At 54.4% G+C, this 57,671-nt stretch carries 52 protein-coding genes, 2 tRNA genes and 1 other RNA gene (2 of these 55 cut by a window edge); 24 read left to right on the top strand and 31 right to left on the bottom strand.

From position 1 onward, the window contains the following. Positions 1-702 carry the 3' portion of an IS110 family RNA-guided transposase gene (locus FB556_RS05565; protein WP_141865644.1) on the top strand. It extends 369 nt beyond the left edge of the window, so the window shows 702 of its 1,071 coding nt (coding positions 370-1,071); its start codon lies beyond the left edge, outside the window; it ends in the stop codon at positions 700-702. 262 nt (positions 703-964) lie between these two features. On the opposite strand, the gene FB556_RS05560 is transcribed toward FB556_RS05565, so the two are convergent. The 4 genes from FB556_RS05560 to mptB (FB556_RS05545) form a co-directional block, all read right to left on the bottom strand. After that, complete coding sequence (locus tag FB556_RS05560; RefSeq protein WP_141865642.1) at positions 965-1,615, bottom strand: GntR family transcriptional regulator; 651 nt, start codon at positions 1,613-1,615, stop codon at positions 965-967. A gap of 90 nt (positions 1,616-1,705) precedes the next feature. Then, a complete protein-coding gene (locus tag FB556_RS05555) occupies positions 1,706-3,022 on the bottom strand; it encodes an MFS transporter (RefSeq protein WP_141865640.1) in 1,317 nt (438 codons plus the stop codon). A gap of 162 nt (positions 3,023-3,184) precedes the next feature. Further along, the gene (gene mptB, locus FB556_RS05550; protein ID WP_141865638.1) at positions 3,185-4,867 is read right to left on the bottom strand and encodes a polyprenol phosphomannose-dependent alpha 1,6 mannosyltransferase MptB; all 1,683 of its coding nucleotides are present in this window, start codon (positions 4,865-4,867) and stop codon (positions 3,185-3,187) included. Continuing rightward, positions 4,786-6,372 carry a polyprenol phosphomannose-dependent alpha 1,6 mannosyltransferase MptB gene (gene mptB, locus FB556_RS05545; RefSeq protein ID WP_141865636.1) on the bottom strand — a complete coding sequence of 529 codons (1,587 nt, stop codon included), beginning with the start codon at positions 6,370-6,372 and terminating at the stop codon, positions 4,786-4,788. The genes mptB (FB556_RS05550) and mptB (FB556_RS05545) overlap by 82 nt, the downstream gene beginning before the upstream one ends. A 101-nt stretch (positions 6,373-6,473) precedes the next feature. On the opposite strand from mptB (FB556_RS05545), the gene orn reads away from it, so the two are divergent. Together orn and FB556_RS05535 are read left to right on the top strand one after the other, a co-directional pair. Further along, positions 6,474-7,157: an oligoribonuclease gene (gene orn, locus FB556_RS05540; RefSeq protein ID WP_379985311.1), complete on the top strand. Its 684-nt coding sequence runs from the start codon at positions 6,474-6,476 to the stop codon at positions 7,155-7,157. 75 nt (positions 7,158-7,232) lie between these two features. Beyond that, positions 7,233-7,305, top strand: a tRNA-His gene (locus FB556_RS05535). A 101-nt stretch (positions 7,306-7,406) separates the two neighbouring features. On the opposite strand, the gene FB556_RS05530 is transcribed toward FB556_RS05535, so the two are convergent. Both FB556_RS05530 and FB556_RS05525 read right to left on the bottom strand, forming a co-directional pair. After that, a complete protein-coding gene (locus FB556_RS05530) occupies positions 7,407-7,742 on the bottom strand; it encodes a cupin domain-containing protein (RefSeq protein ID WP_141865635.1) in 336 nt (111 codons plus the stop codon). Between the two features lie 363 nt (positions 7,743-8,105). After that, positions 8,106-8,366: a GlsB/YeaQ/YmgE family stress response membrane protein gene (locus FB556_RS05525; RefSeq protein ID WP_141865633.1), complete on the bottom strand. Its 261-nt coding sequence runs from the start codon at positions 8,364-8,366 to the stop codon at positions 8,106-8,108. Between the two features lie 349 nt (positions 8,367-8,715). Here FB556_RS05525 and FB556_RS05520 point away from each other — a divergent pair, with 349 nt between their 5' ends. Beyond that, entirely contained in the window at positions 8,716-9,480 is a 765-nt protein-coding gene (locus FB556_RS05520; protein WP_170200385.1) for an enoyl-CoA hydratase/isomerase family protein, read from the top strand. A gap of 24 nt (positions 9,481-9,504) precedes the next feature. On the opposite strand, the gene FB556_RS05515 is transcribed toward FB556_RS05520, so the two are convergent. Next, positions 9,505-10,704: a Bcr/CflA family efflux MFS transporter gene (locus tag FB556_RS05515; protein ID WP_141865629.1), complete on the bottom strand. Its 1,200-nt coding sequence runs from the start codon at positions 10,702-10,704 to the stop codon at positions 9,505-9,507. Positions 10,705-10,781: 77 nt separating this feature from the next. Here FB556_RS05515 and FB556_RS05510 point away from each other — a divergent pair, with 77 nt between their 5' ends. Then, the gene (locus FB556_RS05510) at positions 10,782-11,087 is read left to right on the top strand and encodes an antibiotic biosynthesis monooxygenase family protein (protein ID WP_141865627.1); all 306 of its coding nucleotides are present in this window, start codon (positions 10,782-10,784) and stop codon (positions 11,085-11,087) included. Then, complete coding sequence (def, locus tag FB556_RS05505; RefSeq protein ID WP_141865625.1) at positions 11,088-11,708, top strand: peptide deformylase; 621 nt, start codon at positions 11,088-11,090, stop codon at positions 11,706-11,708. A gap of 66 nt (positions 11,709-11,774) precedes the next feature. Here the strand turns inward: def and FB556_RS05500 are convergent, their stop codons facing one another. The 4 genes from FB556_RS05500 to rnpB form a co-directional block, all read right to left on the bottom strand. Continuing rightward, a complete protein-coding gene (locus tag FB556_RS05500; protein ID WP_170200384.1) occupies positions 11,775-13,862 on the bottom strand; it encodes an acyltransferase family protein in 2,088 nt (695 codons plus the stop codon). Positions 13,863-14,006: 144 nt separating this feature from the next. Next, positions 14,007-15,494 carry a glyceraldehyde-3-phosphate dehydrogenase gene (locus tag FB556_RS05495; protein WP_246057236.1) on the bottom strand — a complete coding sequence of 496 codons (1,488 nt, stop codon included), beginning with the start codon at positions 15,492-15,494 and terminating at the stop codon, positions 14,007-14,009. Between the two features lie 123 nt (positions 15,495-15,617). Continuing rightward, on the bottom strand, positions 15,618-16,346 hold the full coding sequence (locus FB556_RS05490; protein WP_141865619.1) for an HNH endonuclease family protein: 729 nt from the start codon (positions 16,344-16,346) through the stop codon (positions 15,618-15,620). 30 nt (positions 16,347-16,376) lie between these two features. After that, positions 16,377-16,734, bottom strand: an RNA gene (gene rnpB / locus FB556_RS05485) — RNase P RNA component class A. Positions 16,735-16,798: 64 nt separating this feature from the next. Here rnpB and FB556_RS05480 point away from each other — a divergent pair. After that, the gene (locus FB556_RS05480; RefSeq protein WP_141865618.1) at positions 16,799-17,548 is read left to right on the top strand and encodes a YaaA family protein; all 750 of its coding nucleotides are present in this window, start codon (positions 16,799-16,801) and stop codon (positions 17,546-17,548) included. On the opposite strand, the gene FB556_RS05475 is transcribed toward FB556_RS05480, so the two are convergent. Both FB556_RS05475 and FB556_RS05470 read right to left on the bottom strand, forming a co-directional pair. Next, on the bottom strand, positions 17,525-18,280 hold the full coding sequence (locus tag FB556_RS05475) for a zinc ribbon domain-containing protein (RefSeq protein ID WP_141865616.1): 756 nt from the start codon (positions 18,278-18,280) through the stop codon (positions 17,525-17,527). The genes FB556_RS05480 and FB556_RS05475 overlap by 24 nt on opposite strands. 3 nt (positions 18,281-18,283) lie before the next feature. Then, positions 18,284-19,189, bottom strand: a complete 906-nt coding sequence (locus FB556_RS05470; RefSeq protein WP_246057235.1) for a Nif3-like dinuclear metal center hexameric protein — start codon at positions 19,187-19,189, stop codon at positions 18,284-18,286. A gap of 328 nt (positions 19,190-19,517) precedes the next feature. Here FB556_RS05470 and FB556_RS05465 point away from each other — a divergent pair, with 328 nt between their 5' ends. The 5 genes from FB556_RS05465 (at position 19,518) to epsC (ending at position 24,087) form a co-directional block, all read left to right on the top strand. Further along, complete coding sequence (locus FB556_RS05465) at positions 19,518-20,375, top strand: LysM peptidoglycan-binding domain-containing C40 family peptidase (RefSeq protein ID WP_141865612.1); 858 nt, start codon at positions 19,518-19,520, stop codon at positions 20,373-20,375. A 180-nt stretch (positions 20,376-20,555) separates the two neighbouring features. After that, a complete protein-coding gene (locus FB556_RS05460; RefSeq protein ID WP_246057234.1) occupies positions 20,556-21,545 on the top strand; it encodes an NAD(P)-dependent alcohol dehydrogenase in 990 nt (329 codons plus the stop codon). A 212-nt stretch (positions 21,546-21,757) separates the two neighbouring features. Then, positions 21,758-22,315 (top strand): peptide-methionine (S)-S-oxide reductase MsrA, encoded by a 558-nt coding sequence (msrA, locus tag FB556_RS05455; RefSeq protein ID WP_246057233.1) that lies wholly within the window; start codon positions 21,758-21,760, stop codon positions 22,313-22,315. A gap of 80 nt (positions 22,316-22,395) precedes the next feature. Next, positions 22,396-23,331 carry a cysteine synthase A gene (gene cysK, locus FB556_RS05450; protein WP_141865608.1) on the top strand — a complete coding sequence of 312 codons (936 nt, stop codon included), beginning with the start codon at positions 22,396-22,398 and terminating at the stop codon, positions 23,329-23,331. A gap of 87 nt (positions 23,332-23,418) precedes the next feature. Continuing rightward, positions 23,419-24,087 carry a serine O-acetyltransferase EpsC gene (gene epsC, locus FB556_RS05445; RefSeq protein WP_281280479.1) on the top strand — a complete coding sequence of 223 codons (669 nt, stop codon included), beginning with the start codon at positions 23,419-23,421 and terminating at the stop codon, positions 24,085-24,087. Between the two features lie 100 nt (positions 24,088-24,187). Here epsC and ppk2 read toward each other — a convergent pair whose 3' ends face one another. Then, on the bottom strand, positions 24,188-25,105 hold the full coding sequence (ppk2, locus tag FB556_RS05440; protein ID WP_246057231.1) for a polyphosphate kinase 2: 918 nt from the start codon (positions 25,103-25,105) through the stop codon (positions 24,188-24,190). Between the two features lie 178 nt (positions 25,106-25,283). Next, positions 25,284-25,766: a pyridoxamine 5'-phosphate oxidase family protein gene (locus FB556_RS05435; protein ID WP_141865604.1), complete on the bottom strand. Its 483-nt coding sequence runs from the start codon at positions 25,764-25,766 to the stop codon at positions 25,284-25,286. Positions 25,767-25,930: 164 nt separating this feature from the next. On the opposite strand from FB556_RS05435, the gene FB556_RS05430 reads away from it, so the two are divergent. The 3 genes from FB556_RS05430 to FB556_RS05420 all read left to right on the top strand — a co-directional run bounded on the left by FB556_RS05430 (position 25,931) and on the right by FB556_RS05420 (position 31,119). Further along, positions 25,931-27,466, top strand: coding sequence for an SDR family oxidoreductase (locus tag FB556_RS05430; protein ID WP_246057230.1), 1,536 nt, complete (start codon positions 25,931-25,933; stop codon positions 27,464-27,466). A 108-nt stretch (positions 27,467-27,574) separates the two neighbouring features. Further along, positions 27,575-28,612 (top strand): phosphotransferase, encoded by a 1,038-nt coding sequence (locus FB556_RS05425; protein ID WP_141865600.1) that lies wholly within the window; start codon positions 27,575-27,577, stop codon positions 28,610-28,612. Positions 28,613-28,968: 356 nt separating this feature from the next. Further along, entirely contained in the window at positions 28,969-31,119 is a 2,151-nt protein-coding gene (locus tag FB556_RS05420) for an SH3 domain-containing protein (protein ID WP_170200382.1), read from the top strand. Positions 31,120-32,496: 1,377 nt separating this feature from the next. On the opposite strand, the gene FB556_RS05415 is transcribed toward FB556_RS05420, so the two are convergent. The 3 genes from FB556_RS05415 to FB556_RS05405 form a co-directional block, all read right to left on the bottom strand. Then, positions 32,497-32,569 (bottom strand) — tRNA-Val (locus FB556_RS05415). Between the two features lie 47 nt (positions 32,570-32,616). Continuing rightward, positions 32,617-33,105, bottom strand: coding sequence for a redoxin domain-containing protein (locus FB556_RS05410; RefSeq protein WP_141865596.1), 489 nt, complete (start codon positions 33,103-33,105; stop codon positions 32,617-32,619). Next, positions 33,066-33,503, bottom strand: coding sequence for a DUF3052 domain-containing protein (locus tag FB556_RS05405; protein WP_141865594.1), 438 nt, complete (start codon positions 33,501-33,503; stop codon positions 33,066-33,068). The genes FB556_RS05410 and FB556_RS05405 overlap by 40 nt, the downstream gene beginning before the upstream one ends. A 266-nt stretch (positions 33,504-33,769) precedes the next feature. Here FB556_RS05405 and aceE point away from each other — a divergent pair, with 266 nt between their 5' ends. From aceE to fabF, 6 genes are all read left to right on the top strand, one after another. Beyond that, positions 33,770-36,520 (top strand): pyruvate dehydrogenase (acetyl-transferring), homodimeric type, encoded by a 2,751-nt coding sequence (aceE, locus tag FB556_RS05400; protein WP_141865592.1) that lies wholly within the window; start codon positions 33,770-33,772, stop codon positions 36,518-36,520. 155 nt (positions 36,521-36,675) lie between these two features. Continuing rightward, positions 36,676-37,887 carry a PucR family transcriptional regulator gene (locus FB556_RS05395; protein ID WP_141865590.1) on the top strand — a complete coding sequence of 404 codons (1,212 nt, stop codon included), beginning with the start codon at positions 36,676-36,678 and terminating at the stop codon, positions 37,885-37,887. Between the two features lie 123 nt (positions 37,888-38,010). Beyond that, positions 38,011-38,946 carry an ACP S-malonyltransferase gene (locus tag FB556_RS05390; protein WP_141866499.1) on the top strand — a complete coding sequence of 312 codons (936 nt, stop codon included), beginning with the start codon at positions 38,011-38,013 and terminating at the stop codon, positions 38,944-38,946. A gap of 8 nt (positions 38,947-38,954) precedes the next feature. Then, complete coding sequence (locus tag FB556_RS05385; protein WP_141865588.1) at positions 38,955-40,013, top strand: beta-ketoacyl-ACP synthase III; 1,059 nt, start codon at positions 38,955-38,957, stop codon at positions 40,011-40,013. 79 nt (positions 40,014-40,092) lie between these two features. Continuing rightward, positions 40,093-40,335, top strand: coding sequence for an acyl carrier protein (locus tag FB556_RS05380; RefSeq protein WP_141865586.1), 243 nt, complete (start codon positions 40,093-40,095; stop codon positions 40,333-40,335). Positions 40,336-40,472: 137 nt separating this feature from the next. After that, a complete protein-coding gene (fabF, locus tag FB556_RS05375; RefSeq protein ID WP_141865584.1) occupies positions 40,473-41,717 on the top strand; it encodes a beta-ketoacyl-ACP synthase II in 1,245 nt (414 codons plus the stop codon). Between the two features lie 80 nt (positions 41,718-41,797). Here fabF and FB556_RS05370 read toward each other — a convergent pair whose 3' ends face one another. The 12 genes from FB556_RS05370 to rimM form a co-directional block, all read right to left on the bottom strand. Continuing rightward, on the bottom strand, positions 41,798-42,301 hold the full coding sequence (locus FB556_RS05370) for a DUF3145 domain-containing protein (RefSeq protein WP_141865582.1): 504 nt from the start codon (positions 42,299-42,301) through the stop codon (positions 41,798-41,800). Between the two features lie 203 nt (positions 42,302-42,504). Then, positions 42,505-43,452, bottom strand: a complete 948-nt coding sequence (locus FB556_RS05365; protein WP_141865580.1) for a tyrosine recombinase XerC — start codon at positions 43,450-43,452, stop codon at positions 42,505-42,507. 38 nt (positions 43,453-43,490) lie between these two features. Beyond that, positions 43,491-44,687, bottom strand: a complete 1,197-nt coding sequence (gene dprA, locus FB556_RS05360; RefSeq protein WP_141865578.1) for a DNA-processing protein DprA — start codon at positions 44,685-44,687, stop codon at positions 43,491-43,493. Further along, on the bottom strand, positions 44,680-46,266 hold the full coding sequence (locus FB556_RS05355) for a YifB family Mg chelatase-like AAA ATPase (protein WP_141865576.1): 1,587 nt from the start codon (positions 46,264-46,266) through the stop codon (positions 44,680-44,682). Before FB556_RS05355 ends, dprA begins: the two co-directional genes overlap by 8 nt. Further along, entirely contained in the window at positions 46,267-46,647 is a 381-nt protein-coding gene (locus tag FB556_RS05350; protein ID WP_141865574.1) for a YraN family protein, read from the bottom strand. A gap of 108 nt (positions 46,648-46,755) precedes the next feature. Then, entirely contained in the window at positions 46,756-47,103 is a 348-nt protein-coding gene (locus FB556_RS05345; protein WP_141865572.1) for a DUF2469 family protein, read from the bottom strand. Positions 47,104-47,146: 43 nt separating this feature from the next. Beyond that, entirely contained in the window at positions 47,147-47,827 is a 681-nt protein-coding gene (locus FB556_RS05340) for a ribonuclease HII (protein ID WP_141865570.1), read from the bottom strand. After that, complete coding sequence (gene lepB, locus FB556_RS05335) at positions 47,824-48,519, bottom strand: signal peptidase I (protein ID WP_141865568.1); 696 nt, start codon at positions 48,517-48,519, stop codon at positions 47,824-47,826. The genes FB556_RS05340 and lepB (FB556_RS05335) overlap by 4 nt, the downstream gene beginning before the upstream one ends. Continuing rightward, on the bottom strand, positions 48,516-49,169 hold the full coding sequence (gene lepB, locus FB556_RS05330) for a signal peptidase I (protein ID WP_246057229.1): 654 nt from the start codon (positions 49,167-49,169) through the stop codon (positions 48,516-48,518). The genes lepB (FB556_RS05335) and lepB (FB556_RS05330) overlap by 4 nt, the downstream gene beginning before the upstream one ends. A 15-nt stretch (positions 49,170-49,184) precedes the next feature. After that, positions 49,185-49,529 (bottom strand): 50S ribosomal protein L19, encoded by a 345-nt coding sequence (rplS, locus tag FB556_RS05325; protein ID WP_141865566.1) that lies wholly within the window; start codon positions 49,527-49,529, stop codon positions 49,185-49,187. A gap of 167 nt (positions 49,530-49,696) precedes the next feature. Continuing rightward, on the bottom strand, positions 49,697-50,407 hold the full coding sequence (gene trmD / locus FB556_RS05320) for a tRNA (guanosine(37)-N1)-methyltransferase TrmD (RefSeq protein WP_141865564.1): 711 nt from the start codon (positions 50,405-50,407) through the stop codon (positions 49,697-49,699). After that, positions 50,407-50,934, bottom strand: a complete 528-nt coding sequence (gene rimM, locus FB556_RS05315; protein ID WP_281280478.1) for a ribosome maturation factor RimM — start codon at positions 50,932-50,934, stop codon at positions 50,407-50,409. Before rimM ends, trmD begins: the two co-directional genes overlap by 1 nt. 621 nt (positions 50,935-51,555) lie before the next feature. Here rimM and FB556_RS05310 point away from each other — a divergent pair. The 3 genes from FB556_RS05310 to FB556_RS05300 all read left to right on the top strand — a co-directional run bounded on the left by FB556_RS05310 (position 51,556) and on the right by FB556_RS05300 (position 56,366). Then, positions 51,556-53,943 carry a glycosyltransferase gene (locus FB556_RS05310; RefSeq protein WP_141865560.1) on the top strand — a complete coding sequence of 796 codons (2,388 nt, stop codon included), beginning with the start codon at positions 51,556-51,558 and terminating at the stop codon, positions 53,941-53,943. Positions 53,944-54,144: 201 nt separating this feature from the next. Further along, positions 54,145-55,926 carry a glycosyltransferase gene (locus FB556_RS05305; protein ID WP_141865558.1) on the top strand — a complete coding sequence of 594 codons (1,782 nt, stop codon included), beginning with the start codon at positions 54,145-54,147 and terminating at the stop codon, positions 55,924-55,926. After that, on the top strand, positions 55,923-56,366 hold the full coding sequence (locus FB556_RS05300) for a hypothetical protein (RefSeq protein WP_141865556.1): 444 nt from the start codon (positions 55,923-55,925) through the stop codon (positions 56,364-56,366). The genes FB556_RS05305 and FB556_RS05300 overlap by 4 nt, the downstream gene beginning before the upstream one ends. Positions 56,367-56,472: 106 nt before the next feature. Here FB556_RS05300 and FB556_RS05295 read toward each other — a convergent pair whose 3' ends face one another. Then, positions 56,473-57,671 carry the 3' portion of a glycosyltransferase family 2 protein gene (locus FB556_RS05295; RefSeq protein WP_170200380.1) on the bottom strand. It continues 1,318 nt past the right edge of the window, so 1,199 of the gene's 2,517 nt are visible here — the last part of the coding sequence; its start codon lies beyond the right edge, outside the window; its stop codon occupies positions 56,473-56,475.

Below are 57,671 nucleotides of genomic sequence, written 5' to 3'. Positions count from 1 at the left end.
CGGCTACGCAAACCACGAGGTCACGACGACATTCAGAGTGCACTGCAGATTTTGTTGACCGCCAGAGACGAATTAGCACGCGAACGCACCAGAGCCATCAACGCCCTAACTGCGTTACTGCGGACCATTGATTTAGGCATCGATGCACGGCGTGCACTCGGGATGAAAATCATCAGCCAGATCGCATCCTGGCGTAGCAGAAAAGAACCCATCAGCTTAGCTATCGCACGCAGCGAGGCTATTCGTTTAGCGCAACGCGTCCGACAAGCCCACACTGAGATTCTCCAGAATGACAAACAGCTGTCGAACCTGATTGCACAAAGTCCCGCTGCTGACCTCACCAACGAAACTGGTATCGGACCAGTCACAGCAGCCACGATGCTCGTGGCGTGGGCTTATCCCGGAAGGCTCCGCAACGAGGCAGCATTTGCCGCTCTAGCTGGTGCAAGCCCACTGCCAGCTTCCTCAGGTAACACGGTGCGATACCGGCTCAACCGAGGCGGTGACCGCCAACTCAACCGAGCCCTCAACGTGATCGCGATGCACCGAACAATCCATGATCCCGAAACCCAAGCTTATGTCGAAAAACGACGCATCGAAGGCAAAACTGACCGAGAGATACGTAGATGCTTGAAACGCTATCTGGCCCGTCGAGTTTACCGGCACCTCAATCAAGCCGCTCACTCAGCAAAAAGGTATTGACATCTATAGAAGCTTCATAGAAGCACCCTCCGATGATCACGACGTCACGATTGCAGTGTGGATTCTGAATATTTTGCATAGTTTTAGGATGCAGGTTGAAGCTCATTGTGACAATGCTTCTTCCATGCTGAAAGCAATGCATGACACAATTGTGGCCAGACGCTTTGAAGGCTGAACGGTAACTGCCTTCGCCGTGCTGGACCCGCACCCTGCCACCCTGCAGTGGTCCAGGCCTGACTCGTAGAGATTTAGTGGGTTGACATTAAAGCGCTTCTAAGACCGCTTTTTCAAAGTTCGTGACGTGACTGATGGCCAACTGTTCGGCTTCCCCTGGTTTCTGTTGAATGACGGCCTGAAGCATTTCAAGATGTTCATCAACGTGCGGTCTCATGACCTGTAAGCGCGGCAGCACATAGTTCCACATGCGTTGAGACAGGGTGAAGTACTGCTTGAGAGTGGATTCGATATACCGGTTATCCATGGCACGGTAGATCGCTTCGTGCATCCGTGCATCGATATCCAACAGCCGTTCGGCATCTGCGTCTTCGATAGTTTGGAGTTCTTCGTAGGCCTCGACGAGATCCTTCCGGAAGATGTCCGACGTAGATTGGGCAGCGCGAGCGGCCGCATAGCCTTCCAGTACACGGCGGGCTTCGGAGATTTGCCGGAGATCGCGCACCGTTACTTCGGGAACGAATGTGCCGCGGTGCGGGTAAATGTCCAGGAGTCCTTCGGCGCGTAACCGCCGCATGGCTTCGCGCAGTGGAGTGCGTCCGATACCCAGGCGCTCAATCATGCGTTCTTCGTCAATGAGTTGCCCGGGGGCGAGTTCGGCCGAGATAATCAGGTCGCGCAATTGATCGTAAGCTCGTTCTGCGAGGGTCCGATGGACCGGCGGGCGCGCTTCCCCCATATTGCGTGACTCCTGATCTGTTTTTGGACAAAGCAAAATGTGCTGAGCCTTAGTCTAAACGGCCCAGCACATCTTGAAAGCTTGAGTAGTTTATGTCAGCGAGGTTTCTTTCGTTTCAGGAGCCCAGGCTATCGACGCCACTAATCCAATGATTGGGAAGATCGCCATGATCAACATGGTGACTGAGCCTCCGAATTGAGCCATCAGCCAGGGCAGCATGTACGTCACAGCAGCAGCCGAGACTCTCGAGAAGGCCGCCGAGAATCCGATGCCTGTCCCGCGTACCCGTGTGTCAAAGATTTCACTGGGATACACGTATTGGATGTTGTTAGCCGCCGGAGCCATAAAGAGGTAGAGCCCGAACAGGAAGATGACCCATTGGCTGGTGCCAGGCAGTACGCCCAGCGCAATCAACGTCAAAGCAATAATCGCAAACGTCAGGATGACGAAGCCTCGACGACTCAGCCAGTGCAACAGCAACAGCCCAAAGCCTGCGCCAGCTAATTGGATCAAGTTGAGCACGACTTCGGTTCCTGTGGTCTGCTCAATGCCGAGACTGTCGAACACCGGTGTGAGGAACGTGAAAATCGCAAAGAACGGCCCAACCTGGCAGAACCAGAACAAGCCGGAGTACACACTACTGCGCCAGGTATCGCGGGTAAAGATTTCTCTCAGCGAAGGTTGACGCTCGTCGAGAACGACTTCTGGAATGTAGTAGCCCTCGCCATAGTGTTTGCGCACTACGGCTTCAGATTCTTCGACACGGCCCTTGGCCTTGAGCCACATGGGCGTCTCGGGCAGACGCGTCCGTAGGACGAAGACGATGAACGCCGGGACAGCACTTGTTGCAAGCAGCAGGCGCCAGCTGTCGCCCGTCCAGACAACGCCCACGAGGAATGCGCACACAAAGCCAATCATCCAGAAGACTGCGAAGTTGCCTAGGATAACGCCGCGGCCTTTGCGCTGGGAAAACTCTGCCAAGACCGCAGTACCGACCGCGTATTCAACACCGATTGCCAGGCCAAGGGCCAGGCGGATCAATACGAGATCCCATACACCAACTGTTACAAGCTGCAGCAGTGACAGGGCAACGAAGGCCAGAAGGTTCCAAAAGAAGACCGGTCGTCGACCAAATCGGTCGGCCAGGGACCCAAAGATGAGCCCGCCGATGAATACCCCGATTAAGGCACTGGAAGCAATCAGGCCCTGTGCGAGTGGACCAAGCTGGAGTTCGGGCTGACCCAGCACGAGACCTGGACCAATAATGCCGAGGATATAACCGTCGACAAATGCTCCACCCAGTACACAGACGGTGGCGAGCAGATGAATAGGTTTGAAACTAGCTTCGTCGAGCGGAGTGAGTTTGCTGACCTGTGGCGAAGTCGTACTAGCAGTTGCGTTGTTCATTACTACCTGCGTTTCAGTGACGGGAGAATCCAGCTGATATTTCAGAGATATATACCTCATGTACACGTGAGATAAAATAGTAATGGAGCTCACATTCAGATGCAAGCGATTGGTGGCGTTTTCTACCCCGACAACTCAGCGGCGAGTTAAAGCCACGCTAATCTAGGCGACGTATTGGCTCGTTTTTCGGGTTTGGGGAAATGCGCGGCGCGTCAGCGGATCTAAGAATATAAGAACAGCCAATCCAATGAGCCCGATGGTTCCGGTGAGAATGCGTATGGACAGCAGCGGGATCCATTGGGAGACGGCCAGTTGATCGACCACCCCAGCGACAATCAGGACGGCAACGAGTAGATACAGCAGCGAGGAGCTCCAACCGCGCCATCGACCCGCCACGGCAAAGAGCGGCAGCACCCACAACACATACCAGGGCTGGAAGACAGGGGCGGCCAGGACCGCCGTCGTCAGTGCTATGGCAGCCGAGAGAATCGGGTGTTTGGGTTTTGGTAGCAGGGCCAGCCAGGCGGTGACGGCAGCGATCGTCAGAGTGCCAAGACTGTAGACGACTTGCGCGGCGGGTTCGATGCCCGTGTTCCAGATAAGATCCACCAACCAGCCGATGCCCAGGCCCAGCAGGCCGAAGGGTGCATAAGGGAAGGCTGCAGAACCGGAGGTCATCATGGCCGGGATCCAGCCGAACCACAGGCCGGTGATGGCGCCAAATCCTATTAGCAACAAGCCCACGGCGAGTACGGATTTGAACCAGACGGCAATGCGCGCGCGGTAGGAGATGTTGCTATCGGGTCGCCAGAGTAACAGCATGCCGGCGAAGGGTAAGACCAGCACGGTGAGAGGTTTGATCGCGATCGAACAGCCCAGCAGGATGAATCCGAACAGAATGCGGCGTCGGCGGTTTTCTGTTGGCGTCCAGTGCGGGTTGACGAAATACAAGCCGGTGAGCAGCAGACCGAGCATCAAGGTGTCGTTGTGGGCGCCAGCGATCATGTAGAGGCCGAACAGTGGGTTGGCGATGAAGATCCACTGGGCCCAGTCGCCGCGGGCGCCGAAGCGTCGGGCCAGGCGCGGGATGGCCCACATGCACATGGCCATGCCGCCAAGAAAGAGGGCGCGAAAACACAAAATGGCCCATTCGGGGCCGCCGTCGGTCACAAACCACACGAGTTGTGAAATGAGCAAAAACGCGGGCCCGTAGGGTGATGGGGATTGCGCCCATAAGGAGTCGGCACCGATCATGAACCAGCCGGGCAGTGAGGACACGCCTTCGCCATAGGGGTCGAGCCCGGCGTGTAGGAGGCGTCCCTGGGCCAGGTAGGAATACACGTCGCGGGACATGATCGGGAAGGCGAAAATCAGGGGGACGGTCCAGTAGATGATGGCCCGGTTGATGACGGCAAGTTTGTGGTCGTTGATGCGAACGGTGCGTGCAGCTTCTTTGACGCTGCCGACGGTGTTTTCGCCGGCACCGGTGGTGTAGGGCAGTTGCAGCGCTTGGCCTAGGCGCAGCCAGGAACGCACCAACAGCAGTCCCCCGGTGACCAGTGCGACGGCGCAGACGGTGACACCCGGGGTCCAGAAGCGTAGGGGGTTGAGAATGGTGGTGCCGGCGAACCAGGAGTTTTGGGTTTGGGGTAACCAGCCGACGCCCCAGGAGGCGATCATGATGATGATTGCCGCGGCGAGGCCGACCCGGATGTGGTGGCCCGGGTCGGTGTCGATTCTGGAAGGGACAAACCGTTTAAACATCACTGGCCCGCTTGGCTGCGTGAACGTTTCCAGCGCTGATAGGCCAGCACCATGCGCCACCAGGTTTGGCGCAGATGCCATTGGTTTTTGAACATCGGCGAGGTCCACGGGTCATAGTAGAGGACCCAGATTGCCAACAGGATCGATAACCCCCAGGACAGGGCTTGCATGGCATTACCCAGTTCTAAGAATTGCCAAACGTAGAGTTGGTCGCCGGCCCCGTAGGCGGTGAAAAACGCGACGGTGAAAATCACCCAGCGCAGCTGCCAGTTCGATTTGATGCCCAGCATGACAAACAGCGGTAACAACCACAGTAGATACCAGGGGTGGATAACCGGTGACAGCACCACGATCGCAGCAAACGACCAGGTGGCCCGTGCAAGAATTTGGTCATAAGTGCCCGCGAACATCAGCACTAATACGATGACCACGGACAGTAGGCGGCCGGCCAGTCGGACGGTGGGCATGACCCACTCGCCGTCGCCAAGGCCTAATTCGACCACGGCAACGCGTAGCAGTTCTCCCCCGGCTCCGATCGGTGACCACCAGCTCCAGATGGAGCCGGTGCCCGCAATGACTTTGACCCAGTCCAGCCCGTAACCGTTGATCCACCCGACCGTCAGCATGATCGCCACGGTGAGCCCTAGGGTGATGCACCAGTACCAGAAGACCTTGAGTTTCGAAGCGTTGCGCCCGGCCCACCACAGGCCGATGAACGGCAGCAGCACAATTGAGATGACCTTCATACCGATCGACAGGCTCATCATCAATACGGCCAGCACCCCGTGGCCGCGCCAGACCGCGAAGATCGCGGCCACCATGAAACCAACCATCAGCGAGTCGTTGTGACCCGAGGCCACAAATGAAATGATAAACAGCGGGTTGGCCGCCGAAATCCACTGGGCTCGAGCCGGATCCCACCCCTGCATTTCGGCCAGTTTGGGCACGTAGTACATGATCATCGCCACGCCGAGCAGCGAGACGAGCCGGAACATGAAGATCGCAATATCGGGCTGTCCAACCCCGGTGATCCCCACGATGGCCCCTTCGATCCACAAAAACATCGGACCATACGGGGTGGCATCTTCGGCCCACATCGTATCGGTGCCTAATTGGAACCAGTTGGGCAGATTCGAAATGCCCAGTTCATAGGGGTTCTGGCCCGCTAACACCTGGCGGCCCTGGTTCAGGTAGGCCAGCATGTCACGCGAGAAAATCGTGAGCGCAAATAATTGCGGCAGTGACCAAATCCCCACCGCCCAGTTGATAGTGCGCATACTATCGGGCGGGAATTCGTATTTGCCCTTAAAATTCCGTGCCGGACGGCGCAGTACCCGCCCCAGTCGCAACCAACCCCAGATCATGCCCCAAGCCCCGACCGTAAGCATGATGGTCCCGGTGGTCACCCCGAGTTCGGTCGTGCGGAATGGTGCCAGCCAGGTGGCAGAGTTAATGCCCGAGTTTGGGGCGACCCACCCGACAGACCAGGATCCAATCGAAAGAATCAACGACCCCAAAAACCCGACGACAATTGCGGGCCAGGCATGCATTGTTGTGCCCCGTTGGGCATTTTCCAAGGTGGTCATCAACAGCTTTCAATGGATCAGTTTGATATCAATGACGTTGGGGATAAATGTATCACCGGACATCGGTAGGCTAAACATCGACACCTGGAGCAAGGAGAAATATCTTGGACACCACAACACCCCAACCCTTCGAGCCGGCTTCTGCGGCCTCTAAAGACCCGGACCGTAACCTCGTGTGGTTAGACGCTGAGATGACCGGCCTCTATCCCGGCGTGGATGCGCTGGTAGAAGTCGCGATCATCATCACCGATGCGGATTTGAACATTCTGGACAAGGGCATCGACATCATTATCAAGCCTCCGGCAGCAGCCGTGGAGCAGATGGATCCGGTGGTCGTGGCGATGCACGCCGAAAACGGCCTGGCTGAACAGTGGGAACACGGGGTGAGCGCTGAAGAAGCCGAACAGCAATTGTTAGGATACGTCAAAAAATTCTGCCCGGAACCACGCACTGCCCTCTTGGCGGGAAACACCGTGGGACAAGACCAACGGTTCCTCTTGGAGGAAATGCCCCAGCTGGCAGCTCACTTGCACTATCGGATCGTTGATGTTTCCTCAATCAAAGAACTCGCAAAGCGTTGGTACCCACACGCCTATGAAAAATCTCCGGAGAAGTTAGGTAACCACCGAGCGTTGGGCGATATCACCGACTCAATTAACGAATTGCGTTACTACCGCGAAGCGATCATGGTCCCTCCCCCGGGCCCCAACGTCGATGAGGCGCGGAAAGTACGCGACGAGCTCGTCCTATACGTTGAGTCTGAACTTGTGCAGGACACCGATTAGGCAAATCAAAAAATCTGGGCTATAGTAAAACGCGTTGCCTGATGGCAATCACCTTTGCGAGGGCAACTCGTTATGGTGGGTGTAGCTCAGTCGGCAGAGCGTCTGGTTGTGGTCCAGAAGGTCGCGGGTTCAATCCCCGTCACTCACCCGGTATAGATCCCTGTGAACAATTCACGTTCACAGGGATCTTTTGTTTCGGCTTATGCGCCAAGAAGAGTGCTTTCACACCGGCTGGTTTTTATATTGCGGCTATATGAACTCTTCAATGATCGTGGGCGATGGGTGAATGCAGATCATACGTAGATTAGTCTGGCCCCGGTTACGGAAACGATGTACCGTTTCAGCCGAAACCGTCACGATATCACCCGGGTTCGCGGCGAGTTGTTCGTCTTGGGTTTCAATGAGCACCTCCCCCTGCAGCACCACCCAGGTTTCGGCATAAGGATGCCAATGAAACTCGGGTCCCTTTCCCGGGGCCGCATTGACCCAGAAGAACGATACGTCCGCCTGATGGTCGGCTCCGGTAAAGAGTCCCGTTGAAGAATCGGGCAATAAGACTTCGTCGTGATTGGTGACAGTGAGCATGTCGGCTGCCTACTTCCTATAGTCTCGACTAACGGTGCGCTCCCGGTCGTGAGTCCCGCCATCCAGAGGTATTCGCAGCGTATGTTTGCCTCGCTTGTCCAGTCAAGAGCACAGTATTTCCCCAACCGATTCACTGTCAGACCAGCTTTATGACACGTTGTACGGGAATGGACTGCAGTGAACATGAGGTAGCTCAGGGAACCGAGCGCGGCCGTGAAAATGTGCATGTCGAGCGTCCACCATAATGGCGTGTGATTGTTCAACTCTTCGAGTCAGATCCGGTTTTCCAGGTGAAGACAACAAAAAGATCGGTATGAACTTTGGGTGTTCATACCGATCTTTTTGGTTATGTGATGGGCGGGGTTAGGCCCGTTTTCGTGTAATGAGACCCCAGATAAATAGGACAATGAGCGCCCCACCGATTGCAAGGAGCCAGGTGGATATTGACCAGAACTCATCAACTCCAACATCGAAGATAAGCGATCCCAGCCAGCCGCCGACTACGGCGCCAACGACGCCAAGCAGCAGTGTGGCTAGCCAACCGCCACCTTGATCACCCGGCATGATGGCCTTGGCAATCGCGCCTGCAATGAGGCCTAGAACTATCCATCCAATAAAACCCATCGTTCCTCCTTGATAGGGGAAGTTCGACCCACCAACATGGTTATGTTGATGGTGATTATTCTACTTATGTCAGTTACTTGAGATAAGAGCTTCACCAAAGCAAAGCTGCTTCATCGTTATCTCACGGTACATACAGGCAGTTTGAATTTGCCATAATTCGTTGACGTCTAAATAAAGTGACATCCTTCACTGTGGAAGCACTCCAGGACGAAGCCGATCCATGCTGATCTGGCGACTCACTGCCGACTGCAGGCTTGTCGATCGTCCTCACTGCGCAAAACGGCATGTATTGTGGCTCACAGCCAGTGTCGTCAGGCGCTTGCTATCGCGACCAAACAGAGGAAGGCATATGTCGATTCAACTCTCCGTACACAACGGTGTCGGAACCGCTACGCTGAACCGTCCGGAATCTTTCAATTCCATCACGGCAAAAGTGTTAACCGAATGGGAAGCTGGCATCCAAGAGCTGGCCGATAATCCCGAGGTCAAAGTCATTGTGCTCACCGGTGCAGGCCAGGCTTTCAGTGCCGGATTGGATTTGAAGACGCCGTTTGATGCCGGGGACGACATGCCCTGGAGCCAGGAGACGAATCCGGCAAATCGACTCTCCAAAGCACTGAGCTACGCGACTGAGTTCATCCGCACCCTGGCGCGGGTGAGTCAACCTACGATTGCCGCAGTCAACGGGTATGCCATTGGTGCCGGACTGTCCTTCGCTGCCGCGTGCGATATTCGGCTGGCCGCACCGCACGCCGTATTCTCCGCGCCGTTCGTCAAGCTGGGGATCTCCGGTGGCGACCTAGGACTATCCTGGTTCCTGCCGCGAATCATTGGGCTCCCCAAAGCCACCGATATGATTCTGAACTGTCGTGAATACAACGCCGAACAAGCTCTGAATCTTGGGCTGGTCACCGCTATTGAAGACGACGTCGTCTCAGCGGCCCAGGCCATGGGCGAGCACATCGGAACGTTTGAGCCTTACGCTATTACGGCCTCGAAACGCCTGCTTGCGGCATCGCTGAACTCTTCCCTGGATGCCCAGCTGAACTCCGAGGCCACCGCACAGATCCTGGGGTTCTTCACCGATACCGCCCAGGCCCTTGGCCAACAGTAGTAGCGAAATTTCCCAGGTTACAGGTTAGCGGGCACCCAGCAGCAAGCGGACGGCAACCGCTGCCGCAACCGATATACCTACCAACACTGCAATCACGGTGACCATCGGGACCGCCGAGGTCTCCCCTGCCACACCGACCAGCGGTGTCGTAACGGTGGCCAGCAGAAACTGGCCGGCACCCATCACTGCAGCGCCGGCACCGCGCGTCGACGGTGTGGCTTCAGCTAACCCAATGGCGTTGGCATTAGACATCGTCAGGCCAGCTCCCGCGGTCAGCAGGAAGGCAGTGGACACAAAGCCGGGAATGGTCAAAGCATCCGAGGCCACCTGAACGACAAACGCGGCTGCAGCCATGATTAACAGCATCGACCCGACACCAAACATTGTCTCCGGTCCGCGGACCACAGCCAACCGGGCATTGATCAGATTCGCAAAAATCAAGGCCGAGGCGGCCAGCGCGAAGCTCAACGAATAGGGCACTTGACCCATCCCCAAAATAGACTGCCCAACAAAAGGTGAAGCTGCGATATATGACATCATCGCACCGAAACCGCACGCAAAACTGATAGTCGAAAACAGGAACACAGGTTTCTTCAGGATCGTCAGAATCGAAGCGTAAGCCTCGAGAATCGGTCCGGTTGTGCGCTGACTTCGCGGTAACGATTCCGGAACGAACGCCACGGCCAACACCCACAACATCACGCCGAACCCGGCCAGTACCGCCAGCACGCCTCGCCATCCTAGCCAAGTGGCAATAACTCCTCCGATCGGTGGCGCTAGTAACGGACCAAGCCCAATGACCGTAGCAATCAGACTCAGAGCGCGAACCGCGGTGGCCCCGTCTGACAGGTCCACGGCAATCGCCCGGCCCAGGACTCCCCCGGCGGCCCCACCAAGGCCCTGGAGAAAGCGGACCCCCACAAAGAACTCAATATTCGGGGTGAAGATCAGTGCCACCGATGTCAGCGCAAAAATACTCAGGGCGATGAGCATGACGCGCCGTCGGCCGTATTTATCTGACGCCGGGCCGAGCACCAGTTGCCCGATGCCCAGGCCAGCCAGGAAGGCTGTCAGGGTGAGTTGCACCTGGGTTGGTGTGACTCCAAGGGATTCGGTAATGTCAGTAAACGATGCCAGGTACATGTCGGTCGCGAAAGCACCGATCGTGGCGATCGTTCCCAGCAGGGTTAATAACCCCGCTGACAACCGTGGTTTCTGCGTCATTTCATCTCTTTCATATCCTGGTTGAGGATATCCTGGATATGGTGACGTGAACCCGATTTTTGATGAAGGAGACACCCGTGTCGATTGTGGTTATTAACGCGCTGAGCGTTCCGGAAGGTCAAGGCGAAGAGCTCGAGACACGCTTTGCGGCTCGCAAGCATGCAGTCGATTCGGCTCCAGGCTTTGAGGGCTTCAACCTGTTGCGCCCCACCGGCGACAACACCCAGTACTTTGTGTACACCCAGTGGGCCTCGCGCAAGGATTATGAAACCTGGCGGGATTCTCGTGGCAATGCGGCAGCCCACGCATCAGAGGATGGCAAACCGCGCCAGCCGGTGGCCTCGGATTCTGAGCTGCTCGAATTTGAGATCGTGGAGTTGTAATTGGCGTTTGAAGGAAAAGTCCTGCCGATCGTCATCCACGGCGATCCGGTATTGCACAACCGTGCCGCAGAGGTCGAAGAAATTAACGACGACGTTCGCCAACTCGTAGCGGATATGCACGTCACCCAGGAGGCCGCCCGCGGCGTTGGACTGGCAGCACCGCAGGTAGGCGCGGGCTTACGCATTTTCACATGGGGTTTTGAGCACACCGGTGATGCGCCACAGCAGGGCGAAGTGCTCAACCCGGTGCTCACGCTACTGGGCAAAGTCTCACAGGAAGATCCCGATCCGGAAACTGAGACCGAAGGATGCCTGTCCGTGCCGGGGCTGGGGTATCCGCTGAAGCGCGCAGATCACGTGCGCCTGCAAGGTTTTGATGTCGAGGGCAACGAGATCGATTTTGAGGCGCACGGCTGGTTTGCCCGGATTCTGCAGCATGAGTTCGATCACCTCAACGCCACCCTATACGTCAACCGGTTGAATCCGCGTTGGGCCAAGCGCTGGAAGAAAGAACTCCGCAAACAAGGCTGGACGACCGCAGGTAACACCTGGATTCCCGGAGAAGACACCGACCCCTTCGGCCACGACGAAGACGACGAGTCTAAAACGGCAGAATACTAAAGAATACCACGAGAAAAACCTTGGACCCCGATGTCGGCGGTCCAAGGTTTTTTCGTTGTGCTCGCCTTAGTCGAAATACTTCGGGAAGACTGTTCGCATTGCATGTTCGAAAGCTGGCGCGAGAGTCGTCACGTACTCCCGAGACAAATGCGAATCGTCACGCCAAACATAGACGTTGCCTGTCAGCGCCGGGCACCAGGCATCGGGGCCTTCCTCAATATTGGGGCAGATTGCAGGGTTGAGGTCGATGGTTTCGGTACGAGCTGGAAGGTCCATACTGAGCAGGGTGCTTGGTTCTCCAACATGCCCCGCCGAAGTGCCACATTCTTCAACCGGTCTTTCCGATTGCACACATTTCGCACCGCCGCCGCGTGGTCGAGGGGTCCCGCGGATGAGCAAGAGATCAACATCGTGCTGAGTGATCTCTTCCCAGCGTGTTTGGGCACCTTCAGGAATAGTCTCACCATGGGAAAAGATTCGTGTGCCCGGTGTGATCACCAGATCGACTTCGTGTTCGCCAAGCCAGTCGATAAAGTTCTCGTTCCAAGCTTGGCACATTGGACTTTCAGGCTCGGCCTCGTCTCGCAGTACGCAGCCTGACTTCACGACGACCAAGACTTCCCAGTCGTAGCTTCTCCCAATGGTACGCACGGCATCTTCCCACTGTCCCGCGTGGGAGCCCGCAGCCAGGACGACCCGTGCAGTGGGGTTGGCTGGCGCGTCTGGATCATCGCACACGGTGACCTCATCGGTGCCTGGTGCATCTCCGCCAGTTTGTTCGCATCCTCGAAGTCGGTATTCCGGTAGCTTGCGGTGAAGTTCGGTGACCTCAGGGATCGGCTCTGCCTCGCCGACCGGTAGGTCATGGCTGATGCTGAGAGCCCCCGGATGCGTCTCAGTATTAATCTCTAACGCGCTTGCGGTGAGATCGCCCTGCTGAGGAATCTGTGGGAACGCAATCAGCACACCAACGACCATGGCCGTCACCCCTGCGCTGAGAGAGGCCCAGTCGAGTTTCGCGCCTCGACGTTGTTTTCCTATTCGGTCGAGAGGTTTTTCTACAAGTTCATGCATGACCATGGCAAGGACCAGAGAGCCCACAAAGATGACAGCTGCACCGCGGATGCCTATAGTGGCACGGTCACGGAGCGCAAGATAGAAGATGAGTAGCGGCCAATGCCACAGGTAGAGGCCGTAAGCGTGATCCCCAATCCAGGCGAAGACACGATTGGATAGCAGGTGTGGGGCGGACCATGGTTCAGCCTCCTGATCGGCAGTATCAGGTGCGGCAAGGAGCACGAACGCAAAGCCGAATAACGGCCAGAGTGCTAAGGGGCCCGGGAAGTGTTGGGCACCGTCGACGAGAAACCCCACAAGCGCTATCGACAGCAGGCCGACGTAACCTAAGACGAACCGAACGGTGCTCGATAAGCGGATCCGGTCGATGAGCAGAGCAAGGAGGCCACCGAAAGCGAACTGCCACACACGGGTGCGAGTCATCAAGTAGGCCTCGTCTTGGGCGTAAGAGCCCACGTAGACAGCGAAGGCGAGCGAGGCGACAAGAACCGCCACGAGGGTCCACCCCATGACCGTGGTAGCGGAAGTCTTCAGGCGTCGAGCCAGCAAGTATGCTCCCACGGCAATAAACGGCATCACCAAATAGAACTGCCCTTGGACTGACAGCGACCAAAAGTGTTGGAACGTTGACACATCCTGGCTAGCAGCTTCGTAAGCCAGGTGAGAACGGATGAGTTCGATGTTTTCGAAGTAGAGCAGCGAGGCCAGTGCCTCGGTCCAGACTTGAGCGTGTTGAGCCGGCGGAAAGATTAGCAGCCCGACTGCTACGGTCACGACAATGACGATAGCAGCTGGCACAAAGATCCGGCGGAATAGCCGCCCGAAGTAACGGGCAAAGTTTATGACCCCGCCCTTTTCGGTCACTTCGCGCATTAGCATCGCGGTGAAAAGAAATCCTGAAATAGTCAGGAAAATATCTATTCCGCCTGAGACGCGTCCTTGTCCGAAGAGATGGAAGAGGACCACCCCGAGTATGGCGAGACCACGAACACCGTGCAGTTCAGGGCGGTAGCGACGTTCGGGGAGGTTTTGAGCAATCCGTCGTTTCGACGTACGCTCGGATATCTCTTTTAGCATGTGAGTTTTTCTCGATGCTTGAGTCTGGCTCAAGCTTCGTATGTTGGTGGTGTCTAGGAGGCAATGGATGGATTCTTGGCGTGCAAATGCGCCCAAGAAAATGAGGCCGCCCATTGGACGGCCTCATTTTCGTAAAGTTAGCGTTTAGGCTTTAGCGGTAGCAGCTAACTGGCTCTTTGGGAAAACTGGAATGTTTTCGCCAGCCATTTTCTCAACAGCGCGAACAACCTGGGTTGAGTACCCGAATTCGTTGTCGTACCAGACGTAGAGGATCAGGTTGGATCCGCCGTTGGAGCCTTCATTGACGATGGTGGCAAGACCATCGACCACACCGGCGCGCTCGGAGCCAACAAAGTCGGTGGAGACTGCATCGTGGGAGTAGATGTAGTCGATCTGTTTGCTCAAGTCACCGGTCAGGGATTCCTGACGCAGACGAGCATTGATCTCATCCTTGGAGGTCTGACCGTCGAGCTGTAGGTTCAAGATGGCCATCGACACGTTCGGGGTTGGTACGCGGATTGCGTTGCCCGAGAGTTTGCCGGAGAGCTCTGGCAGTGCTTTGGCTACGGCGGTTGCTGCACCGGTTTCGGTCAGCACCATGTTCAGGGCGGCTGCGCGTCCACGGCGGGAGCCCTTGTGGAAGTTGTCGATCAGGTTCTGGTCGTTGGTGTAGGCGTGTACGGTTTCGACGTGACCGTGGTGAATGCCGTACTCATCGTTGATGACCTTGAGGACCGGGGTGATCGCGTTGGTAGTACAGGAGGCCGCGGTCAGGATGGTGTCTTCTGCGGTGATGTCATCGGAGTTGACACCGTAAACAATGTTCTTCAGGTTGCCTTTACCTGGGGCGGTCAGAATGACCTTGGAAGTGCCTTTGGCCTGCAGGTGCTGGCCCAAGCCTTCTTCATCGCGCCAGACACCGGTATTGTCAATCACGATGGCGTTGTTGATGCCATATTCGGTGTAGTCGATTTCGGCTGGGTTCGAGGCATAAATCACCTGGATTTGGGTGCCGTTAGCGGTGATGGTGTTGGCTTGATCATCGACTTCGATGGTGCCGTTGAATGCACCGTGGACCGAGTCGCGACGCAGCATAGATGCGCGTTTGTGAATATCATCTTCTGAGTTGCGACGGACTACGATGGCGCGCAGACGCAGTTTAGTACCGCCGCCGGCACCATCGAGCAGAATGCGGGCGAGCAGACGACCGATGCGACCGAAACCGTAGAGCACGATATCGGTGGATTCGCCAAGGCCTTCACCGTTTTTATCGACGATGTCGGCTAGTTCAGTGCGAACGAAGTCTTTGACATCACCGCCGTTTTCGCGGAATTTGTTGACCATACGAGCCAGATCAACCGAGCCAGCGCCCAGGTTGAGCTCTGACATCGCCTGCAAGATGGCAAAAGAATCTTCAACCGGCAGGATGTTTTCATCGACCTGACGAGCAAAGCGGTGAGCTTTGAGAATGTCGACTACCGAGGTGTGGACGAGGCTTCGACCGTAAATGGAAACCACGACATTGTTGTTGCGGTACAACGAACCAATAATCGGAACCATTTGCTCAGCCAACTGTTCACGTTCGCTCCACTGTTGTAGAGTCTCCTGCGTGCTGGCGGTGATATCTGCCACGATGTGGTCCTTTTCTGCAGAGTGTGCGAATGGCGGAGAAGCCATCCTTATGGAAAACATTCCCATCTTAGCGTTTACACGCCACAGGATACCTGTTTTATGTTGCCGTCTATAATTCTGCCGCTACTGGCGAAGAACCGGCAGCTCATCTTCCGTGGTGTAAACGGACTGGGTGGGACACTCATGTAACACGTTTCGGATGGCATCGTATTCCGCCTGCGTGATCCACAGGTCGTATTTGGCCTTGACTGCGGTTTGGATTGCCACAAATTCGCAGCGGAACGCTTTGTTCGGCGGCAGCCACGTGGCCGCATCGGCATCCGATTTTTGCTGATTCGCAGGACCATCTACGGCCAACAGGTTCAGCGGATCGTTGGCAAACCGCTTGCGCTGTTCTTCCGAAAGCTCCTGGGCGCCTTTCTGCCAGGAATCTGACAGCGCTACCACGTGATCGATCTGTACGTCCGATGAGGTTCCTGGGCCGCGCAAGAAGTTGATGGTCTCCCCGGTGAAGGGGTCATCCAGCACGCCGCTAAGCACGGTGCATCCGTTGTCAGCCAGTGTCGCATTGTCGAGGTCGCGCTGCAGGACGTCATTGCGCCCGTCGCAGCCATTGCCATCCGGGTCCAACCAACCGTTGCCAAACTGGTCCCGGCTGTAGCCGGTTTTCGGGGCACGACCTTTAATCTCCAGTGTCTCGAGCTGTTCTAACGCGGTGCCTTCTTGCGGAACGTAGTGTTGTTCTTGTTCCGTTGGAAACACGTAGGTCGCTACGAAGTAAATGCCGACCACTAGGATCAGGATCGGCAAGGGCAGCTTGGTTAAGAGTGAGCTTTTTTGAGACTGGGACACTGTGTTCTTTCACGAGCCGGGGAAGCTTAAACGGGATGGAGTGCTATAAGCCGGATTCTGTGCCCGAACGATTCCTCATCCGGGTGATGATCATCTATCTGGTCACCGCGTCGCCGCGGGACTCAAGCGATCAACCCGAACACTGGGCGGGCCGCCTCATAACGTGTTCTGCTTGATCTTGCACCGGATGGGGTTTACCGAGCCGAGCGTGTCACCACGCCCGCTGGTGGTCTCTTACTCCACCCTTTCACCCTTACCCCAGCACCTGGGGCGGTCTACTTTCTGTGGCACTGGCCTGCGGATTGCTCCGAGTGGGTGTTACCCACCATCCTGCCCTGTGGTGTCCGGACTTTCCTCGACGTAAGTCGCGATCATCCGCAGCTCCATCCCGAACATCTCATTTTAGCCAAGATTGGTCAGCATACGTAATCGGAACTACTAAACTGACGCTCATGCTGATTTTGTTACCTCCGTCCGAAGGTAAGACCCCACCTGAAACCGGTAAGCCCTTAGATTTCAATGACCTGCTCTTCCCCGAGATGTCCGGGGAACGCCGGACCGTTTTACAAGAGCTCCAGGTGACGTCGAGCCTGCCGAACGCCCATGAAAAACTCAACGTGGGCAAGTCCCTGCAGCACGAGGTCGCAGCAAATCAGCACATCTTGGACGCCCCGACCGCACCGGGATTCCAGGTCTACACCGGAGTGTTATTCGACGCGTTGGATTATGCGACGTTGGATCATGTCGACGACGATGTCACCTTGGTGTTTTCGGCACTGTTTGGTGTGACTCGACTATCCGATGCGATCCCGGCCTATCGCTTCCCTGCCACGGCAAAACTTCCAGGTTTCGGCCCCATGGGTACTTGGTGGCGGGAGCGGCTCACAGATCAGCTGGCCGGTTTTGCTTCTGGACCGGTGATCGATTGCCGCTCGACAACGTATCGGCCGTTTTGGAAGAGTCCTCCGTTATTCACCGTGACCATCGATGTGTTCCAGCGGGTCAATGGTGAACTCAAAGTGGTCTCGCATTGGGCGAAACAAGCTCGCGGGTATGTTGCACGGCGGTTGTTGCAGGAACACGCACGCAGTCCGATTTCCTCCCTGGATCAGGTCACCGAGGCCGTCAGCGGGCTGTATAAGGTCGAGCTCGTGCCCCCGACGAACCGTAAAGCAGCATCATTGCGTGTGATGTTGAATTAATCTGCTGCGCACCATGATCGCGCCGGTATCAGGGCAATAGGCCAATTCATTGGCGGGGGTGTTTTTGATCTCGGCCAGTTCAGCTGGCGCCAGCGGCAGACCCGCACCCGATAGCCCTTCGGCGGTCAGCTCAATTGCGCCAATTCCCTGGTTCCGGTCGCGTACCCGTTCATATTCGGCCACGAGCTCTTCGGGTAGCTCTTGGATCATGAGATCCCGCTCGGCGGTGAGCTCTTTACCTTGCAAGGACAACTGCTGACCTTGCTCATTGAGTGTAGCGATCCGGACGTTGACCGCTTGCTGTGCTTCAGCGATTTGTGCTTGCGTCAGCTCGAGTGCCGCCTGGGACTCTTCAAGAGTCTGCAAGGCCTCGAGCTGTGCGTCTTCAAGGTGGGCGATGCGTATCGTCAACTCAGCGGTTTCCATGGTCACGGCTTGAACGTCACGGGATGAGACTTGATCCGCGTCCAGCTTGGCTTGCATGCCATCACGTCGTGTCGTCGTTTCAGCAACCACACGTTCGGCTTCCTGCGCTGCAGTTTCGTGTTCGGTAACTCGCGCCTGAGCAGCTTTCGCGCGCTCCACGGCTGCCGCTCCACCCTGTCGCAACGCGTGAAGTTGTTCGTCATGCGGGATGTTGTCGATTTGGGTACGGACCCGACTCAACTGGCTATCCAGTGATTGCAGATCGAGCAGTTTTCGTTGCTGTTCAGGGGTCGCAGTCATGGCCATCGGTTATTCCGTTTCGCTCGTGATCGTTTTAGTATCGTCGCCCGAGGTCAAAATAAAGTCCCAGGGATCGGTGTTCAGCGCAGAGACGGCTGTGGTTACGGTGTAGCCCTCGTCCGCTAGTGCGCGCTCCAGGGCCTTGGCGCCGGTGGGTAACCACAACCATTCAGAAGCGAAATGGGAGACATCAATCAGGTAGGGTCGATCGCCACTAAGCATCGCCTGTTCGCGAGCTTCAGAAGCAGGATGATGCCGCAGATCAGCTGTGATATACACATCGGCTTCATGTTCTCGGACAGCGTCGAAGAGACTGTCTCCAGCTCCCCCCGTGATGGCAACTTTGGAGACGATGCCGTTGGAATCACCTGCAACTCGGACCCCGCCGGCTACAGCAGGCATGGCACTGTAGACCCGAGCTGCGAAGTCTTCTAGGCGCAGGGCGTGCTGCAAGGTTCCTACCCGACCGATACCTTCTTCGGCCGAGCCATCTGCGGGGGCCAGAGGCACAATGTCTTCGAGCCCAAGAATCTCCGCTAAGACGTCTGATACGCCGCCCACTGCGGAGTCTGCGTTTGTGTGCGCTGTAATCAAGGCACACGAATTCTCTACGAGCGTGTGCACCACTTTGCCTTTGAAGGTTGTGGCTGCGATGGAGGTCACCGGTTTGAGAAACAGCGGGTGGTGGGTGATGAGTAAGTCGGCGCCGTAACTGACTGCCTCATCAGCAACAGCCTGCACGGGATCAACTGCCCAGTGAATACGTTGAATGAGTTGTTCGGGGCGCCCAGCGACAACACCGGAAGCATCCCAGCCAGCCTGCAGGCTTAGTGGCCATAACGATTCCATTGCGCCAAGAACTTGTGACAAAGTGGGGTGGATGCGTGTCAGCGATGAATCTTGCGGAGATGCCATATCGACCATTGTGCCTGGTAGTGGCTCGGAAAGCACCTCTGGGCGAGCGAATCACCAAGTCACCTCAACTCTCAGATCAATAACTACCAGCCTCACTGCATAACGTTTGGGTAACGCTCAGTCGAATCACAGTGTTTTCTGAGGATCGGCGTAGATCGTTGCAGGCAAGCGGATTCACACCTTCTACGAGCGCCCACGGCACTCTGTGGGGTTGCAATTAAATAACAAGGATGCCACGCTTGATAACGATCTGATAACAACACGTTGTCGGCCGTGTCTGAAGAGCAGATGCGGAAAAGCTATACGTCGTCTTTTGAGAGAAAAAATAATGTCTTACCCCACTCGTCGAGCACGCATCGAAGCCGAAAAAGTAGCAGCTCTAGCGCTGCGCTCCACGCGGAGTAAAAAGTTCTCGCTAGGTGTCGCAAGCCTAGCAACTGCAGCGAGCGCATCCTTCTTCGGCATGGCTCCGGCCAATGCGGCCCTTGACGATGTACCGGCCCCGAGCGGCTCCCAGGCCAGCACCACTTCACAGAGCTCGGCCTCGGCTGGCACATATACTGTGCAGTCCGGTGACACCCTTTCCGCTATCGCACGTTCGCAGGGTGTTCCCCTTGACGCACTAATGGGCGCCAACGGTCTGTCGGCCTCGTCAATTATCTACCCCGGCGATGTCCTACAACTGTCGGGGTCGTCTTCCTCCTCATCGAGCTCCTCAAACAGCGCACAGGGTACTTCTTCCGACACCGCACAGCTTGCCAGCGCGTCAAGCTCAGTATCGACCGCATCGGTTTCTGCCTCCGGCCCCAAGGCAGCTGCAGTTAGCAAAGCAGTCAGTATCGTGAACTCGGGTGCTAGCTATCGGTACGGCGGTAACGGTCCGAGCGCATATGACTGCTCGGGCTTTACCAAGGCTGCGTTCGCGGCAGCTGGTATCAACCTGCCGCGTACTTCGTCTGCTCAGTACAACGGAGCCAATTCCTACGTCTCGCTAAAGAATCTGCAGGCTGGGGATCTGGTGTTCTGGTCTAATAATGGATCAGCATCTGGCATCTACCATGTTGCGGTTTACGTGGGTGATGGCAAGATTGCACAGGCCCGTAATCCAAAAGCCGGTATTACCGTTGACTCGTTGTCCACATACATGAAGTACAACGCACCTCTCAATACTGCTGCCCGGTACTAAACCTGCCCAGTAAGGGTACCCAGACCCCTGCGGTGGCGCCACAATGGTGCCACCGCAGGGGTTTTTAACAGCGTTAGCGCACACTTGATCCATCACATTCTTCGTTCAATGGAGTCTGGTAGAGATAGACCATGAGATTCGACGTTTCTGCCCTCATGGCCCCAGCCCCCAGCGCACCACTTGAACGCGGCATCATCAGCCGCCGAGCGCTACGCCGCTGATGTACTCATCAAAATTGCGTACGTTGGCATCTGTCACTCAGATATTCACAATGCCCGTGACGATTGGTCACCGGGCACCTACCCGATGGTGCCCGGCCATGAGATTGCCGGCATCGTGACCGAAGTCGGTTCAGCAGTCACCACTTTCAAACCCGGTGATCGAGTCGGAGTCGGGTGTTTTGTTGACTCCTGCGGTGCGTGCGACGCCTGCCGTAGTGGCGAGGAACAGTTCTGCAACCACAAGACCATGACCTATAACTCCAAAGACGGCGACGGCAATATCACCTACGGCGGGTACTCCACCCACATTGTCGTTCGAGAACCGTACGTGCTGCGTATTCCTGACACATTGTCACCGGAATCCGCCGCTCCCCTACCGTGCGCCGGTATCACCACCTATTCACCGCTACGTCACTATCGCCCCGGACCGGGCAGACGAGTTGCAGTTATCGGGATGGGCGGGTTGGGTCATATGGCTGTACAATATGCCCACGCGATGGGAGCTGATGTCACGGTCATCTCACAGACGCGTGCCAAAGAGGCCGACGGACGTCGTTTCGGTGCCTCTGACTACCGTGCCATGAGTGAACCAGACACTCTCAAAGCACTACGTGGCAGCTTCGATCTGATCATCAATACCGTGTCTGCAGATCTCGACATCACCGCACTGCTGCATACCCTACGACTCGATGGCACACTGGTTTTTGTTGGCCTCCCAGTTGCCCCACAGGCCTTCCAGGTCTCCGCCCTCACCTCCCGGCGCCGATCGATTGCCGGATCCAATATCGGCGGCATCCGCGAGACTCAGGAAATGTTGGACTTCTCAGCGGCCCATGGGATCACCGCCCAGGTTGAAGTCATCACAGCCGACGAAGTCACCGAAGCGTATGACCGCGTCGTAGAGTCCGCTGTCCGCTACCGGTTTGTGATTGATGCTGCCACGATTTAGCTCACCGAATGCTTGCTAGGGATCTTTGGAGCGCAAGCTCCGGGCGATGACCGGCCACGAGCACCGATTGCTCACGCTCGGATGTTTCTCTGGGAGAGCTAGTTACAACATGGGTACCTATCCCCAGGGGGCTCTCAGGGTGTTCTCGCTGGGATGAGAAAGTCCCGCGCTATCTAGCCGAAGTATCAGGGTTTCCTGTAGCGTTGATAGATATGATGAACCACGACGAAAACGGGTCAAAACCCAATCACAAAACACTCATTATGGGCGGTGGATGCTTCTGGTGTCAGGATGCCGTCTATCGAAAAACCAAGGGCGTCATCACTTCAGAATGTGGCTATATCGGTGGCCACGTCGATCAACCCACCTATGAGCAGGTCTGCACTGCAACGACCGGTCACGCTGAAGCTGTGAAGGTAACGTTTGACCAGGATGTGATCGACGCTGACACGATCTTGGACATGCTCTTTGCCTCACATAATCCGACCACTCTGAATCGTCAAGGTGCTGATGTTGGCCCGCAGTATCGTTCTGCACTATTTCCACAAAACGACGGGGATAGAGAGCTTTTTGAACGGGCGATTGATCGACACCAGCAGTACTGGTCCGAGCCTATCGTGACAACTATTGAAGATGGGGCCACCTGGTGGCCTGCTGAAGCAGAACACCAAAACTTTTATCAACGCAACCCCACCTGGGGCTACTGTCAGGTGGTCATTAACCCCAAACTGGCAAACGTGCGCAAACATTACTCTGCGTGGCTTCAATAATTACGATTTGCGACATGTCCTTTATTGTTAACCCCAGAGGTACCATTTAAACTTGCCCCTTCGTAAAGGATGATCCCCATATGGCAAAGATGCTCGATAACATCACCCAAGCTGTCGGCCAGACTCCTCTTGTCCGGCTCAACCGACTCACCGAGGGACTGCCGGCTCAGGTGGCCGTCAAGGTCGAGTTCTATAACCCAGCCAACTCCGTCAAGGATCGTATCGGTGTCGCCATTGTTGATGCCGCTGAAAAATCCGGCAAACTTAAGCCAGGTGGCACCATTGTTGAAGGCACCTCGGGCAATACGGGTATCGCTCTGGCAATGGTGGGTGCAGCGCGCGGGTACCGTGTGGTGTTGACCATGCCAGAGACGATGTCCAATGAACGCCGTGTCATGCTGCGTGCATACGGTGCCGAGATCGTTCTGACCCCGGGTGCCGATGGCATGCGCGGTGCAGTAGAAAAAGCCGCCCAGATCGTGGAAGAAACTGAAAACTCGATCCTGGCCCAGCAGTTCGCCAACCAGGCCAACGTTGAGATCCACTACAACACCACCGGCCCAGAAATTTGGGAAGCCTCCGAGGGTAAGGTCGATATTCTGGTCTCCGGTATCGGTACCGGAGGCACCCTCACCGGTGCGGGTCGCTACCTGAAAGAACAAAACCCGAATATCAAAATTGTTGCTGTAGAACCAGCAGACTCCCCGATCCTGTCGGGTGGGAAGCCAGGACCACACAAAATCCAGGGCATCGGTGCGAACTTCATTCCAGACGTCCTCGACACCGAGCTGTATTCTTCGGTCTATACGGCCACGCTTGAAGAGTCCGTGCAAAACTCCCGCCTGCTGGGTACCAAAGAAGGCATCCTGGGCGGAATCTCCTCTGGTGCAGCCATCGCTGCAGCCCTGGATGAAGCTAAAAAAGAAGAGAACGCTGGCAAGCTCATTGTGGCTGTCATTCCAGACTTTGGTGAACGCTATATCTCCACCGTGCTCTACGAAGATATTCGCGGCTAATCAGCGCTGAACTATGATGCTGCCTTCGGGCTCGTCACGGGCAACACATCCTGTGACGGACCGAAGGCAGCACACTTTTAACGCTTAATCTGCGGTTCACTAGACCATAGAATAATTTCGACCGCCTGTGCGTTGGGCTTATCAAGGACATTTTTTGAAAGGGATACATTGGGATTCTTCAGTCGCATGCGCGAGGACATTCAGGCTGCCAAAGACCGCGACCCCGCTGCACGCAGTACATTTGAAGTTGCTGTGGGGTATACCGGTCTTCATGCTATTTGGATGCACCGCGTTGCACATAAGATGTGGCAGAAAGAACAGCTGAAGACCCCAGCACGTCTCCTTTCACAATTCAACCGGGCGCTCACCGGAATCGAAATCCACCCCGGAGCAACCATCGGACGCCGTTTCTTCATCGACCACGGCATGGGTGTAGTCATTGGTGAAACGACCGAGATCGGGGACGACGTTATGCTGTATCACGGCGTGACTTTGGGTGGTCAGTCGTTAGAAAAGGTCAAGCGGCACCCCACCCTGGAAGACGAAGTGGTCGTAGGTGCCGGAGCCAAGGTCTTGGGGCCGGTGGTTGTCGGCAAGCGCACGGCAGTCGGTGCCAACGCAGTGCTCGTCAAAGACACTCCTGAAGATGCCATTGCTACCGGAATTCCAGCACAAATTCGGACCCGTCGCAGTGCAGAGGAAGCAAAACCAGCCGTGGATCCGGCTGAATACGTGGATCCTGCCATGTGGATCTAGCTGACAGATGATGCAACATCCGGCTCTGCCAGGGGAACCCTGCAGAGCCGGATGTTGTATAACCTTTTCTTGGCCTACAAGTGCCGGCGGGTACTTGTAGCTAGTCTCCTACCGCGTCACGACCACGCATCACTAAGAGTGGGTCTGGAACGCCGACAACATCATGGTTTTTACTGTCGTAATCAAACTGGCTTAAGAAGTAGCGCATCGCATTCAGCCGACCACGCTTCTTATCATTGGATTTGATCGTGACCCACGGGGCATGATCCGTATCCGTGTGCAAGAACATGAGCTCTTTGGCATCGGTGTATGCTTCCCAGCGGTCAAGCGCCTCGAGGTCGACCGGGGAGAGCTTCCACCGGCGAACGGGATCCAGCTGACGGATCGCAAACCGGGTGCGCTGTTCAGTCTGGGTCACGGAGAACCAGAACTTGATGAGATGAAACCCATCGTCGATCAGCAGCTTTTCAAAAACCGGCGCCTGGTTCATAAACGTGTGGTACTGATCTTCTGTGCAAAAGCCCATCACGCGTTCCACTCCGGCCCGGTTGTACCAGGAGCGGTCAAATAAGACGATCTCACCGGCCGTTGGGAAATGGTTAATGTAGCGCTGAAAATACCACTGACCAGTTTCCCGCTCGGTTGGCTTATTTAGTGCCACCGTGCGAGCGGTGCGTGGGTTCATATACTCGGTGAACCGCTGGATAGTGCCGCCCTTGCCTGCAGCGTCACGGCCTTCAAACACCACAATGATTTTTTGACCGGTATCTTCCGCCCAGTATTGCAGCTTCAGCAATTCAATCTGGAGCTTATATTTTTCGCGTTCGTACCGATCGCGAGTCATCCGATCGGCATACGGATAGTTCTCCCGCCAGGTTTCCACCGCTTTACCCATGGGGTCAATCAGATCTGGGTCTGGGGTGTGGCCTTCGGTCACCTGGTAGCCGCCATCGCGCAGAGTGTCGATAAACTCGCGCAAGTTTTGGCGAGGTTGATCGGGGATGAGTTCTTCGAACAAGACATACTCCTCAGGTGCGGCTGGTCAATACGGCGGTACTTCCATTGTGCACTGCTAGGCCAGAAAATACATGCGCCGACTCACGATCGAGCAACGCCAGCGTGAACAGCGGGCGAATGAAGAAAGACTGACCCGGAGCGCGCAACGGCTCCAGGTCAGTCAGTACGCTCTGTGGGCGTTAAAGTTCAACCTCATGGGTTTCACCAGGATGTGCTGGCTTATCACTCGTGAGGCCCTTAATCATCTGCAGAGCTGTTGCAGGCAGTCCTGGAGAATCCCAATACTGCGCAGTCTCAGGGTTAACCCTGAGCAGAGCAACCTCTGGGTCCTCTGGTTTAAAATCGCCGAAAAACGCCTCGGTCGCTTTTGACCAAAATGCTTTCTTACGTTCCACGTCCTGAACAATCGTGGCACTACCGGCAATAGAAGCCCAGAAACCCTTCTCAGCGATGGTGACATTGACTTGTTGGCCACCGGCGGTCTCTTGCACGGCTGGGTTATCGATTCGGGTCATGAACCAAATTGTGTGATCGTCTTCAATCTGCTGGATTGCCATGGGGCGGCTGACAAGTTTGCCATCCGCCTCGGTGGTGGTCAGCATACACACGTTCGCGTCCTGAGCTTTCGTCAATAGGGTTTTGACAGGATCATTCGTATTCATATGGCCTCCTGAAGTAGTTGGCACATCTACGCCTCGCGAAGATGCGTTGATATTCGCCAACCTAGCAGCCACTTCCCTCGATGAACACAGCTCAAGCGATATACATTGCAAACTTCAAGCTCCCACTGAGCTTCGTGTAAGTAAAGCCAGCTAACTTTATGACTATGAGCGTCAACCCTGCATCACCATTAGACCTATACCTCCGATCGGGTAAGGGTCGTCGCGTCCTCGTCACCGGGGCAACCGGATACGTGGGCGGACGACTCATCCCAGAATTATTAGCCGCCGGTTTTACAGTTCGCGCACTAGCTCGGGACGTCAGCCACTTAGAAAACAGACCCTGGTCCGATGACGTTGAAACAGTTGAAGCCGATCTGCAGAACCCAGCCGATCTAGAAACTGCATTCAAAGACGTTCACACAGTGTTATATCTTGTACATTCGATGGGCTCCAGCAAGGACTTCGAGCAGAAGGAAGCCGACATTGCACGACAGGTTGCTCAGTCAGCGACTTCCGCAGGAGTAAAACAGCTTGTGTACCTGTCAGGTCTTCACCCGCAGAAACCCCTTGATGAGCTCTCCGCCCACATGCGGTCCCGTGAACGGGTTGCGCAGATTCTCCTGGCGGCACCAGTCCCTGCCCTTGTATTAAAAGCGGCAGTCATCATCGGGTCTGGTTCGGTCTCCTTCGAGATGATCCGGCATCTGTCTGAACGCTTGCCCGTCATGCCCGGTCCAAGCTGGCTGAAGAACAAGATCGAACCGATCGCTATACGGGACGTCTTGTATTACTTAGCCCACGCCTGCGCCCTCGAACAGCCTATCAACGCATCCTACGGAATCAGATCCGGCAGCGTGCAGTCATTCGCATCCATGCTGGAGCAATACGCCCAGGTTGCCGGACTATCTCAACGCAAAGTCTTAGCGTTACCTATCCCAGCCCAACACCTATCGGGTTTTTGGATCGGTATGGTCACTCCTATCCCCCGCGGTATAGCGATGCCTCTGGCAGCTTCGATGGCGGAAGACGCCGTAACCAATGACCATGAAATAGCAACGCTCATTCCCGACCCGCCAGGTGGCCTCACGAGCTATCGCGAAGCATGCCAACGGGCGATCACCCGCCAGAAGCGCGGGCCGTTAGACGTCACCTGGGATGACGACGTCTTGGCCGTTCAAACACGAAACCCAGCCGATCCCCTACCCTCGGACCCAGACTGGGCGGGTCACACGGTATTCACAGATGAACGCGAACGCGATGGTAGCGCCCCACCCGATGCCGTATGGCAAGTGATCGAAACCATCGGAGGTCAGCGCGGCTGGTATTCAGCACCGCTCTTATGGAAAATCCGCGGACTGATGGACAAGGCACTCGGCGGCTACGGACTGGCCCGAGGCCGGAAAGACGAACACGAACTTAGAGTTAACGATCACGTGGACTGGTGGCGTGTGGAATCCTTGGAGCCAGGACGAATGGTCACCCTGCGCGCCGAGATGCGAGCTGGCGGCCGCGCCTGGCTACAGTTCCGTGTTGACCCATTAGCCGACGGCGGCACTCGGCTATTTCAGCGCGCTGTATTCTTTCCCAACGGCCTGATAGGGCGCGCCTACTGGCGAGTCATTCAGCCGTTTCATGCGCTCATTTTCCCGACGATGGCCAAAAATATTATGGACGTCGCGCAGGCCCAGCACGTTCGCTAGTCTGCCGACGAAGCATCGAGCGCGATCTACGCTCTCCTGTATAATCTTTCGCAATCTAAAAAAACATGAGAACACTAAATGAAATTCAAATCATAAGGACGAAACGGGTTGTCGAATATTGAACATCAGCGGTGGAGCACCGCTCTGAGTCGTGTCGCAGAGGTCGAACGACATTCTCGCAGACTCAGATCAAAGTTCTTCCCTAGAACGTTCACGTATTCGAAGCGATCCACTTGGGCTACCGAGGCAGGCTTTGACGTCTTACCCATAGACCAACAGCATGAGCTCCCCGCTCATGGGGAGATCCGTTCACGGGTCCGAGCCGAATCTGTGCTGATTGGCAAATTTGACGTCGAAGCAGAAGTCAGACTCCGTGCCTTTTATCCAGACAAAGCACTCAGCGTGCGTTACCAAACCGGTGGGGAACGCAACGGGATTACTCGCACCGTCAAGGCGCACGAAAAAGTCCATCCTTATGCGCCTGAGCTGATGCCAACTATCTACGACCACGGCACTATTCGGAACGGTGCGGGCGCATACTTGGTAGAGGACACCGTTGTTGGAGAAAGCGCTACTCGATCGCAGCTCGAATCAATGATCGTCCCACTTGCACAGCGGTTACGAAAAGTGCATCAAGGTGTAGGTATCCGAGACAAGCACCTCAGCAGAATAGTTGGTGGCTCGTACAAAGTGCGTTGGTCCAACTTCGTAGAAACTCAAAACATCGATGCAACAATCGACGACGCCGTTCAGCGATTGATTGATCGCAATGACCTCTTGGAAGTCAGCCTGACTCACGGGGATCTCGTAAACTCCAACATTCTGGTCAACGAACATGACTTCGTGCTCGTCGATTGGGAGTTTGCGGAAATGAAGCCCATTGCCTTCGACATGTCCAAAATGATTATCAACGCCCGTGACCTCGATCAAGTGGTGCAAGATATGCACTCAGGACTTGGCGGTAAGATTGGCACACGGGAGGGGTACTACACGTTCCGAGAGCAAATCGCACTGTCGATAGTTCTGACTCTGTCATGGCATAAGAATCACTTGACCAAGGCAAAGATAGCCAAACGAACAGAGGCACTAGCACGTCAGACCTCTAAACGCCTCAACGCTCTCGAAAGGCTGCTAGAAATCGCCTAGTCAGCCGGCATTATGACAAATCAGCCACGCCAGTTCTGAGTCGTGCCGAAAGTGTTTCCGAAGCAAACTTCCCAATAAATAACAGACCAATGCTCAGGGCCTCGTCACACCTAGACTACTTTAAGGCCCAACCTAACTGGTACGATTGCAGCTGTCTGTGCCATACATAATGGCGGTTTAGCACAATAGAAGGTTGCCTGCTGATTTTTATGTTCGCTCACACCACCAAGATCGCTTCAGTCAGTGCGTTGTCTCTGGCACTTATCGCATCATCGCTCTCAGTCTCACATGCAGTACCGAATACCTCATCTGCTGCAATTCACCAGAGTCAGCCTACGAATCCTTCAGTCGAAGAAATGACTCCGGACCAGAAACCTGCACCCGTCCAAGGCGAAGACACACAAGTTATCGACATTGATGGGATTGATCCAGAGGCTCTTCCAGAGGAAGAAGACCAGCCCAGCGAGCCAGCTTCCCCAGAGAAACCACAAGACTCATCCGTTATCACGGAAGAAGCATCGGAAACCGATGGTGAGGGTGAGTCTGAGCAGCAAGAGAGCTTGGAAACCGATGCACAGACAGAAGAAGCTTCTGACGCTCCGGCAACTGTAGAGACCCCTGCCCCAGAAACAGCGCAACCTTCACAAGAGAGCACCTCTCCTACCGAAACTGACCAGAGTCAAAAATCTGCCGAAGAACAACAACTAGCCGAAACAGCCATCGAGGACAGCGAAGGTAGCCTCGCAGCCCTTACCACTCCCGTGGAGTCTATCGACTTCGTTGCTGCCGGTCTGACGTGGGATTCGAACACCTCAGAGGAGATCACCGAAGCTGCCGTTCGCGTACGGGAACAGGGTGAGTGGAGTGAGTGGCATGACCTAGAAGTCCATGCCACAGACGAAGAAATGAAAGCGCAATCTCCACGGGCCGGAACCGAGCCGCTTATCACCATTGAAGCTGATGCAGTCCAAGCCCGCGTGCACACCCGCTCTGGTGAAGCTCCAGAAGGACTCGAGATCTCGCTGATTGACCCGGGTGAATCATCCACAGACGGCAACCTCGAACCCGCTTCTGATGAAAGTGAAGAGGTTGAGATCGTCAACGAAGCTGCACCTGCATCGATAACAGATGAGCCGACTAGCAGACAGGCGATGCAGCTAGCTTCAGCAAGAACCCCGACTGTAACAACCAGTTCCAAGAGTTCTGCCAATGCCATCAAACCCGCCATCATAACGCGAGCACAGTGGGGCGCCAATGAATCATTCGCTACCAAGAGTCCACAATCAAGCGAACTCAAAGCAATGTATGTCCACCATACTGCTGGAACAAACAACTACACACGTGCACAAGCGTATGCTCAGGTACGAGCGGTCTACACCTATCACGCTCGCGATCTAAAATGGGGAGACATCGGATATAACTTCCTCGTTGATCGTTACGGCACGATCTACGAAGGTCGACGAGGCTCCATTGACTCGATCCCTCTGGGTGCTCAAGCTGGCGGTTTTAATACCAACACTTTTGGAATTTCAACCATCGGTAACTTCGAAATCGCGAACCCCCCTGCGGCCATGCTCGAGTCACTGAAAAAAGTCCTAGCTTGGAAAGGACTCCAGCACGGTATCAACGCAACCGGCAACACCACGCTCACCTCTGCTGGTGGCACTTCCAAACACTCAAGTGGAACGCGCGTAACCGTCAAAACGATCCTGGGGCACAAAGACACACACGCAACAGCATGCCCAGGCAAGTACCTATATTCCCAGTTACCCGCGATACGCCGGGATGTGGCCACGCGCATTAATAATGCAAAGGCTACGACATCGTTCCCGACTCGCAAAATCGCTTCCGGGCTAGCTTACCGTGCCCAAAAAGCCACGACGCTCAGGGCCGAACCTGATACGAAAGCTTCTGCCATTCAGAGTCTTTCGCAGGGCGCTAGCGTCACCACAACTAGCCTTGCAAGCGGTAGCTGGTGGCGCGTTACTGCCAACGGCAAGACAGGGTGGGTTCCGTATAAAGATCTCATCAGCAACTCAAAATATAAAGCCCCGGTCACCTACCGAACAATCGCTGCCGGATTGGCTTACCGGGCCAATCAGGCCACTGTATTGAGATCTGCCCCAAGCACCAGTGCCTCCACGGTACAGCGCCTCTCTCAGGGCGCCCAGGTCACTACCACAAACCGGGCCTCAGGTACCTGGTGGAGAGTCACTCATAACGGAAAAACCGGATGGGTGCAACACAAGGATCTCATTCGGAATTCCCAATACAAGGCACCTGTCGCTTATCGAACAATTACCTCCGGCCTGGCCTACCGTGCTCAAAAGGCCACGATCCTCAGAGCTGCGCCTAACACGAGTGCATCAACCGTGCAGCGTCTCTCCCGCGGCGCTCGGGTCACTACCACGAACCGGGCCTCCGGTAGCTGGTGGAGAGTCACTCACAACGGCAAAACCGGGTGGGTCCCCTACAAAGATCTGATCAGTAATTCTAAGTATAAATAGCTCGAGAAGGCAGCCACATTGCTCGCAATCTCTCTACAACGTACACCTGCGTGACGGTATCACGTGTTTAAATCACAATGTAGCAACAGGATCTTTGAGCCATACGAAGACTTGGCGTGATAAAAAGAAGAGCTATATTCAAGGGCCGATGATGAAGTTCAAACATCTCTGGGTGGCTAGTCATCGATTTGAGCTGACTTTAGTCTCCTCAGAATACCAGAACGAATCTGCTGCACGTCTTTGATGGCAGTTTCTTGCCCAAGCAGCAGATACTGCCTGGGCACACATTTCAGAACCCAAAGGTACCGACAGCTGCAGACGTCCTCAAGGCGCGACAAAGTCACCATTTATTTGTTCACTTTTCCGCGCCTTCCCACGACGTCGTGGCTTGGCCGGGAGCATTCCGCACCCAGTGCTGCTTTGAGTAAGTTCAGACCGCTCTTAACCTAGCAGTGGCTGCGCTCTAGTCTTCGATTACGGGCCGTGAGCCGGTCCGAGATCTCGAAGCCACCCCCCTTGCGGATGTCTCTAATGATGGAAAAATCGATGCAAAGTTCTTGAGCGATGTGCGTAGGCGCATCAGGCTTTCAGAACTTGGGTATCTCGTCACCTAACGACTCAACGGCAGCACTGTAGACAGCAACGACACAGCAGGCACCCCACCCGCGCTGGTTAAAGTGGCGCGAGCCCAACAAACATAGCGGCCAGCGTCTCCGCGCGGACGCACACCGCATGGCTCTACGTCAATCAGGTGCAACGGATCAATCTATCCGAATCATTCTGGAAAAAACCCGAGGGTCTCGCTGGGCACGCATAAATTCTGAGGTATCTCGTGATTCTCGGTGGGAGACTGACGATGGCCCAAGCATATGCAACGTGCAAGGACCGAGTCATTAATTACTGAATGAGCCAGCCCACTGGGCGAAATAAAGGCCGCTCTGGCTACCAGATCGCATTCCATCAGCATCAGAGTAAGGGCATTAAACCGCTTCTCACCTGAGTGTCAAGATGAGATCCAAAAAATGATCCGCTCGAGGAACCCGACTCGCAGGGACATCAGTTAGATCGAAGATGTCCCAGAAATATGCCATGAAGTAACCAAATACCTTATGACATCGCCAAGCCGCGTTCGAAATCGGTACTGCTGAAGATAATGAGTGAAGTCAGCAGCCGTCAGACACGGTTAAGAGCGGAGGGTGTGTTAGCTTCGTTAACTACTAGACCGTTTTGTGGCGGTTACCGAATAGCGACCTGCAACACCTGATTTAACCGGAGCCATAATGAGCCCATGCAAGGATCTTCTACAAAAGGTCCAGCAAGCAAAAAGGACGCCTTGCTTCATTGCTGTTGCAACGAAGCAAGGCGTCCTATCGACTGTGGGTCCTACCGGGATCGAACCGATGACCTACTCGGTGTAAACGAGTTGCTCTACCAGCTGAGCTAAAGACCCATTGTGCGTGGCGTTTCCGCCTTGCAACAAGATCCAATAGTAGCCCATTATGTTTTCTTTTGCAAAACGGAGAGGTGCTCGTCCATTTTACGTGCACCGCTCGTTGAGCTAATCGCCTCCAATACGGTACCAGCTCGATCAACAAGCAGGCTGACACGCTTAGGGCGCCCTGTGGTTTCGTCAAGCACTCCGTAGTATTTTGCTGCGGCACCATGTGGCCAGAAGTCAGAGAGAAAGGGAACCTCCAAACCTAGTTGGTCCGTGACCATACGTAAGACCTGTGCGGAGTCCGGTGCTATAAGTCGCAGGCCAACATCCATGTCCGTCAGCTGGCGGGCAAGGTCGCCAACCTCTTCCAGCTCTGACATGCAGACAGGAGTGTAGGCGCCCGGGATGAAGATCAGCCAGGTAGTGTCATGGCCTGGCTGATCCGGCCCCTCTACTGGAGGAAATGGCCAGTCTTGGCCATATTGGTCGCGTAATGCGGGAACTACCACTAGTGGGCTACCGCAGGTTCCAGGCGGGTTGCCAACCATTCTTTCGACACTCCGGCGGTGGTGGTGGCACGAAAACCGGCCACCTTGGCGGCCTCGGAAATATCTGTCGGAGAAACATGACCAGACTGTGAAGCTCGTGGAACCAGAAGCCAGATTGGAGCGCGCTCGTCCAGATTCGTCTCGGCGTCTTCTAAAGCATCGGTGAGATCTGCGATGTCGCCATCGTCGCTACGCCACCACAGGAGCACTGCGTCGACTGGCTCTTGGTCCTCTTCAGTGAGGAACTCTTCGCCGAGGGCGTCCTCTAAACCGTTTCGGAACTCGAAGTCGATATCTTCGTCCCAACCAAGCTCTTGGATCACATCACCAACAGCCAGTTCGAGTTCAGCAATATAATGATTGTTATCTGGGTTTTTACCAGACGCCGAGTTGCTCACAACACTCCTTTTACAAATTGTGGTTACTCTATTTTTCAAAATTCTTCGGGCATTAGCAACATCTTGCCCTACTTATTGTGCCCTAGATTGCAGCGGTTGAGCTTGCAGTTAACGTAACGGGCACTGAATACCTGTCAGAAAGAGGTTCCAGGGGTAGAATCCCCTTGAGATCCCTTTGACGTGACGTAACTGATCACAACCGCGATCATGTGCGTGCCAATAAACGACGAGACACAATAGTCGTCAGTGATAGAAAGAGGTCAGTAGTGAGCACAGCTGAAGAAAGCTCTGACATCCTAAGTGGTTTGACCGACCACGCACCCGATAAAGATCCAGAGGAAACATCTGAGTGGATCGAGTCCTTTGACAGCTTGGTTGAAGTCGCTGGAACGGAACGCGCCGAATACATCATGCGCCAATTGTTACAGCGTGCCGGCACAAAATCAGTTGCCGTGCCAATGGTTACCACGACCGACTATGTCAACACGATTCCGGCCGATCAGGAACCGGAATACCCAGGTGATGAAGAACTCGAACGCCGCTACCGTAACTACCTGCGCTGGAATGCTGCCGCTATTGTGCAGCGCGCACAGCGTGACGGTGTGGGCGTTGGTGGCCACATTTCCTCTTACGCTGGTCAGGCGACCCTGTACGAAGTGGGCTTGAACCACTTCTTCCGCGGTCAAGATCACCCCGGCGGCGGTGACCAGATCTTTTTCCAAGGCCACTCCTCCCCCGGTAACTACGCGCGTGCTTTCCTTGAGGGCCGGTTGAGCGAGAAAGAGCTCGATGGTTTCCGTCAGGAAAAATCTCAGGCACCATACGGTCTGCCCTCATACCCGCACCCGAAGATGCTTGATGATTTCTGGCAATTCCCAACCGTTTCGATGGGCCTTGGACCGCTGAATGCGATCCACCAGGCGCAATTTAACCGCTATATTCATGACCGCGGTATCAAAGACACCTCCGAGCAACATGTTTGGGCATTCCTTGGTGATGGTGAGATGGATGAACCAGAGTCTCGCGGTGCACTGCACATTGCTGCAAACAATAAGCTGGACAACCTCACCTTTGTGATCAACTGTAACTTGCAGCGTCTCGATGGTCCGGTGCGCGGTAATGGCAAGATCGTCCAAGAGCTAGAAGCGTCTTTCCGCGGCGCCGGTTGGAATGTCATCAAAGTACTGTGGGGTCGTGAATGGGACCCACTGTTAGAAGAAGATGACACTGGCGAACTGGTTCGCATCATGAACGAAACCCCTGACGGTGATTATCAGACCTACAAGGCTGAATCCGGTGGCTTCGTTCGCGAACACTTCTTTGGTCGCTCTTCTATCACAAAAGAGCTCGTCGCCGACATGACCGACGATGAAATCTGGGGTCTGAAGCGCGGTGGGCACGACTATAAGAAGGTCTATGCCGCGTATAAGGCTGCGATGGAATACAAGGGTAAGCCAACCGTCATCTTGGCTCACACCATTAAGGGCTACGGCCTGGGTACAGGCTTTGAAGGCCGCAACGCGACCCACCAGATGAAAGAAATGACGATCGATGAGATCAAGATCTTCCGCGATCGTCACCGTATCCCGATCTCGGATGAGCAGATCGAAAAAGATCAGTATGACATGCCGTACTACCACCCGGGCGCGGACGCTGAAGAAATTCAATACATGCAAGAACGTCGCCGCCAGCTTGGCGGATACGTACCGGAACGTCGCAAGAAATACGATCCGCTACCGTTGCCACCAGAGTCGACTTATAAGCACGCTCGGAAGGGTTCCGGCAAGCAAAAGATTGCTACCACCATGGCATTCGTTCGCTTGCTGCGCGACCTGATGCGTGACAAGAACATTGGTAAGCGCATTGTGCCGATTATCCCGGATGAAGCGCGTACCTTCGGGATGGACTCGTTCTTCCCGACCGCCAAGATTTATAACCCACGCGGTCAGAACTACATGTCCGTGGACCGTGACCTGTTCCTGTCGTATAAAGAATCGCCAGAAGGTCAGCTATGGCACGTGGGTATTAATGAGGCCGGGGCTACCTCAGCGCTCACCGCTGCTGGTACTTCGTACTCGACTCAGGGCGAGATCATGATTCCGATCTACGTCTTCTACTCGATGTTCGGATTCCAGCGTACCGGGGACAGCTTCTGGGCTGCTGCCGACCAGCTGACTCGTGGTTTCGTTATCGGTGCAACTGCGGGGCGTACGACGCTTGCCGGTGAGGGTACCCAGCACATGGATGGGCACTCCCCCATTCTTGCTGGTACCAACCCGGGCGTGAAGCACTACGATCCTGCATTCTCTTACGAGATCGCGCACATTATTCGCAATGGTCTCTACGAAATGTACGGCGATCACGATATGGGTGATGATGTCCGGAACGTGATGTACTACCTGACCGTGTACAACGAGCCGATTACTCACCTTGATGAGCCAGAGGGCATCGATATTGACGGTCTGCTGAAGGGTATCTACCGCTTCTCGACCTCCGATATTGGCGGGCCAAAAGTACAGCTCATGGGTTCGGGGGTTTCCCTGCCATGGGTCATCGAAGCCGCCGATGTTCTTGCCAACGACTGGGGCGTATCTGCAGACGTTTGGTCGGTTACCAGTTGGAACGAACTCCGCCGCGACGCTGTCGCCGCGGAGCGCGATCAGCTGCTGAAGCCAGACCAAGAGCCACGCGTCCCCTATGTTACTCAGGTGATGCAAGATACCGAAGGTCCCGTCGTAGCAACGACGGACTTCGCCACCCTGCTGCCGGACCAAATCCGTCAGTACATCCCGAACACATTCGCCACCCTTGGCGCCGATGACTTCGGTTTCTCTGACACGCGCGCTGCTGCACGTCGCTACTTCGGTATTGACACCCATTCGGTAGTAGTCCGTGCACTGCAGCTGTTAGAAGAAGACGGCAAAGTCGAAAAAGGCACTGCTGCCACTGCTTTCGCGAAGTACCGCCTTGACGACGTCAACGCCGGTACCACCGGTACCGCAGGCGGCGACGCCTAACAACGACTGACTATTAGTCAACCCAATGAGCGGGTGCTGGGTCTTCCAGCGCCCGCTCAGTTCTTAAATGTGTGAGCACTGGCTGGGCTAGGATAAAGCAGTGATCACTGGTGACTCAATCTCGTTTGAGCAAGCGCTAGCTGTGTGGACCTGCTATGAAAAATAGTTGGACGGCCAAAATACCACGACCTATCTCAGCCGACGCTAAAGCTGCGGTACGCGCCCATCTTGGTGAGCTCAAAACTGCGGTCCTACATCAGCTCAATACTTCACTACCGTGGTATCGCGACTTACCAGCGCACCAACGAGCGAGTCTAGGGGAAATTGCACAACAGGGGCTCACAACGTTCGCCGATTGGTTCGAACACAGCGAGAACACCATCAAGACTTCGGTGTCCGGAGTACTTCATTCGGTATTTGGTAATGCGCCCACGGAGCTTTCGCGTACGGTATCTCTCCAACAGGCGGTACAGCTCCTCCGCACAGTCCTTCAGGTGGTTGAGACCCAAGTGCCAGCGATCGTTGCGGAGCCTGACAAGGCAGCAGCCCGGTATGCAGTGGTCTTTTACTCACGAGAGATCGCGTTCGCGCTTGCTGAAGTCTACGCTAGGGCAGCTGAAACCCGCGGCTCCTGGGACGCCCGGTTAGAAGCGCTCTTACTAGACTCCATTCTGGCAGGCGACCGGGCCGATGAGATACGGTCACGGGCAGCAGCAACTGGCTGGAAAGCAAATCGTGGCATTACGGTCATGGTGGGGCGACCAGATAATCTGGAGGAGCCTCAACTGGTGGCCAAGCTTCGCGAGATCGCGACGCGCGCAAAGCTGGAGATTCTGATTGGGGTCCTTTCGGACCGTCTGGTGATCGTGCTTGGAAATATCATCGATGTTGAAGCCGATACCAGGACCATTCAACGCGGATTCGGTGAAGGCCCAATCGTGTACGGTCGCATCGTTGAATCATTAGTCGAGGCGCCGATCTCAGCGCAAGAAGCTCTTGAAGGATATTCTGCAGCTCCTGCTTGGCCCGCCGCTCCGCGACCAGTAGCGGCTTATGAGCTGTTACCGGAACGAGCCCTGAACGGTGACAACATCGCGCGCGCAGCGTTAACAAGTCAGGTCTACCGACCACTTTCGCGTGCAGGACACTCTCTATTAGAAACCGTGGACGTGTACACGACCACTGGAGGCTCTTTAGAAGCAACGGCGCGCCAATTGTTCATTCACGCCAATACCGTCCGCTATCGGCTCAAGCGTGTCGCTGAGCTGACCGGATGGGATCCAACATCACCAAGAGATGCCTATGTCCTACAAGTAGCGCTGATGACGGGTAGACTTGATACGGTCTTAAACCACCCACAACCATGACCAGGAGCCAGAACGCCTCTGAGGAAACCGCAACCGCCCTTGTAGGAAACCTACAAAAACTTTGCGTATACTCGTGGGCTAGCTTGACTGGTTATGTCCCAAGAATTTGGAAGAGTTGAATCTATGCTCGCAATCGTGTGCCCGGGACAGGGCTCTCAGACTCCAGGCTTTCTGGAACCGTGGCTCGAACTGCCCGGTATTTCTGAAACCCTTAACGCATGGTCGGAAGCCACCGGCGTCGATCTTGTCACCCATGGAACGACTTCTGATGAAGAAACGATCAAGGATACTGCGGTCGCGCAGCCACTGATCGTGGCAGCAGGGCTCTTAGCAGCTCAGGCACTCGAAATCGACAAGCTCGATACCACTTCCTGGATGACCGCCGGTCACTCGGTCGGAGAGATTACCGCTGCTGGACTCTCCGGTGTTCTCTCCCCTGTTGAAGCGTTAGAATTCGTTCGGGTACGCGCCCAGGGCATGGCGGCTGCAGCTGCTGTGGAGCCTACCGGTATGGCAGCCGTGCTCGGCGGAGACCAAGATGAGGTCATCGCATATCTAGAAAACCTGAGCGTTACTCCGGCGAACGTCAATGGTGGCGGCCAAGTTGTCGCCGCTGGCTCTCAAGAAGCCCTTGCCACACTCGCTGAGAATCCGATGGAAAAAACTCGTGTCATTGAACTGAAAGTTGCCGGCGCATTCCATACGCACTACATGAAATCAGCAGTAGCAGATCTCGATTCTTTTGCTCAAGAACTTACCCCACAGAACCCCGCGGTACCTTTGGCATCAAACAGCGACGGTGAGATCGTAACTTCGGGGCAAGAATTCGTGAACCGGCTCATCAGTCAAGTCACTTCGCCTGTCCGCTGGGATCTGTGCCAGCAAACCATGCTCGCACAGGGCGTCACAGGAGTCGTTGAGCTGCTGCCCGGTGGTACGTTAACCGGCATTGCACGCCGCGCGATGAAGGGCGTCAAGACGCTGGCAATTAAAACACCGGCAGATCTCGAGAAGGCTCAAGAATTCATCGCCGAACATACCCAGACCATCTCAGCTTAAGGTTTTTTGTGTCCACACCGACGTTAAATCAATACTCCACGAACACTGCTAGCCGCATCCTGTCAGTTGGTGGCTACCGACCCTCCAAGCGTGTCACCAATGATGATTTAGCCGGACCGATCGACTCTTCTGACGAGTGGATCCGCCAACGTACCGGTATTGTCACTCGCCAACGTGCTGATGCTGACACGAGCTTGGTCGGTATGGCGCTTGCTGCTGGACAACAAGCCATTGAACGTGCCGGAATTGAAACATCCGATATCGGAGCGGTCGTGGTTGCAACCGTGACGTTTCCTTACCCGACTGGCTCGGCAGCGGCAATTATCGCCGGAGAGCTTGGGATCCACGTCCCGGCATATGACATTTCCGCGGCCTGTGCTGGATATTGCTACGGCGTAGCGCAAGCCGATTCCCTCGTCCGCTCCGGAATGGCCGACTATGTTTTGGTCATTGGTGCAGAGAAACTCTCCGACTTCGTTGATCCAACTGACCGCTCGATTTCCTTTCTCCTAGGAGACGGTGCTGGTGCAGTTGTTGTCGGTGCCTCCCAGGAACCTGGTATCTCGAAATCGAACTGGGGTTCGAAAGGCGAAGACTGGGATATGATCCGCATGACCCGCTCTAGCATCGACATGCGCAATATCATCCAAGAAGTCGAAAAAACTGGTGATGCAACCGCGATCGTAGAACCAGGTAGCCAAGGCAGCGTATGGCCAACGCTGCGTCAAGAAGGCCCCTCTGTCTTCCGGTGGGCGGTCTGGGAAATGGCCAAAGTAGCAAAACAGACTCTGGCCGATGCTGGTATTGAATCTGAAGATCTCGCGGCGTTTTTGCCACATCAGGCCAACATGCGCATCATTGATGAGTTTGCCAAACAACTCAAGCTTCCAGAACACGTTGCCATCGGCCGCGATATCGCCGATGCAGGCAACACCTCAGCCGCATCCATCCCACTGGCGATGCACCGTCTGCTGGAAGAACAGCCGGAGCTTTCTGGTGGTTTGGCCCTACAAATTGGTTTCGGTGCCGGGTTGGTCTACGGCGCCCAGGTTGTACGACTCCCTTAAGTCGAAGCCTGCACTGACCACAACATAGTCCACAACGGTGCAAAACACATTTTGCACACCTATTTACAAGGAGCTGCTCATGGCTAACAAAGAAGACATCCTCTCCGGCCTAGCCGAAATCGTCAACGAAGAAACCGGTCTGGAAACTGAAGAAGTCCAGCTGGACAAAAACTTCACCGACGACCTGGACATCGACTCCATCTCGATGATGACCATCGTCGTAAACGCCGAAGAAAAATTCGACGTGAAAATTCCTGACGAAGAAGTCAAAAACCTCAAAACTGTTCAGGATGCTGTCGATTTCATCGCAAACGCTTCCTAACGGCAGAGGCCGGACCTTAGCGTCCGCCATGAGCGGCGGGCCGGGAGCTTTCCCGGCCCGTTAGGCTGCCGATTATTTTATAAAGACTTTGAAACCCTGGCCGCTCTGTTGGCCAACAACTAATCGAGGCAATCGATATGACCCGTAAAGCCGTAATTACCGGTCTTGGCGCTACATCCCCGATCGGTGGCGATGTAGACACCATGTGGGCAAACGCCCTGGCAGGTACCTCTGGTGCGCGGCCAATAGAAGTAGACTGGGTAGAACAATATAGCCTGCCTGTAACCTTTGCAGCGCAACTTACGAACAAACCAACCGAGGTGCTTTCCCGCGTCGAAGCACGACGCATGGATCCCACCACTCAAATGGGCTTAGTCGCAGCCCGCGAAGCATGGACTCACTCCGGTCTCAACGAAGCATCGGTTGAACCTGAACGACTCGCTGTCGCTTTCGGTACCGGGATCGGCGGTGTCTGGACCCTACTGGACTCCTGGGATAACCTCCGCGAGCGTGGCCCACGTCGTGTGCTACCAATGACCGTGCCGATGCTCATGCCAAATGGTGCTGCAGCAGCCATCTCGATGGATATTTCGGCACGTGGTGGCGCGCTCACCACCGTTTCTGCTTGTGCTTCCGGTACCGAAGCCATGGACACCGCTCGCCGCCTGATCGAAACCGGACAGGCTGATGTGGTCATCACCGGCGGTGCCGAAGCTGCAATCCACCCGCTGCCGATCGCTGGCTTCGCTGCAATGCAGGCTCTATCAAAGCGCAATGATGATCCCCAGGCTGCCTCTCGCCCGTACGATACCGATCGCGACGGCTTTGTTCTTGGCGAAGGTGCTGGTGCCATTGTGCTGGAATCCGAAGAACACGCACGTGCACGTGGCGCCACGATCTACGCCGTACTTGCAGGTACCGGAGTAACATCTGATGCGCATCACATCACGGCTCCCGATCCCGAAGGTATGGGTGCATCTCGAGCCATACGAGCCGCGCTCGAATCCGGCGGTATCCAAATGGACGAAGTCGTTCACGTCAATGCCCACGCAACGTCAACCCCTGTCGGTGACCGTCCCGAATACATAGCCATGAAATCTGTGTTCGCAGGCCACATTGACAACGTCCAGGTATCAGCCACCAAGTCCCAAACCGGACACTTGTTGGGTGCTTCTGGTGCCATTGAAGCTATCATGACCACCCTTGCTGTGTACCACCGCAAGGCGCCAGTCACGATCAACCTGGACAATCAAGATCCAGATATTCCATTGAATGTGGTCCACGGTCAGCCAGCCGAACTACCGTCCGGCGATATCGCTGCGATGAGTAACTCATTCGGCTTCGGCGGACACAACGCGGTAATTGCACTCCGTAGTTACTAAACGCAAAGTTAAACCACTCAGCGAAGGTCGGAACCCAATCGGGATCCGACCTTCGCTGTTTATGAAGGATCGTGAGGCAGTTAACCTACGCGGTGGAGCCAACGGACGTTCGCCCCGTCGGCTGCCTGCCGGAACGGCTCCAGCTCTTCGTCCCAAGCCTCACCAAGCGCCAACGAAAGCTCATGGTACACAGCTGAGGGATCACCGTCGGCTTGTTCGTAGGCATACCGAATGCGGTCTTCAGAGACCATAATGTTGCCGGTGACGTCAGTCGTGGCATGGAAAATACCCAACTCTGGGGTATGTGACCAGCGAGATCCATCCGATCCCAGTGAAGCTTCTTCAGTAATTTCGTAGCGCAAATGTGCCCACCCACGAAGTGACGACGCCAATTTAGCCCCACTACCCTGCGCTGCGATCCAATTGATCTCGGCACGGTAGGTTCCGGGGGCGGCCGGTTGGGGCTCCCATTCCAGTTTTTCCTGGGCACCCAAAGCAGCCCCAACTGCCCACTCAATGTGTGGGCAGAGGGCTGCCGGGGCTGAGTGTACGTATAGTACGCCTCTTGCTTCGATGTCAGACATTCCGATCCTCCGTTACTAGCGGTACGTCTTCCCCTACGACCACTGAAATGAAGGAGCTGAATGAACTAACAGCAACCATTATGCCCGATGGGAACCGATATAGCCACCATCAACATGACAGAAGACGTTACGCTGCAGAATTACAGAACACACGGTAGATCGTTGCTTGAAATACCCCTAGATTGACCTCCAAAGGCGAAGGTTTAGGCCCTCGGGTGTGCTTGCTTATAACCCTGACGTAATCGCTCAATCGACACGTGCGTGTAGAGCTGAGTCGTTTGTAAAGACTCATGTCCGAGCAGCTCCTGCACGGATCGAAGATCTGCTCCGCCATCAAGCAAATGGGTGGCAGCTGTATGCCGCAGCACGTGGACGCCGGAGGCGGAGGTGTCGCCGAGTTTTTGAAACATGTCATTGACTACTTCCCGAATTTGTCGCACTCCAATGCGTCGTCCACGGACACCAAGGAAGATCGCGGCAGTCTGCTGTTTATCGGCTAGGACCTCCGGGCGCCCCTTGGTCAGCCAAGCCTCAAGTGCTTTCACTGCTGGAGCGGTCAGTGGCACCACGCGCTGCTTGTCGCCCTTACCTGTAACCTTCAGCATTGCGCGATCGAAGTCCACGTCATCCACATCGAGGCCTTCCAGTTCTGCGACGCGAATGCCTGTCGAGTATAAAACCTCGACCATCGCCAGATCTCTGAGCGCAATCGGATCAGTCGCGTTCTCGACATCCGACGTTGCCCTGGTCTGGAGCGCATCAAGCGCCTGGCGAATCTGGGACTGGGTGAGAGTACTGGGCAGCCGTGAGGATTGTTTGGAGGCCACAAGGCGGGCAGCAGGATTGTCCTCACGAATATCTTGCTGTACTAACCATGACATAAACTGTCGAACCGCGGTGGTTTTGCGTGCAATAGTTGGTCTACTCATTCCATGCCTGGTCAGACGCCCCAGCCATGTCCTTAGGTCTCCTAAAGTGACGTGGCGGAAAACTTCTTCGGCTCCACCTTCGCTGAGAAGATCCGAGGCTAGTCCGGTCAAATCTGAGCGGTACGATTTCACGGTGTGAGCAGCACGATTGAGCTGGTGCTCCAGGTAGTGGCAGTACTCATCGATCAGGGCCGTATCTTGAGCTGAAAGGCGACTCTCCATGTTTTTACTCTGACACGGATTAGTTCAGCAACAAAGGACTATGATCTCGTGTTTCTGTGTTTTCGCCAGCCACGGGTCTCCAGTTCGGCGAGCTCGTGTCGTTCCAACTTCGTCAGAATTCCTGTGATCATGGGGACAGCTAGACCAGTGATGCCACATAAGTGTTCAACGGTTGTCATGCCTCGCACCGGTAGCGCATCAAAGACCAAGAGCTCTTCGACACTGAGCATGTCGTAGTGCCGTTGATCATTACTGTTTTGAGAACGCTGATTGACCGCGAACATGTCGCCGTAGATCGATTCGAGATCAGATGGGTCATCGATGAGGATTGACGGTGTTTCCTTGATCAGCCGATGACATCCTGCTGAACTGGGGGCATGGATGGGTCCCGGTACGGCGCCGACTATTCTGCCAAGGTCGTGGGCATGATTTGCAGTGTTCAACGCACCAGAACGATATCGTGCTTCCACCACGATAGTTGCTGTCGAAAGCGCCGCGATGAGACGATTCCGATTCAAAAAACGGTAGCGGTTGGGTCGCATGCCCGGTGGCATCTCGGTCACCAGCAGACCTTCTTGGACAATCTCACGTAGTAGCTCAACATTGCCGGCCGGGTAGAAACGATCTAATCCGCCTGCCAAGACAGCAATAGTCGGTACAGCGGGTCCTTCGGCTAACAGCGCTTGACGGTGAGCATGAGCGTCTATTCCGTATGCTCCGCCAGATAGCACGGTGATCCCCATCTGGCGGGCCTTATGAGCCAGCATCTTCGTAGCCGCTTCTCCATACGAGGTGGCTTCGCGGGAGCCAACAAGACCCAAGAGATGTTCCGCCATCGGTATACTTGTATCACCCATGATCCATAACCCAAGCGGTTCGGTCACCCCTAGGTCTGCGAGCGCCGCGGGCCATTGCTCATCCTCTGGAATAAGGAACCGTCCTCCGATCCGGGTGATGAAGCCTAAGGCTTCATCAGGCTTCAGATAGGTGCTACGCCGGCGCCATCGTTCGATGGCGCCTCCGAGATGTCGGGTGATTTTCTTGGCCAGCTGTTCATTCTCCGGGTCGTGTGCCGTCAGGGCTTGCCATTCCTGCTGAGTCGGTGTCGCACCCTGAATAATCTCGAGCAGTCGAAGGGGTCCCCAGGCCTGTGAACTCACGACGCCGAGAGCGTCGGCAGGCTCGATGACTTGGGTTAGCCCGGCACGAGCTCGACGGAGTTGGTGATCATCCATGGTGCTCCTCGGAATGTTTGAGCCGCAAGTATAGGGCCATATCTATATGTTCGGCACCGGGTTGTTCTGCTTGCATGAGGTCTGCAATAGTCCATGCCACGCGTAAGACACGAACATACCCGCGTGCCGTGACAGCTCCGAGGTCGAGCGCTCGCTCAAGAATTTGCTTGGCTTGTGTGGTTATTTGCAGCGCTGGCTCTTTGAATAACCGCAGTGGTATGTGATGGTTTCGAGTCAGCCCAAAGGGTACGAGACGTTGCTGGCTCCGTTGTATTGCAGCACTCACACGTGTTCGAACCACGTCTGAGCTTTCGGCTGATTGAGTCGCGGACAACTGTTGTGAAGTTACCGGGTGGACAGTGACCTGCAAATCCACCCGGTCAAGAAGCGGTCCAGATAGTTTGTTCGCATAGCGGCGTCGCTGTAATGAAGTGCATCGACAGTCTTTGCCTGTGTCATAACTAAAGCCACACGGACATGGATTCGTGGCTAACACCAACTGGAATTGTGCTGGGAACTCTACCGTGTGGCGCGCTCGATGCAGTTGAACATGGCCAGTTTCTAATGGTTGTCTGAGCATGTCGAGAACGTCTTTGTTGAATTCGGCTGCTTCGTCGAGGAAGAGCACTCCTCCGTGGGCTTGTGATACTGCTCCGGGACGGATATGTCCCGACCCACCGCCGATTAATGCTGCTGCAGTGGCAGAGTGGTGCGGGGATCGAAACGGCGGGCGCATAGGCAACTGTGCAATATGATCTTCGCCCTCGACCAAAGTCTGAATGGCTGCGTTTTCCAACGCGGTTTGAGAATCCATATCGGCCAGAATGCTCGGTAGTCGCTGGGCCAACATCGTTTTGCCTGCTCCGGGTGGTCCTTGTAATAGTAAGTGGTGCCCACCGGCTGCTGCGATCTCTAGCGCCCAGCGCGCTTCGTGTTGACCTTGGACTTCAGCTAAATCCGGCTGTGGCTCTTCTCTTCTTGGTTTCGTCGGTGCCGCAGTGAACGATACACTCCGCGGTTGTACTGGTGCACCGAAGGCATGAGCTACTTCCGAGAGGTGACTGAACGCCCGAACATTTGCGCCAGGTACCATCTCCGCTTGGGCTTGGACTGATGTGGCCACTACGACATCGGGATAGCCTGCGTGGACGGCCGCGATGACAGCAGGCAGAATCCCTGGTGCTGGTTGGAGCGAGCCATCGAGCCCGAGGGCTGCCAGAAAAACCGGACCGGTCTCATTGGTGACTGCATAGTCTGCGCCCCAGGCAGCCATCATGATGGCTAAGTCAAAATGCGAACCGCGCTTGTGTAGGGAAGCCGGGGTTAAGTTAACCGTCAGGTGGCGTCTGGTGAGATGCAGGTTCGCGTTCCGGGCGGCCGCCCGGATGCGATCTTTGGCTTCATGGAGTGATTTGTCCGGTAACCCGAGGAGCGTAAAGCCCGGTAGGGCATTGCCAATGTCTGCTTCGACTGTAACGAGCTGACCTTTCATGCCGTTCAACGCCACACTGTAAGTTCTCCCGATACGTGTGGGCGAACTGACGTTGAGCAGTACAGGAGTTTTTCTAGCAGAATCCATTTAGCTCACATCCTGGAGGAGCTCAGCGGTGATCTCCCCGTTGGGATCGACTAGAATTCCTACGATGTCGACGCGCATCGATGTATGCGCATATTTCGGATACACAGCTTGCTTATAATCCAGCAAGCCTCGTTGGACGCGGCGCAACTGTAAGGCGTTCACGGAAAGCAATGGGTCGCCAAAGTCGGTTCCCAGCCGAGTTTTGACCTCGATGGCCACCAGTTGGTGGCGATGATATGCAATGACATCGACTTCGCCAGTGGACGCTAGCCAATTATGCTCAAGAATTTGATAGCCGGCGCCGGCTAGTGCTTCTGCGGCGAGTTCTTCGCCGTGCCGGCCTAAGGCCGTGTGATCGTGTTGTGAGGGTTTGATTGTCATAGAGCCTCACCTCCCCCTTTAGTCTGAAGGTGGAGTCTACTTCTGTGGCGGTCGTGAGGCCAGAATGTGGAAAACCGCAACGCATCTAACCGGTTGCGGACAGTAGATCTATTCGATCGGCGGGGGTGGTAAGAACGGGCCGTCGGCCGGCATATCTGGGTCGTCTCGGCTTGGGAGCTCTTCGATATTTACATCTCTGAAACTCAGAATTCTTGCGCGTTGTATAAAGCGCGATGAGCGGAAGACGTCCCAGACCCAGGTGTCAACTAATAACAGCTCGAAATAGGTGTCACCAGTTTCGTCATGGGTGATGACCTCAACAGAGTTTGCCAGATAAAACCGTCGATCTGTTTCGACAATGTAGCGGAATAGTCCGATCACGTCCCGGTACTCTTTGTACAGGTTCAGTTCTTGGTCGGCTGCGTAGTGTGCCAACTCATCGTCGCGATCAGTCATGCCTCACATCGTAGTGGGTTCCGCTACCACTCGGCATACAGCCCTACAGTAAACGTGGTTGTATCGCTGCTGGCACAAGGTTCCACGACTTCCGATGATATTCCGTGATGCCTCGTTCAGTCAGCGCCAACCTGTGGACCGATGAGCCGTAACCCTTATTACTGTCCCATCCGTAGTCGGGATACAACTTTGCTAATTCGACCATGTATGCATCACGGGTGACTTTGGCTGTAATTGCTGCTGCAGATACTGTCGCACAGGTCGCATCGGCCTTAGTTTGCAGTATTACGTGGGCATCGAGGGGTGCCAACGGCTCGACAAGTTCTGTGGGCGCGTTCTGTAGCCAGTGCGTATTGCCGTCTAGGACCAAACCTGCAGGAGCAGCACTCTGCGTTACGAGTTGATCCCAGGCTCGGCGACCTGCCAATCCCAGAGCAGCTGAGAGCCCATATGTATCGATCTCATCGGGTGAAGCCATACCGACCGCAGTGGACGCCCAAGCCGGAATAGTTTCCATCAGCTGCTGACGCTGGCGTACGGTGAGCTTCTTGGAGTCTCTCAAGCCTGGAAGTGGTTGGCTTAAGGCGATATCCACGGCTGCAACCCCGACAGCTACGGGACCGGCTAGTGCACCACGACCAACCTCGTCCATGCCGGCAATCATCGTGTGGCCGCATACGTCGGCGAGTTGCGTCTCAACAGACAGATTAGGTGCAGGGGTCATGGTTCGGGTACCTGTTCGAATGGTTCGTTATTTGAGCCTGCCGTACCCCATCGTGGTAGCGGCCAGGCAATAACTTCGGCACGTCCCACTACGTCAGGTACGTCCACGAATCCGTTGTTCGGACCATTGATATGACTCCGCGAATCACCGGACGCGCCACGGTGGTCCCCCATAACCCAGAGTTTTCCTTCAGGTACAGTGACATCGAAGTCCATATCCGAACCTACATCGCCGGGATAAAGGTAGGGTTCATCAATCAGAGTCCCGTTGACTACCAGCCGACCCGTACCATCCTCGACACTGATACGGTCACCAGATGTTCCGATGATGCGCTTGACTAAATGCTGTTCAGAAGTCGACGGGTATAGTCCCAGCACTTCGAGGGCGTTGTACAAAGCGTTCGATTCGACGTTTGTCGGCGGTAGCCAGCCATAGTGATCTTCAAAGACCACGACATCACCGCGTTCTAATCTGTCCTCGGAATCGACAAGAAGATTGACGAAGATCCGATCATTGACTTGGAGTGTCTCTTCCATTGACCCAGACGGGATGAGGAAAGCTCGGAAAAAGAATGTTCGGACTACGAAAGACACCACGAGCGCAATCGCCAGGATAATCAGTACTTCTCTGATGCCTCGCAAGAATCCGCTAGGTCGTCTCCTCGAAGGACGATCTGAATGTTCTGCTCTCATCGCGTGCTGATCACCGGTCCATAAATCTTATTTTTCTGAATCATACCCCCGCCCGGAGCACCAAGCAGCGCCCGTGAGTCGATCGAATCGTACCGGTTGTCGCCCAGTAGGAACACTCTGTTATCCGGAACTTCTACCAGGAATGGTGTCGATGACGCTGACAGATCCGGTTCGGCTAAATAGGGCTCATCTAATGATCCATCATTCACCATCAGACGTCCATTATCATCACAACACTCGACGGTGTCACCGGGAACGCCAATGATGCGTTTAACCACAGCATTGTGTTGTGGTGCCATGCCCAACAATTGCAATGCCGCATCGAAGAAACGCTTGGTGGGAGTCTCCGACTCATAAGGATAGAAGCTTCCGGCTCCATCAAACACGACTACATCACCGCGCTGGGGTGGAGCCTGCTCATAGGCGGTGGGATCAATCTCAATGCGATCCCCGACCTGCAGTCCAGGCTCCATCGAAGCCGAAGGAATTACATAAGTGTTCATGTGATAAGCCCGGAAAACAAAAACAGCGACAACAGCTGCAATGAATACTGCCAGACCAATCAACAGGCCCTTATTAACGCCGACAGCGGGCCGGCTCCCTTGTGAAGAAGGGTCCCCGGCCCGCTGTGGTGCTGACGATTTCGTCACGACTGATAAGCGAAGTTAGTTACGCTTCTCTGGAATACGTGCAGCTTTACCACTACGCTCGCGCATGTAGTACAGCTTCGCACGACGTACCTGACCGCGTTTCTTGACTTCAATCTTGTCAATGACTGGCGAGTGCACTGGGAACTGTCGCTCAATGCCTACACCGAATGAAGTCTTGCGAACGGTGAAGGTCTCAGAAATGCCAGTGCCCTGACGAGCCATGACGAAGCCTTCGAAAACCTGAATACGCTGGGTTTTACCTTCAACAATGTTGACGTGTACCGCAACAGTGTCACCAGGACGGAAGTCTGGGACGTCATCGCGCAGCGATTTCTGATTCAGCTGATCAATAATATTCATGGAGCCTACTCCTAGTGATGCGCCGCAGGTCGCCCACATACCTCAACAAGCTCAAAGGCTTGCGTTGTGAATTTCGCGGGCCCGACATCCAGTCGGTCCCCCGGCGCCCAACGTTAGTGAACTGATCCCCCACGGCAGATCAAACACCCATTAGGCACAACGACCTATTATGCCATATCTTGGCGCCTTGTCCATAAATCAGGACGTCGTTCACGGGTTCGCTCAGCCTGCTGTTCCTTGCGCCATGCAGCAATTTTCGCGTGGTCACCAGACAGCAGAATATCGGGCACATCATAGCCTCGCCATGACGAAGGCTTCGTGTAGACGGGGTACTCGAGCAGACCCTCATCACTATGTGATTCTTCAACGAGTGACTCAGGGTTCCCCACCACCCCCGGAACGAGACGACCGATGGCCTCAATCATGGCCAATGCAGCGACTTCTCCTCCGTTGAGTACATAATCGCCAAGCGACATGAGTCGGACTTCAAAGTGCTCAAGAGCCCAATGGAACATCCGTTCGTCGATACCCTCATAGCGGCCGCAAGCGAAGACCAAGTGCTCTGATGTAGACATGTCGTGTGCAGCTGCTTGGCTGAAGACTTCACCTGATGGAGTAGGCACGATGAGCACGGGCTTTTCTACCGGGGAAACTTCAAGAATCTCCTCTAGAGCTAATGCCCAGGGCTCAGGCTTCATGACCATGCCTGCTCCCCCACCGTAGGGAGTATCGTCTACGGTGCGATGGCGGTCGAAGGTGTAATCACGCAGATCGTGCACGCGAATCTCTAATAGCTCAGCTTTTTGAGCCTTACCTAGCAGCGACAGCCCGAGGGCTCCAAGGTACTCCGGGAAAATGCTGACGACGTCAATTCGCATTAAACTTGATTCAACTCCAATAGACCCGGCGGCGGGGTGATAATAATAATGCCTTGCTCTTCGTCAATCTCGGGGACAATCTCTTCGACGAACGGAATCAGCACGTCTCGGCCGTCCAGTAAGCGTAGCTCGAGGAGATCCTGAGCTTCGCCGTTGATAAGATCTATGACCTCACCGATTCTTATGGCGTCCCGGCTTCCTTGATATACATCCAAGCCGATAAGCTCACTGGCGTACCAGCCCTCTTCTTGATCGTGACTATCTTGCGCTCGTACGTACAACTCCGAATCGCGCAATAATTCTGCCGTATTACGATCGGAAACCTCCGCAAATTTAACTAGCAGGACTTTCTTATTCCAGCGGGTATTTTCTACAGTTAGTTGATCGAACGCCGTTTCATCATCACGGACCTGCTGCACTTTCAGCACGGCGCCTACCGCAAAACGTGTGGCAGGTAAGTCAGTGAATACTTCGATAGTCACTTCGCCACGGATTCCGTGAGGCTTTCCAATCCGACCTATTCGCACTTCGTCATGAGTTCGCTCATCCCTCAAACTAGGCCCTCCTTTAATGTGCGCCACAATTCGCCGTGCCTCGTTGACACTCTAGTTATGAGGCTCCCGCCAGGGAAGGGAACTAGCTATACCGCCAATTAGAGCTGGTATCGTAGTTCCGTTGCTTCTCAACGTCACCCCGCATCTAAGTTATACCCCAGGTATACGCAGCTTATAGATTAGGGTCTAGGACAGCTGCGGTTCGGAAGCTGCAGTACTAACTCGAGATTATATTATTGAGCGAGGCACCAAGTGTTAAACGGATTCAGTCGCTGGCAGAGCCTTATTGCCGTCTTATGTCTTACCGGAGTTTTGATCGCTGTTATAGGCCTCATTAGCGCCTCTTATCCCCTTGTTACTATCGGGTTCGCCATTGCAGTTGCCACCCTCCCAATACTCACGCTCCTCGGAAACCGGCAAAGCTCCCGACAATTTCAGCGTTTGAACAAAAAGCTGTCCAGCGGAACACGACTAAAGAGGAAAGATACACCACAGAGGCAGGCGCGCCACGATGCATTGCCTACCCCGGGAGTAGCTTTCGAATACGCGCATCGAATCCAAAAACGGCACGCACACTACGAGACTTTCGCACTAATGAATAAAAGTGTCGCAATCCGCGATGCATTTGCTCTGGCTTCCACGGATTTCCGGTTCAAAGAGCGCGATCTCAATGACTTTGTAGCCGTCCAGCGGCTCGGAATGTTACCCGCTCTCAAGAAAACTGATGTTAGCCACTGGAACAAGCAGGCATTCTTGGCCCTGGCCAGAATTAAGGCTAATCAACGTGCGCTTGAAACAGACCTTGAGCATGCAACTCGGATGTTCTCTTTTGCCGAAGCCATGTTTGGCAAAAGTTCCCTTAAGCAGAACGATCAGTTGATTTACCTCGAAGCTTTAGGTGAATTAGGTAACTATGAGAAACAGCTCGCGCATGCACGACGATTCGGAATCGATGTTAAGATGCCAACACAGTTCGCTCTTCTACAGTTAAACTCCATTCAGGCGACGCTCTCTGCAGCGGCGGATGAATGGGTTGAGACTTTAAATCGACTCTACGGGGGGCAAAGTTTTAGCCAAATTGAAATCTCCCATGATGCTAATTTAAAACCCTTAGATAGATTGCGCGGTAAGGCAAACGTTGCAGAGGCTGGCCCGAAGGTGACAGTCATAGTACCTAGTTTCCAGGGTGGCCCTCTACTAATGACCGCCCTTCGATCACTAATAAATCAAACTTGGGAGAATCTCGAGATCATTGTTGTCGACGATGGTTCGGGCCCAGAATACGAAACCTACCTTTCTCAGGCCATCGCCTTGAGCTCCAAAATCCAAATAATTCGTCAACCAGAAAACTTAGGAGCATATGCTGCACGTAACGCTGGCGTCGAAGCCGCAACCGGTAGTTATGTCACAGTGCACGATGACGACGATTGGAGTCACCCCGAGAAAATCTCATTGCAAGTCCGTCACCTACTGAACAATCCTCAGGTGCCAGGGAACCTCAGCACCCACACCCGAGCCACCGATGATCTCAGATTTTTACGTATAAACAATAATCCGATCCTCGCCCAAGCTAACTATTCATCCTTAATGGTACATCGATCGGTTTTCACACAAATTGGGCTATGGGATCCAGTCAATCGAGGCGCAGATTCAGAATTCCGCGCACGCATAAAGAGGTTTTACGGCAAGCCTGTACAAACTCTCGGAACTGTACCGCTTTCATTTACGCGCACTCGCGACGGTTCGCTGACTGCTGGAGAACTGAGCCGGGGCTTCTTGGACCCAGCAAGAGTCCTCTACTCGAAGGCTTATCAACAGTGGCACGAAGCGGTGGGGGACGAAGTAACCTTGCTCAAACCCAGCAGTCCAAGGAAATATCCGGTGCCTTCTACAATGGAAATTGGAAAGCGAAACGCAGAACTTGGCAAGTTTGACGTTGTGTTCATGACCGACTTCCGGTTCCCCGGCGGCACGAGTTCCCTCACTCTCCAAGAAATCCAGGCGGCAGCCGAAGCAGGTTATCGCGTGGGATACATTCAGATGAACTCTCCCCTAAATGCCTCCAATACACCGATAAGCCCCAAACTGTTTGAACTCCAACTACACGGATACGTGGAACAAGTCGGCTTACAAGATGTCGCACGCATCGAACTTCTCGTGGTAAGGCATCCTAGTGTAGCTACCTACATGGACGGGCAGGAAACAAATTTAGAGGTCAAACAGACACTTCTAATCGTTAACAATCCTCCCGTACTCCGGGACGGCCAGGGCATGGTTTTTGATCTATCTCTGAGCGTAGAAAACTTGGATAAGGTGTTTTCACTCCAGAGTTACGTCATCGCCGAATCCAGAGTGACTCAACGACTGTGTCGCGGTCTCGTGGCAGAAAGCCGCCTGTTGGATAGGACCTGGCCCGGACTAGTTGGCTCATACACGAGCTCCCTACCAAGTTTCGCTGAAAAGCCTACAGTAGGGCGTCATTCAAGGGACCACAGTTTAAAATGGCCTTCCAGCATCCAGGAGTTCAACTGGGCATATACTTCTTCAGAGTTCCACACGAAATTCCTAGGAGGAGCTGATGCTCTCGTTAAGAAACTCGGAAGTGACGCACTTGCAGAGAAGACGGTGTATAGTTTCGGAGAGATTCCTGTTGAGGAGTTTCTGTCTTCGGTAGATTTTTGGGTTTACTTTCACGACTCCACATTAACGGAGTCATTTGGAATGTCTATTGCTGAGGCGATGGCAGCCGGGAAGGTCGTTATCCTCCCCCATTACCTTGAAGCTAACTTCGGGGAGGGAGCGATATATGCGGAACCGTCTGAAGTCGAGTCGTTAGTCAGAGAATTCTGGACTAGTCCTGATGCATATAAGAAACAGGCCTCGAAAGCTCAGAGATATGCATCGGAGAATTTTTCAGTCTCAGCTTTGCTCCGGCGTCTGGAGGTGCTGCGTAGGGAGCTTCTTGCGACTAATCAGCAGTAATATCCCAATGTGATTGCACGAAGAGACTGGAAATGGTACTCACACTATATTTGCTGTCTAAAGTCTACTATCAATTCTACTCAAAGGACGGCTGAGACAAGCCAATATCCGAAGATCCCTGTTAGCAAACTAGGCACCTTCTGTTCTAATCAACCGTTCAATGAGTACCTAGACATGCTGAGAGATATCATTAGAGGAAATATGAAAAGCCCTAATCTAATCACTCCAACCGAGATTCAGCGCCCTAACAAATTGTACCGCGAGACGGTTCGCGCTGGTGTCGCAGTAACTTCGACACACCATGCTGAATTGGGAGCTCTCTTAGATCAGATTTCTCCACAGGTGGACGAAGTTTTCGTCTATTTAGTTGGAACCGAGGCGATACCTGAAACTTTACAGCAAGCCGCAAAAAATGTGCGATTCTTTTCCGGCCCAGACCTGGGGCCCTTAGGGAAGTTCGTCTTTCTAGAGGACTTCATTGGATACTACATACCGCTCGATGTTAACAGGCAGTACGGCAGATATCACGTAACTAAACTCATCGCCGCAATTGAGTCCTACAATCGGCGGGCCGTGGTGGGATGGCTACCAGAACGTATGGTAGCCACATGCTCACAAACGTCCCCGGCGGATGCGCCGGAGGGGATCTTTGATCGTTCCGCACTCGCCAAAAAGCAGACTGCGGAAGCTCTTGACTGCAGCAATATCGGTTTTCATACTGATACGTTTCGATTCGATTACAGATGCAGCACAGCGGATATTCCAGTTGAGATCTCCTTTGCTCAACAGGCACGACAGAGCAGTGTGGACTTGATTGTACTGCATAAGGAAGCAAATAGTGCACCTCTAGTACTCTCAGCCATCTCAGAAAACCAAGCAGGCCGAGCGCAAGTTGCGGGACACCGAGACGAAGAAACTGATGAACCGCGTCTAGTCTCATACAGCCCGTCCCTACCGGCCAGAAGACCGAAAAGAGTATCGATCATCGGCCGGGCCAACCGTGCTCGTTGGAAAAAGGGAGGTATCCTTAAATCGGTCCTACTCACAGAAGAGATGCTCAGCGCTCACGGTTGCACTGTCGAGCTGGTAGATATTGACGATCGCAAAGTATTCAAGTTGGACTCACCAGATGTCCTGATAGTTTATGTCGGGGATCCGGAACGTCCTGACTTCGCAAAAGTCCACAAAATCGTTGAGTATCACGCCGGTAAAGGCATTCCGACCTTGGTTAATCTATCTGAGGATCACTTTCCGACACGGACCGTAGAGATACAAAAGGTAATGTCTGCTTGGCAGGATCGATTTAGGGGTTTGGTTGCCATGATGACTTTCAGCCATAACGTTGATTCGAGACCCGAATATGAGGCCTTTAGCAGCTCTATAGTTCCCCTTCCGAAAACTCTGACTTTCTCTCATCGTGAGTATGCTGAGTACTATAAAACATCTGGAATATTTGTCGGCGACGTGGCTAAACTATCAGACCCAAGAATCGTGGGTCCCTTAGTACCAGACATGTTGCGTAAGCTTAGAGCAGCAATACCCGAAGCCAAAATCTTCGGCCTCCAGCAATATAAATCAAAATATGACATGCCAAAAGGCATTGATGAAGTATGGCCCTTTATGTCGCCCGCCGACCTAGCTATGAGACTCACGCGAGTAAGGTTGATGGTGAGCTTTCCGAAATATGCGACATACGAAATGGTACCTGTCGAAGCTTCAGCTCTTGGAGTTCCACTTCTGTATGCGGACATGCCGCAATCGTTAAATGAAGCCATTGGATTCGCCGGCTACCGTTATAGGGATACCTTCGATTTAATTAATTCAGCTCAAGCGATCTATCGGGATCCCATCCTCTGGCGTCAATATTCACGCTCTGGCATTAATAGAGCAGCATCTCAGGATTACGATGTGACTTCAGCAAAAATTTACTTAGCAGTTAAGAACTTCGTCGAACGGCACAACGCGAAAAAGATATGGTCATGAAATACTTTGCAAGCGCTCGGTTTTTGTTAATTTTCATTTCTCTCTCGATTGCACTCCAACTGTTGGCATGGAGCTTACTTGGTGCTTCCTCCCTGATTGGCTTCAGCTTCGTACTGATCATCGCAACTATGGGGGTACTGAACCTATGGCTAGCAGTTCGAATTGCGCGAGCTAACAGGTTCCTTCAAAGTAACTTTGAAAAAGCAATGCATAGGAATGATGCTCTGACGAGCCAGATTTCAGCACGACTCACAGAACTATCAAGCCTGATCGACTTGAATACCGAAAGTATCCGAGAGTTCTACCAAAACACCAACGCTCAGCCGCCTCATCCTCGAGAGCAACGCGCTCTCGACGAGATACATGAAGTGAACCAGAAAGTAGACGCACTACAACAAGCAATTGCTGAGCAGCAGCAATTGCTCCAACTGAAGCATTAGATTAGGTTCTGACAATCAGGTTGTCATGCGAGAACCGCGACCACGAAGGACTTTGATCTAAGCGCAGTTCTGTAGCAACAGAGGCGAGACTCATCGCCTCACTCGCCTAGTGTCCAAGCAGCCTCATAATTCGTTGTAGATAAAGCTCGGAGGTATAGACTTCCTGCACAAGCTGTTGACCACGTTGTGCTTGCGCCTTGTATAACTCAGTGGACGCGGTGAGTTCTGCAATCTTACTACTGATGTCGTCTCGATCAACGTATAGAGCCCCTTCACCATAAATAGGCTCTAGATGTGGGGGCAACAAAACGACTTTACCTGCTTGCATTGCTTTTAGAACTGGCTCCCATACTTTGTCCCGAAGACGAGGGTTGGGCCAGTAAACCCAGTAGTCTATTCCGGAGAGAAAGTCCGGCTCTGACATTTGATTCATACTAATTAAATCGATGCCGTCAAAAACCTCCTCACCATATTTCTCTACGACCTCTTCCACTTGACCATAGAGTCTCGTTTCGAAAATTCGTGAACGATAAACTGACCTCAACTCTGTTCCTGATTTTGGCCACCGGTAGCGATTCCCATACGAATGAAATCCAACAACTGGTGGCTGAGACGGCGGAGTAGGCGAGATAAGTTCACCTTGTAGATGCAGACTCCATATATCGGTATCCTCAAGTAGACGCGAAGAGGGTACCGAAGAGCGTAGCTGTTCTTGATCCTCTCGAGTGGTACCTACAACCTTAAAGAAAGTGTCGAAAGCAGAATCAAGATTCCGTAGCGTCTGGTTCCACTGTACCGGGCTCCGTTTGACAGCCCCCGTTAGACAAGGCAATTCGTTGTAAACAGTGATACCGCGATGACTTTTAAGGGTTGGACTGAGTTGATCTATGAACATCCCAATTGAAGCATCATAAACGATAACTATATTTGTTTCTGCGGCATCAGTGAGGGATAGCTGTGTCAACTTCCGCTCGTATTGCAGCTCGAAGAGTCTTTGCGGTAATCCAGCGGGCCGGTTAGTTTCGGGCGAATTGAGATGCATGTACCCCACGCGCAAGCCGGCAGCAGACAGCGTCTCGATCTCTTTCAGAACGAAATCCACATACTTTGCTTGACGAAAGAAGTCTGTTATATAAACGACATCGAATAGTCCTAGGTGCTTGTTGCGTTGGCCAGCTTCGAATGTAGTGGGTATTGCATAAGGACGAGGACCATCCGGCTTTCGGATTGCCTTTTGACCGCGTTTTCGCATTTCCCAGTGCCACTGACGGAAGGCCCAGCGATATAACAACCTAGAATACGCGA

The sequence above is a fragment of the Enteractinococcus coprophilus genome (genome assembly GCF_006716305.1).
Classification (GTDB): Bacteria; Actinomycetota; Actinomycetes; order Actinomycetales; family Micrococcaceae; genus Yaniella; species Yaniella coprophila.
This window is presented reverse-complemented; position numbering and strand designations above follow the sequence as displayed.

What these genes read in the sequence shown, in the direction of transcription:
- FB556_RS05390 (WP_141866499.1), top strand. Translation starts at nt 38,011, where the DNA reads ATGCTCGCAATCGTGTGCCCGGGACAGGGCTCTCAGACTCCAGGCTTT.
- FB556_RS05355 (WP_141865576.1), bottom strand. Translation starts at nt 46,266, where the DNA reads ATGGATTCTGCTAGAAAAACTCCTGTACTGCTCAACGTCAGTTCGCCC.
- mptB (WP_141865636.1), bottom strand. Translation starts at nt 6,372, where the DNA reads ATGACCACCTTGGAAAATGCCCAACGGGGCACAACAATGCATGCCTGG.
- cysK (WP_141865608.1), top strand. Translation starts at nt 22,396, where the DNA reads ATGGCAAAGATGCTCGATAACATCACCCAAGCTGTCGGCCAGACTCCT.
- FB556_RS05435 (WP_141865604.1), bottom strand. Translation starts at nt 25,766, where the DNA reads ATGAATACGAATGATCCTGTCAAAACCCTATTGACGAAAGCTCAGGAC.
- lepB (WP_141865568.1), bottom strand. Translation starts at nt 48,519, where the DNA reads ATGAGAGCAGAACATTCAGATCGTCCTTCGAGGAGACGACCTAGCGGA.
- dprA (WP_141865578.1), bottom strand. Translation starts at nt 44,687, where the DNA reads ATGGATGATCACCAACTCCGTCGAGCTCGTGCCGGGCTAACCCAAGTC.
- FB556_RS05410 (WP_141865596.1), bottom strand. Translation starts at nt 33,105, where the DNA reads ATGGTTGGCAACCCGCCTGGAACCTGCGGTAGCCCACTAGTGGTAGTT.
- mptB (WP_141865638.1), bottom strand. Translation starts at nt 4,867, where the DNA reads ATGGCATCTGCGCCAAACCTGGTGGCGCATGGTGCTGGCCTATCAGCG.
- msrA (WP_246057233.1), top strand. Translation starts at nt 21,758, where the DNA reads ATGATGAACCACGACGAAAACGGGTCAAAACCCAATCACAAAACACTC.
- FB556_RS05525 (WP_141865633.1), bottom strand. Translation starts at nt 8,366, where the DNA reads ATGGGTTTTATTGGATGGATAGTTCTAGGCCTCATTGCAGGCGCGATT.
- FB556_RS05380 (WP_141865586.1), top strand. Translation starts at nt 40,093, where the DNA reads ATGGCTAACAAAGAAGACATCCTCTCCGGCCTAGCCGAAATCGTCAAC.
- FB556_RS05520 (WP_170200385.1), top strand. Translation starts at nt 8,716, where the DNA reads ATGTCGATTCAACTCTCCGTACACAACGGTGTCGGAACCGCTACGCTG.
- FB556_RS05515 (WP_141865629.1), bottom strand. Translation starts at nt 10,704, where the DNA reads ATGACGCAGAAACCACGGTTGTCAGCGGGGTTATTAACCCTGCTGGGA.
- FB556_RS05340 (WP_141865570.1), bottom strand. Translation starts at nt 47,827, where the DNA reads ATGACCCCTGCACCTAATCTGTCTGTTGAGACGCAACTCGCCGACGTA.
- FB556_RS05530 (WP_141865635.1), bottom strand. Translation starts at nt 7,742, where the DNA reads ATGCTCACTGTCACCAATCACGACGAAGTCTTATTGCCCGATTCTTCA.
- trmD (WP_141865564.1), bottom strand. Translation starts at nt 50,407, where the DNA reads ATGCGAATTGACGTCGTCAGCATTTTCCCGGAGTACCTTGGAGCCCTC.
- FB556_RS05350 (WP_141865574.1), bottom strand. Translation starts at nt 46,647, where the DNA reads ATGACAATCAAACCCTCACAACACGATCACACGGCCTTAGGCCGGCAC.
- FB556_RS05345 (WP_141865572.1), bottom strand. Translation starts at nt 47,103, where the DNA reads ATGACTGATCGCGACGATGAGTTGGCACACTACGCAGCCGACCAAGAA.
- rplS (WP_141865566.1), bottom strand. Translation starts at nt 49,529, where the DNA reads ATGAATATTATTGATCAGCTGAATCAGAAATCGCTGCGCGATGACGTC.
- FB556_RS05560 (WP_141865642.1), bottom strand. Translation starts at nt 1,615, where the DNA reads ATGGGGGAAGCGCGCCCGCCGGTCCATCGGACCCTCGCAGAACGAGCT.
- FB556_RS05555 (WP_141865640.1), bottom strand. Translation starts at nt 3,022, where the DNA reads ATGAACAACGCAACTGCTAGTACGACTTCGCCACAGGTCAGCAAACTC.
- FB556_RS05365 (WP_141865580.1), bottom strand. Translation starts at nt 43,452, where the DNA reads ATGGAGAGTCGCCTTTCAGCTCAAGATACGGCCCTGATCGATGAGTAC.
- FB556_RS05305 (WP_141865558.1), top strand. Translation starts at nt 54,145, where the DNA reads ATGAAAAGCCCTAATCTAATCACTCCAACCGAGATTCAGCGCCCTAAC.
- FB556_RS05480 (WP_141865618.1), top strand. Translation starts at nt 16,799, where the DNA reads ATGCTGATTTTGTTACCTCCGTCCGAAGGTAAGACCCCACCTGAAACC.
- FB556_RS05420 (WP_170200382.1), top strand. Translation starts at nt 28,969, where the DNA reads ATGACTCCGGACCAGAAACCTGCACCCGTCCAAGGCGAAGACACACAA.
- FB556_RS05430 (WP_246057230.1), top strand. Translation starts at nt 25,931, where the DNA reads ATGAGCGTCAACCCTGCATCACCATTAGACCTATACCTCCGATCGGGT.
- FB556_RS05470 (WP_246057235.1), bottom strand. Translation starts at nt 19,189, where the DNA reads ATGGCATCTCCGCAAGATTCATCGCTGACACGCATCCACCCCACTTTG.
- FB556_RS05475 (WP_141865616.1), bottom strand. Translation starts at nt 18,280, where the DNA reads ATGGCCATGACTGCGACCCCTGAACAGCAACGAAAACTGCTCGATCTG.
- FB556_RS05500 (WP_170200384.1), bottom strand. Translation starts at nt 13,862, where the DNA reads ATGCTAAAAGAGATATCCGAGCGTACGTCGAAACGACGGATTGCTCAA.
- FB556_RS05300 (WP_141865556.1), top strand. Translation starts at nt 55,923, where the DNA reads ATGAAATACTTTGCAAGCGCTCGGTTTTTGTTAATTTTCATTTCTCTC.
- fabF (WP_141865584.1), top strand. Translation starts at nt 40,473, where the DNA reads ATGACCCGTAAAGCCGTAATTACCGGTCTTGGCGCTACATCCCCGATC.
- FB556_RS05395 (WP_141865590.1), top strand. Translation starts at nt 36,676, where the DNA reads ATGAAAAATAGTTGGACGGCCAAAATACCACGACCTATCTCAGCCGAC.
- FB556_RS05465 (WP_141865612.1), top strand. Translation starts at nt 19,518, where the DNA reads ATGTCTTACCCCACTCGTCGAGCACGCATCGAAGCCGAAAAAGTAGCA.
- FB556_RS05370 (WP_141865582.1), bottom strand. Translation starts at nt 42,301, where the DNA reads ATGTCTGACATCGAAGCAAGAGGCGTACTATACGTACACTCAGCCCCG.
- FB556_RS05310 (WP_141865560.1), top strand. Translation starts at nt 51,556, where the DNA reads ATGAATAAAAGTGTCGCAATCCGCGATGCATTTGCTCTGGCTTCCACG.